We start from the raw sequence: 56,491 nt of genomic DNA, 5'->3' as shown, positions 1-56,491 counted from the left end.
GAAGCGACACGTCTTGATCACATCCAAGCGTCAAGGCGCTCGCAGTGATCGCTAGTGTGGCGAAAAGAACTTGAAGCTTGGGAGCTGAACGATTCGACATACTCTTCAAGTCGGTTGTCGCGTGCGTTCGACTGAACGAAGCACAGTGAGGCACATCACTTCGAAACCATGACTGCGACGTCCCGACAACCTCAATCACCACGCGATGCGAGATCACGTCACCCGCCCCGACCGCAGGAATTCACCGATCTGGCGCAGCTGCCCCTCGAGCGCGAGGTCGAGCTCGTTGGTCGGCGCGGCGCCGTCCTGCATGCACGCGTGCAAGCGATTGCGGGCAGCGACCAGGCGACTACGCAGGGTTCGCTCGGGGATGCCAAAGCCCTCGGCGAGCTCGGCTGCCGTGTGATCATGCCAATAGTACAGCTCGAGCAGCTGCTTGGTCTCGACTGGAAGTTTGCGAACACACCCAAGCAGCTGCTGGTGACGCTCGATCGCCGTGACGAGGTGCGAGGGCGAGACACCGTCGACGTCCTCGACAGAGTGCAGCATGGGGTCGAACTCTCCCTTGCCCCGATAGCGTTGACGCAGAAAGTCGAGCAGCGTGAACCGGGCGATCTTGAACAGATAGGTTCGAAAGCTCGAGCGCCCCTCGAAATTGGGGACCGCCGAGACCAGCCGACGAAAGGTCTCTTGGACGAGATCCTCGCGATCCGCGTCCCCGACCGCAGTGAGAAAAAATGCCCTGAGTTGGGCGAAGTAGCGGTCCACGAGCAGGTTCCCGGCTCGGCGGTCACCCTCTCTCCAACGCTCGATCAACTGGAGATCCGTGTCGTCCCGCACCGCGGGCACTCTAACACGGATCCTTGCAGCGACGGGCCGCTGCGCCCAACTACTGTGGGAGTGGCTTGAAGTGCGTGTCTTGGGGCGGGGTCCGGGTCGGAATGAGCTTGAGGACGGTCGGTCCGACCATCCGCGGTGGCTCGGTCTCGATCGGTGTGGGTTGGGGTGGCGGCCCCTTGGTCCCCGGGTCGCTCATCGTGCACATCATGGGCGTGCTCATGACACAGATCGTCACGGCAGCAGTTCGCAGCCTCGTTCGCATGGGTACATCCTCTGGAAGGGTTGAGCGAGCCCTGTCGACGCGGTGGCTCGCTTCTCGATGGTCGTCGGGTTCACGCGAACGATTGCCGCGGAACCCCAAAAATGCGATCTGAGTCAGGCCACTCATCCACGCTCGTGATCGAGGGCGCGACCGAACTCGGCGAGCGACGGCCCCAGATCTCGAGTGAGCGAGGGATCGAGCGACAGCAAGCGTCGATGGTGTTGTCGAGCCAGCTCGACCTCACCGAATTCGAGCAGGTTCCACGCCAGCGAGAGCTCGCAGTTTACCCGCTCGGGGAGCTGCGCGAGGTGTTCGTCGAATATCGCGAGCGCCTCGGTCAGCGCCTCGAGACCTCGCCTGTCGCGGGCGTCGGCCAGAACCTGGCCCGCCCATAACAGAGCAAACGCGCGATCGTCCGCAGGTTGTTCCGGGTGTGCGCGGGCCAGCTCGAGCAGTCCGGGCGCGCGCCGACGCGCTTCGGCTGCATGTCCACGATTGGACTCGAGCTCGATCAACCCCGTGGTCGCGCGCAGTCGGACGCTTGGGTGCCGGCTGGCGATCACGAGGCTCAGAACGTCGCCAGCCGCGTCGCGGGACTGCTGGTCGGCGTGCGCGAGCGCGAGTCCATAGTTGAGGGTTGCGATGTCGATCTCGGGTGGATTCCCGGGCAGACCCGCGCCGAGCTCGCGAGCGCGCTCCCACGCCGCTCGGGCCATGTCGCGGTCCTCGAGTCCGTTGGCCGCGACCCCCAAGTTGATCAGCGCCTCGAGCTCTAGCAACGGGTGCTCGCCCAGCTGCGTGCGAACGCGCTCGAGCCGGGCAGCTGCCTTGGCGTAGTCCCCCTCGTTGAGCTCGACCACACCCTTGGTCAGCTCGTACTCGACGCGCAGGTCTTCAGGCAGATCACCGGAGCGATCCATGATCGCCTTGGCCTCGCGCAACGAACGGGCTGCGCTCACGAGCGCGCTGTCGTCAACGGCCGAGATCTTGGCCGCCCGCAAGTGGGCGGCGGCCAGCAGCGAGTCGTTCGCGCAGGCCAGCGCGTGAACGATCGATTGGTCGAGCCAACGCAGCGCCTGTTTGGCGTCGTGCCGCTCGCCATGAATGTGGCCAAGACGGTAGCTGACCGCGGCGGCCTCCTCCGAGTAGACACCGGATTGCGTGCAGCTGCTTCGGGTTTGGACACCGGCCCACAGCTGCTCCCCGCGCGCGAGCGCCTCATCGTAGTCGGCGAGCGCCTCGCTCAGCTCGACTCGGTCGAGCGCCTCGTCGGTCGCGCTGTCGAGCGGCACCGCGACCAGGTCACAGTAGGCGCGGGTGTGAAGCGGCTCGAGCAGCTCGCTGATCCTTGGCGCTGCGGCCGGATCGAGCGAGCTCAGCAGCTCGACGCGACGATCGAAGCGCCGCAGCCAGCGCTCGTGGCATCCCGGATCCACGCCCTGGCCGCACGCCGCGACTCGATCTTGGCGCCACTGGGTCGCCGCGCGATCGAGGCTGGAGATCACACGCTGGGCGGCGAGCCCGGTCTCGTCGAGGTCGAGCTCGCGCAAGCGAGCGGCGAGGGCTTGCTTGCGGGCCGGGTTCCAGACCCGTTCCAGCTCGAGGCCAGCCTGCGCGCATGGATCGGCGGCCGCCCGCCCCGGCGCTGGATCAGGTGGGGATCCGAGCTGCACCCCACCGAACACCAGCACCCCGCCCAAGCCGACGGCCCCGACGGCCCACGCATATCGGCGCCGACGCGTCGGCGTATGCTCGAGCGCGGCGACGAGCGTGGACATGTCCGCATGACGGTCGTCCATGCCCTCGGCGAGGCCGCGGCGAAGCAGCGCGTAGAGCCAGCGTGGGAGCTCTCGCGGTCGCTCGCCGACCGTCTGCGGCGTGGGTCGCTCGCCGACCAGCAGCTCCCACAGCGAGACACAAAACGCGTACTGATCACTGCGAGCGTCGACAACCTCGCCGCGTCGTTGCTCCGGCGGCATGTAGGCCGGGGTCCCCATGAAGCTCGCCTCGGTCGTGGCCCCCCTGTGCGCGGGACCGGCGGGTTGGTGTGACGAGAGCGGCGCCCCGCCAGCGAGTCCGAAGTCGGCGACCAACGCCCGTCCGTCCTGTTGCAGGAGCACGTTGTCGGGCTTGAAGTCGCGATGCACCAGGCCCTTTTCATGAGCGGCCGCCAGCCCGCGACCGGCCGCCACGAACACCGAGATCAGCTCGGCCCGCGTCGGCTTCGTCGCCTCGGCCCACTCTCGCAGGTTGTGCCCCGCCACGTATTGCATGGCGATGAAGAGCTCGCCACTGGCGGCGGTGTCGACGTCGTAGACGGACAACACGTTGGGGTGATCGAGCAGCGCCAAGGCCCACGCCTCGCGGCGAAGCCGATCCTGAGATCGGTGACGGTTGGACAGGAGCCTCGACATGACCTTGATCGCGACCGGTCGTCGGAGCACGCGGTCGTCGGCGAAGAACACGGCGCCCATGGCCCCGCGGCCGAGCAGGTGACGGATCGTGTATCGCTGGTCGCGCCCGATCGTCACCGGCTCGGGCTCGTCGAGCAACGCCAGCCCAACGAGCGCCGAGCGGAATTCGACCTCGGCCTCGAGGCTCCGCCCGCCATCCCACGAGAGCTGGGTTGGGACGGCGCGCTGGCCACCGTCGGTCGTCTGCGCGGGGGTCCCCGCGCGCGGCGAACTCAGGCCCGTCGTCATCTGCTCGTTCGCCTGCGCGGGTGCCCGCGTCGTCATTGTAGCGGTCGCTCCTGCGTCGGTGACCTCGTCATGCATCGGTGATAGTCGAGCGACGACGACGAACGATTGACCTCAGCCACACTCGACCGAGAGGCGCGCTACGGACAGATCTAGCAGAGTAGCCGGCGGATCGTCGTGATCAGGGCGTCCGGGTCCGTGGGCTTGACCAGGAACCCCGAGGCGCCGAGTCGCAGCAGCAGACGCCAGTCCCGAGCTCCACCGACGCCCGTGACCACCACGATCGGCACGTCGCAGGTGCGTGGGTTGGCCCGCAGCGCGGCGGTCAGCTCAGTGCCGTTGAGGCCGGGCATGCTCAGATCCAAGATCGCGACGCTCGGCGGGTCACGGATCGCATGCGCGAGGGCGGTGGCGCCATCCGTGACGAGATCCAGCGTGGCATTGGGAAACGACCCGCTGATGAATTTCCCGGTCCAGCGCAGACACGCATGATCGTCATCGGCGATCATGATCCGCAGCGGGGCGCTCGACTCACTCGAGCGCTCGCGCGCGAGCGCCAGCGCGGTCCGCAGCGCGTGGGCCGACTCGATCCGGTCGTTCGGGTCCTTCGCCAGCGCGCGCAGCAGCACCTCGTCGAACACATCCGAGAGCTCGGGCGCGACCTCGCTCGGCTTTGGCGGGGTCTCGTGGATGTGGGCGCGCAGCAGCTCGACGACGGTCTTGGCCTTGAACGGGTGCCGCCCCGTGAGCAGCTCATAGGCCATGACGCCGATCGCGTAGATGTCGGAGGCGTGCGCGTACTGGGGCGGGACGTGCCGCTCGGCGGCGATCTCGGGCGAGATATACGCTGGCGTCCCCGCGACTCGCTCGCGCCCGGCGGCCCATCCACCCAGATTGATCGCCAGCCCCATGTCGGTGACGACCGCCCGAAACCCGGGCCCGATCATCACGTTGCTCGGCTTGAGGTCACGATGGACAGCGCCCACGGCGTGCAGCGCCGCGACGCCGCGGCAGATCTGGTCGAGCAGCGAGAGCGCGTCGTCGAGGCCGACCCGTCGCTGATCATGGCCGGCGACCCACTCCTCGAGGGTCGTGCCCTTGATGTACTCCATCACGAAGTAGGGCGAGCCCTTGTAGTCGCCGCGAGCGTAGATCTCGACCAGGTTTGGGTGCCGAGCGCGAGCCATTGCGCGCGCCTCGCGAACAAACAGCTCGTGCAACTCCTCGGTGTCGACGTGCTTGGGGTGGATGAACTTGATCGCTACCTCGCGCTCGAGCCTCTCGTCGACGCCGTGCAGCACGATCCCCATGCCTCCCTCGCCGAGCTGCCCGAGGATTCGATAGGAGTTCTGGATCAGCGCGCCGATCGGTATCCAACCCAGATAAGGGAGGTCGCCCGTGCGTGGCGACAGCTCATCGATCGAGATTGGCTTGGTGTCCTCCATCGCCACGGGCACCGGAACCCCGGCCAGATCCATCTCGGCGTTGTCTTCGTTCACTGCTCCCATGGTGGCCCACGTGAATTACCGGGAACCAACGCACATTGCTCGCAGCAAAGCTTGCCGGCGGCGATAGCGACATGACCTAAAGTTGCCGACTACGCGGGTGTCGCTCTGCGCCTAACATGAGCGTGTGGATGAGCCAGCCGGCGAACAGCTGCGGGAGCTCGGGCGGCGAGATGCCGAGCACGCGCTCGGCCTGGCCGTTCGCGCGCTCGTCCACGAGCTGCGCAATGCCATCAATCCGATGCCCATGCAGCTCGCCGTCTTGCGCAAAGCCGTCACGCGCGGCCGGGATCTGCAAGAGGTGCTCGATGGCCTGGATCAGAGCATCCTGCGCGCTCGAGAGACGCTGCATACCGCCTCCAGGCTCGCCGACGAGTTCGCGCCGCCCGATGCCGACGATAGCTAGAAGCTAGAGCCTTGGCGTGGTTGGGCGCTGGCGGTCGGGCGGCGTTGGCGGCTGCAATTTGTCGAGCAGGAAGGACAAGCGCCGCATCTCTCCCATGATGAGCTGCAGCCGCGCGTGCTTGGTGGAGTCAACGCTGCTCCGCTCTCGCGCCAGCTGCCGTTCGAGCAGCTGCGCCTGCAGATACATGTTGTTGATCAGATTTCCGACCTCATGGGTGAAGGCGTCGGCGTCACCCTCGGTCACGGCGCGTCGCTCCTGGCCACGTGGCAATTGTAGTGGCGAATTGTCGGGCCAAACATCATCGTGGGTTTCATCGTTGTCGTTGCTGCCAGCAAGCGCCGCGGTACGCAGAGGCGCCCCGAGCGGGTCAGCGTCCTGACCCCGAGCGCGAATTATCATCGCCCTGCGCCTGACACACCGTACCACTCTATCGCATGCGGATCGCCCGAATGCGTCAACGGTGACGCGCAAATCGTGCCGGAGCAATCGCTGCCTGCACGGGTGGCAGTGAGACGCGAGCGACACCTCATCGCGCGACCAGGTCCGCGACCAGTTCCTCCGGCAGCGTCCCCGCCCGTTGAAAGCCGCGCATGTGCAGGATTGGCTCGGTGCCGAGCGCGGCCACCGTCTTACCGGCGATGAGCTCGCCATACTTGCGAGGTTCGTAGCCAGCGAGCTCGCGGCGGACAGCGAGGCGGTCGCCTGAAGCCCGCGAAGGCAGGCGCTCGAGCAGATCAATGAGCGCGTCGAGGCTGTTCATCTTCATATAGGGACAAGTCGCGCAGCCGCCCGCGGTCGAGCAGCCCTCGCCGCCAGCCACGCCTGGAATGATCGGCAGCCCGGCGTCGCCCGTGGTGGTCACGGCGTCGGCGGCGACGGGAAAGATGATCTCGATCTCCACCGCGGCTTCTCGGGCTGCGGCGAGCCGACCACGCAGCGCGCGAACGATCGCGGTGACCATGCCGGCCTCGGTGCCCAGCACGAAGCGCAGGCGCCTGGGCTGCGCCGACGCGGGCTCAGCCAGCGCGGCGTCGAGCCTCGCGGTGATGTGATCCAAGATGTTCTTGGTCGAGCCAACGACGCCCCGACCCTCGCGCTGGGCCCTGAGCGCGAGCGCGAACATCTCACCGGGGACCTCGAGATGGGCGGTGATGTCGACGTCCGCCGCCGCGTGGTCATAGTAGTCCCGCTCGACCTGGGCGGTGACGGCAGCACCAAACATGTGGTGAACCACGCAGTTGCCCTGCTCGAAGTAGTGAAAGCGCGGCAGCAGGGCGCGGATCGTCTCGGCGGTGTGGGCCGGATGCAGCGCCGCGATCACCCCATCACCCAGCTCTGCGAGCGTCGAGAACAGGCGCGCGAGGTTCTGGCCCATGTACGTGTCGGGGCCAAACCACACGTGGGCCTGGGGCGCCTGCGCGAAGGTCTGCAGCACCGTTGCGACCACGTTGCTCGAGGTGCAGGTGATCGTCGGGACCACGTGGTGCGCGTGGGCTTTGGTCCGCAAGCTGGTGTTGATGTAGACGACGTGGAGCGAGTGGGGGGTCGCCGCGGCCTGCTCGAGCCACGCCGCGTAGGCCCGAGACTCGGCGGCCTCGGCCAGTGAACAGCCGATCGCCTGCTCGGTCACCCGCCAACACCCAACGTCCTCGAACCCCGACGCGTCGAGGATCGCCCGCACGTTCTCGGACATGAAGTCGACCCCGAGCACGACGATCTCCTTGGCCCCCGCGCGGGCCATGTCGACGCCGCGATCGGCCATCACCAGCGAGTCCGAGATGTTGATGTGCGGCCAGTCGCAGGCCCACAGCACCCCCTGCAGCTCGGCGTCCATGTAGTAGTGCGCGACCACGCCGGCCTCGCGCGAGCGCAGCAGCGCTTCGAGCCGCGCGACCACGTCGGGGTCGGGATCGAGAAATTCGGCCTGGGCCTCAGCAAACGCGCCCTGGGCGACGTAGCGATCGGCGCGGATGATCAGCGAGGGGAAGGGTGCAGCGCTGGGCAAGGCGACCTCGTTAGCCCAAGCGTAACGCAAATCGTCACGCCTGGTGGTCGACGTGCGCTTTGTCTTGTCGGCTTCGCGCGCGCGGGCTGGGCGGTCGCGCTCAGCGCTCGGCGACGACGTAGACCAGCCAGCTGTCCTGCTGCTCGACCTCGTGGACCTCTTCGTACTCGCCCGTGCCCTCGAGCATCTCGTCGTCGTCGTCGTCGTCCTCGTCGTCCTCGTCGTCGTCCTCGTCGTCCTCGTCCTCGTCGTCCTCGTCGTCGTCGTCCTCGTCGTCCTCGTCCTCGTCGCCCTCGTCGTCCTCGTCCTCGTCGTCTTCCTCTTCGACCTTCTCCCAGTACACGCGGACGTTGGAGAACCCGGCCTCGTAGAGCAGGTCGCGCAGCTCGGGGATCGACCACAGGCGCCACTCGTAGGTGAACGCGCGCTCGATCCTCGACCCATCTTCGAACTCGAAGTGGATGTGACAGACGATGTCGTTGTTGATCGGGTTGAACGACTCTTGCTCCCAGATATACGTGTGCCCCTCGAGCTCGCGGATCTCTTCGTCGGTGTCGATCGCCTTGGTCCCCCCGAACAGCTCGAGGAACAAGATCCCGCGCTCGGCGAGGCCGGCGAGCGCTCGCTCGAAGTAGCGCGCCAGCTCGTGGCGCTGCTTGAACACGCAGAAGCTGAAGTTGAGCGCCGCGATGATGTCGGCGGGCTCGACCGCGCGCGCGTCGACCTCGAGCACGTCGCCCTGAACCAGGGTCAGGCGCTCGCCGAGGGCCTCGGCGTTGGGGACGATGTTGTGCGCGCGGCCCCACTCGAGGGTCGGCCCGTCGAGGTCGACACCAAACGCCCGACGCTCGGGCTCGGCCAGGCACCAGGTCGTGGACAGCAGCGCGGTGCCGCAAAAATCCTCGCGCAGCACCCTCGCAGCGGCGCCACGCAGCTCCTCGTAGATGTTGGCGAACAGCTCGCAGTCGGCGTCTGGCGACTGCACGGAGCGCTGGTACAGCTCGTGTAGATCCGCGCGCGAAGCCTGGGTCGGCGCCTTGCTCTTGCGTTTCTTGTGTTGCTTGCCGCCCATGTCCGTGCTGTCCGTCTCGCGTCGTCGTTGTGCTCAGCAGTTCTCGGCGCTGATGTAGACCCACCAGACGCCTTCGTTGTCGAGATCGTCGACCTCGGAGTAGGTGCCGAGGCCGTCGCCGTCTTCGTCCTCGTCCTCGGTCCAGATCCGCACGTTGGTGAACCCGGCCTCTTGCAGCAGCTCGCTCAGCTCGGCCAGGCTCCACACCCGCCACGAGTAGGTGAACGCGTTGTCGATCCGGGACTCGTCCTCGAACTCGAAGTGAATGGCGCAGTCCATGTGCGAGGTCAGCGGGTTGAACTCGACCTGCTCCCACACGTAGATGAACGTCTCGCCGTCGTTGATGACGCCAGTCTCGTCACGGACCTCGCGCTCGTTGACGTCGTGCATGCAGACCTCGGTGCCGCCGTAGGCGTCGAGGTACAGCACGCCGTCAGACGTGAGGCCGGCCCGCGCGGCCTCGAAGTACGTGCGCAGCGAGTCACGGGTGTCGAAGCACCAGTACGAGAAGTTGAAGCCGACCGCGACGTCGGCGAGCGGGGCGCTGGGCTCGAGCACGTTGCCGTTGCGCAGGGTCAGGCGCGACTCGTAGTCGCCGCCGGCCGGGCGGATCCGCTTGTCGAGCCCCCACATCAGCGTCTCTCGATCGAGGTCGACGCCGATCGCCGTGCGCTGCGGATGGCTCTTGACCCACGCGAGGCTGAACACCGCCGTCCCACAAAAATCTTCGCGCACGCTCAGCGCTTCGCGGCCGCGCAGCTTGCGAAAGGTCGAGGTCGTGAACGCGACCTCCGAGGGAGGATCTTGAACCGACAGCTCGTAGAGTTCGTGCCGGTCCGCGGTCGCGGCCCGGCCCTTGGGACGCTTTTGCTTGGCCATGGGGTGCCCGCGATGTAGTGGAGCGGGCGAAGGTGGTCAAGGGCCCTACTGTTCCAGCATCGGCCTGAGGCCATCGTAGGCGTGGGTGATCTTGCGCGCGACCTCGGTCGCGGCGGCATACTTGTCGGGATCGCTGGCGAACTTGTCGGGGTGGTACTGCGCGATCAAGCGCCGGTACGACTTGCGAACCGTGGCAAAGTCCGCGCCGACCGGGACCTCGAGCGTTCGGTACCAGCCGTCGATCTCGCGCTGGCTGGCGTTCGCACCTGGTCCGCGCGCGCGCGCCTCTTCGAACGCGCGCTCCCACGCGTCCTCGGCCTTGGTCGCGGCTCGGCGCGCACGTCGGCCGGCCTTGGCCCCGATCGTGTCTGCGACCTCCTGGGCGACCTCTCGCTCGACCTCGTTGTCGAGTCGCCGCCGCTCGCGGGTGTCGGTGTCGGTCGAGAACGCGCTGGCGAAGTCCGAGACGTTCGCCCGCGTCACGTCCCACAGCCGCTTGCCGATGCCCACGGATCGAAGTGTGGCGCCCTACGCTCACGAGGGCAAGGGGTCTGGGCGGCGGATCCCGGTAGGCGCGGGCCCAGCCGCAACTCACTTGGTCTTGGGCTGCCCGCGCGTTACCGCGGGAAACTGCCGCGTGCGCTCGTCGTCCGCGCCGTCGCTCCCCTGGCCTGGGATCGGCGGCGGGCGGAACACAGTCGTGGCCTCGCCACGCGCTGTGTCAGTCGGTATCCGGGGGAACGAGGTCGTCGCTGTCTCGTCCTCGTCGTCGTCGACCACCGGCTCGAAGCTGGCCTCGCCAAACTGCAGGTCCACGGGCGCGGGCCGAGCGAGGCGAGCCCGGGTGGTGTCGTCGTCGCTGATGTCGCGCTGCCGCGGCTCGAGCTGGTGCGGCTCGGGCAGGCGCAGTGGTGTCCCGCTGTCGAGCGGACGCCGCTGCTCGAGCAGCGCGTCGATCTGTCGAGCCATCTGGTCGCTCAGACTCACAAACTCCACGCCCATGCCCTGCGGCCGCCGAGAGTGACGCACGACCTTGGCGACCGCCTCGATCACCGTCAGATCCTCGACGAGGATCGTGAAGCGCAGCTCGATCAGGGATCCGACCGGCAGCAGCTCGGCGCTGTGAACGAAGACCCCACCGCGAGATAGGTCCGACACCCACGTCGAGCTGTCGCGCGAAAATTCCTCGTTGATCGGGATGCGATCGCCGCCACGGCGCTCTTCGCCTGAGTCTTCGGAGCCCGCCACTTGGTTAGTCTAGGCGATCTGGGGGTGCTGGTGCGATCGGGACGCTCGCAGACCGTGCTCGGCGTAGTTGGCCAAGTAGGGCCACGCTTCTCGCCGCATCTGCTCCCCGATCTCGAGGCGCTCACGGCCAGTGAGCGCGAGCCAGTCGTCGAGATCGATCTTCTCGGCGACCTCGAAGCTCTCAGCGATCCGCAGCACGCGCGAAGCCCCTCAAATAGGACGGAAATGCACAGGAATCGAACCTGCCCGAGACGCTCTCGCGCCCCACACCGGTTTTGAAGACCGGGGGCCGCACCAGCGGGCCATGCACTTCCACCCGCGACGATAACCCCGGATCGTAGAACTAGCCAGCCCTCTACGGCCCAGCCCTCTACGGGCCAACCCTCTACGGCCAACCCTCTACGGGAAGCACAGGGCCGAGCACTCTTCGAGGTCCGGCACGTCGTCGCCGTTGATGTCGACGTCGGTCCACACGCTGTCGGCCTTGAGCTGGAACACGTGCCTGGCGTTCTCGCCGTCGCTGTTGAACAAGCCAGTTGGCAGCGAGCTAAACTCGTAGGTCGAGGTCGAGCTGCCGAACGCCGAGACCTCGATCTCGATCGCGTCGCCAAATTCACCGCCGCCCTCGTCGGTGCCGTCGCCAGCTGGGGGCACACCCACGACCGGGGGCGTCTGGCCTGGGTCGTACTCTTGCCAGACCATCTTCGACTCCTCGAAGGTGTAGGCGAAGCACTGGCAGCTCCACGTGGAGAACTCGGCGTTGACGCAGGTCGAGGCCTTGATGTCGACGTTGGTGCCCTCTTCGTGGCAGGCGGCGGCGGCGACCAACCCACCCATGAGGTCGGGTGGCTCGATCCCGGCCGTGGGCATGAAGCGCAGCAAGAACCGGTTCTTGCGACCCTGGGTGATGTCTTCGTACGGGGTCCCGTCGAGCGAGTACTTCTCGAGGGTCCACACGCCTGTCTCGTCGAACAAGCGGTTGTCTTCCGCTTTGCAACCGCTCGAGAACGAGGTTGCGAGTGAGACGACGACGGCAGCGACGGTGGTGACAACGCGGGAGCTGGACATGACGCTTCTCTCGTTTGGCGGGCACTGCCCGATCGGGGCCCGGGACCATACCACAGCGCGTTGTCGCTGAGCGCACCACGCCGCCTGCCGACGCATCACGCTCCGCGACTCGGCGCGCAACAGCGCTGGTTGACACACACGCGAGGCAGCCTTAGCTTCGCGCGCGGTGTCCGCAAAACGCGACTATTACGAAGTCTTGGGAGTCTCGCGTGACGCAGGCGCGACCGAGGTCAAGAAAGCCTATCGCAAGAAGGCGATGGAGTTTCACCCGGATCGCAACCCCGACGACCCGGCAGCTGAAGATCGGTTCAAGGAGTGCGCCGAGGCGTTCGAGGTGCTCAGCGACGATCAAAAGCGTCAGCTGTATGATCAGTTCGGCCACGAAGGTCCGCGCGGGGCCGGCTTCCAGGGCTTCTCGGGGACCGACGAGATCTTCGCGCACTTCGGGGATCTGTTTGGGGATCTGTTCGGCAACCTCGCCGGCGGCGGCGGGCGTCGACGCGCCGGCCCGCAGCGCGGCGCGGACCTCAAGATGGCCATGGAGATCCCCTTCATGGAGGCCGTCGAGGGCAGCGAGCACGAGATCACCGTGCCCAAGCGGGTCGAGTGTGACAGCTGCGACGGAACCGGCGCCGAGCCGGGCACCTCGCCGATCGCCTGCCCCGACTGCAACGGTCGCGGACAGGTGATCCACGCCCAGGGGTTCTTCCGGGTCCAGACCACCTGCCCCCGGTGCCGCGGCCGCGGCCAGGTCATTCAGACCCCCTGCCACAGCTGCTCGGGCAGCGGCGCCGTTCAAAAAGAGAGCAAGCTGACCGTCCGGATCCCGGCCGGCGTCGACGACGGCCAGACCCTGCGGGTCCCCGGCGGCGGACAGCCCGGCGTCATGGGCGGACCTCCCGGCAACCTCTACGTGGTCCTGCGGGTCCAGCCCGATCCTCGGTTCGAGCGCGAAGAGTACGACATCTTCAGCGAGGTCGAGATCTCGATGTTCCAGGCCGTGCTCGGCACCAAGGTCACGATCCCCACCCTCACCGGCGAGGCCGAGCTCGAGATCGACCCCGGCACCCAACCCGAGACGATCATCACCCGCCGCGGCGAAGGCATCCCCGTGCTCGGCTCGCGCGGCAAGGGTGACCAGCACGTGCGCGTCAAGGTCACGGTCCCGAAGAAGCTGACCAGCGAGCAAGACGAGAAGCTGCGCGCGCTCGCCAAAGAGATGGGCCTGGACGTGGCCGCCAAGAAAAAGGGCCTGCTCGGGTCGCTGTTTTCATGACCCCCACAACCACTATCGCACTTCGCAGGCGGTGTTCATGACCCCCACAGCCGCCGTCGCACTTTGCGGTCACTCGCTTCGCTCGCTCCCTTTGGGCCAGTCGTATGCGGGCGCATGATTGGCCCCCTAGAAGGGGGCTTCGCTGGTTTAGACCCCCACAGCCGCCTTCGCACTTTGCGGTCACTCGCTTCGCTCGCTCCCTTTGGGCCAGTCGTATGCGGGCGCATGATTGGCCCCCTAGAAGGGGGCTCGTCTGATTGCCCGCCAACGACTTTGTGCTTGGGGCACAGTCGTGTGATTGGTGCCCGACCCGTCGACGTGAGCGCGTACTGGCGAGGGACATGCCACCGCGTGAGGAACGACCTCAGTAACGAAGTCGCTCGCGGGCAATGAATCGAGCCCCCTTTTAGGGGGCCAATGATGCGCTCGCAAACAGCTAGCCCGTGGGGAGCGAGCGAAGCGAGTGACCGCAAGGTGCGAAGGCGGCTGTGGGGGTCATGAACAGCGCCTGCGAAGTGCGAAGTTGGCTGTGGGGGTCATGAACGCAACAAGGAAGGGAGAGGCTTTCCTCTCCCTTGGGTCGCTCCGGGCGGTGCCGGTTCCTCGTGTCGGGGCCCCCGCGGGCCTCGGTTTGGTTTGTGACGCGTCGATGATCGCGGGGCTTGACGCGTTGGCCGAGCGGGTCGGCCGGGGTAGTGGGTGGCTCCGCTGATTTGGGGAGCCTGATCATCACGGGCCAGTGCCCGCGTCAGGAGTGTGATCGGTGGGGGACGGCGGCGAACTCGCTGGTGGGCCGACCGCCCAACCCGGGACTAGGAGGTGCCTCCTTCCGCGGCGTTGGCCGTCCAGTAAGGGGAAGGGATAGTCATCGCGGCTGAAGTTTCGATCATCAGTACCTCCTGTGCCGGGTGCCTGAAGCGACAACATGATCGTAGCAGCGCGAGCGGGCCTCGGCCAAAGCTCATCCAAATCCCCGAGCACCGTGAACCCACACGAGGCCCGGCGCTTGCCGAACGCGAGCGCGGACCTACCGTGGTGGATGTGAAGCATCCCTTCTTCAGTCTGCCCACCGCGGCTGACCGGCGAGATCGTTGGTCGTGGCATCTGGGCCGCATCTTGGGGATCCCGACCCGCATTCACGCCAGCTTTGCGCTGGTGTTGGTGTGGATCGGGATCTCGACTTGGAGCGCCGCTCACTCCAGCGTCGCCGTCGCGCTCGGTCTGGGATTTGCGCTGGCGGTGTTCGCCTGTGTCCTGCTCCATGAATTCGGCCATGCGCTCGTTGCACGTCGGTTCGGGATCGAGACCCGGCGCATCACCTTGCTGCCGATCGGCGGCGTCGCCGAGCTCGAGCGCGAGCCGAGCGATCCGCGTGCCGAGCTGTGGATCGCCGTGGCGGGCCCGGCGGTCAACCTGGGGATCGCCGCCACGCTCGCGCTGGTTGGGTTCGCGCTCGGCTCGTTCGCAAGCGGCGGGCTGCTGGCGCTGGTGTTGTCTGGGCTGGTGTGGGCCAACCTGATGCTCGGGCTGTTCAACCTCGTGCCGGCGTTTCCGATGGACGGCGGTCGGGTGCTGCGGGCGCTGGCGAGCAAGCGCGTGGGTCCGGTCCGCGCGACGCAGATCGCGGCGAAGCTCGGGCGCTACCTGGCGGTTGGGTTTGGCGTCTGGGGTCTGTTCGGCGGTCAGCCGGTGTTGGTGTTGGTCGCCGCGTTCGTGTGGTTCGCTGCCGGCCGCGAGCTGAAGCGCGTGCGCAATCGGCCAGCCCCACCCGCGGGCAACCGCGTCATCTACGTGTGGCGCGGGTGAGCCGGGGCTGGCGCGCTGAGGCTCACAACAACGGCAGGGTCTTTTGTGCGCGCAGCTCGACGAACACGTCGACGTTGCCAAAGTTGCCCGCGCTGATCTGCACGGTGTCGAACCGGCTCGCGCTCACGCGGAGCAGCGCAGCTTCGGCGCCGAGACCCGCGGCGGCGAGCGGGCCGAGGGCGAGGTCGGCCCGGCCGGTGTCCGAGACCAGACAGGTGACCTCTTCACCGGTGGGCTCGCGGACGCCATCTTCGCCCGGCGTGAACGCCTGCAGCCGCAACACGATGGTCTGCGGGTTGCGGCCGGGCGGGCGCCAGTCGATCGTCAGGCGATCGTCGGCGACCTTGGCGGTCTCGAGCGCGAGCGGCATGGGGATCGCCACCGAGGCCGAGAACGACTCGAGGTGGCCGTCTGGCGAGCCGTCGACGCTGACCACGATCGGCGAGGTCCCGTCGGGCTCGACCGCCAACCGCGGGATCCGATCATCGACGTGGGCATACTCGACGCCCGAGAGCCACGGCAGGATGTCGGGCACCAGCGCGAGCGGAGCGACGAGCTCGCGGTTGCCGAGCAAGATCCGCAGATCCCCCGCGTCGACGAGTGTCAGCTCTCGCTCACCGTTGGCGCGCGGGGTGTGGGCGACGGGCAGCAGCGCCTCGCTCGCGATGCACTGGCCGACCACGAGCTGATCCCAGACCGGCAGCGGGAGGTTGGTCCGCGCGCGCACGAAGTCCTCGGACACGCCGTGGTACTCGACGAAGCGCGCGTGGAGCTGCAGCTGGGGCTCGGGCTCGATCTCGTCGGGCCGCGGCTGCAGCACCAAGTGCACGCGGCCGAGGTGCCCGGTCGTGGCTTCTTCGCTCGCGCTGGCCTCGACGATGGAATTGCGCCCGGGCTCGGTTGGATCTTCTGCGCACCCGAGCAGCGCCCCCACCACCACGACGCCCAGGAACGCGAGGTTGCTCGAGGCACTCGCGGACGACATCCGAGCGCGAAGGGACGTCGGCATGGCCTTAGAGATAACGCGGCTACGCCAAAGTGTCAGCAAAGCGGAGAGATCGGGCGTCAGGCTCGCGCTGGGTGGGCGATCCCCGCCGCGACCTAGCGATCGGCGCAGGATTCGGACCACTCGTAAATCCTAGAGCGCATAGGTATGGAATCCAGGTGCGTGCCTGCTCTACCCTGCCTGCGGCATGGCCAACGATGACAGCACGCTCGTGGACGAGCTGGCGAGGCTGGCGCACCTCGAACTCCCCGCGGCCGAAGCCCACGTGCTCGGTGCGCAGCTCGAGACCATCCTTGGCTACATTCGCAGGCTGCAGAGCGTAGACGTGACGGATGTGCCCGAGTACCTCACCGCGGTTCAGGTGCGATCCGGTCTGCGCGACGACGTCGAGGCCTCGACCCTGGACGTGGATCGAGCGCTGGCCGCGGTCCCGGCCGTGCATGATCGCCTGGTGGCGGTCCCGAAATTCAAGGACTGACCGGTCCCGATCGTGAGCGACTTCGACGACATCCTGGCCCGATCCGCGCGCGCGTTGGCGAGCGGGATCCGGCGTGGCGAGCTCTCGGCGGTGGACGTGACCCAGGCGCACCTCGAGCAGATTCAGGCGACCGAGCCAGCGCTCCACGCCTATCGCTGCGTGACCTCCGAGCTGGCGCTCGAGCAGGCGGCGGCGGTCGATCGGGCCCGCGCTGCAGGTGCGCAGCTGGGTCCGCTGGCCGGGGTCCCGGTCGCGCTCAAGGACATCTTCGTGACCGAGGGCGTCGCGACCACGTGCGGCTCGGCGATCTTGTCTGGCTGGGTGCCGCCGTATCAGGGCACCCACGCCCAGCGGCTGGCCGACGCGGGCGCGGTGCTGCTCGGCAAGCTGGCGATGGACGAATTCGGGATGGGCTCGGCCAGCGAGAACACCCCGTTCGAGCCGGTCCACAACCCCTGGGCGGTCGGCCACGTGCCGGGCGGGAGCTCGGGTGGGACCGCGGCCGCGGTCGCGGCCCGCAGCTGCGCGCTGGGTCTGGGCACCGACACCGGGGGTTCGATCCGCCAGCCCGCGAGCCTGTGCAATTTGGTCGGGCTCAAGCCCACCTACGGTCGGGTCTCACGCCACGGAATGATCGCGTTCGCGTCGAGCTTGGATCAGGCCGGGCCGATGACCCGTGAGGTCGGCGACGCGGCGCTCGCGTTGGGGGTGCTCGCGGGCGTGGATCCAAGCGACGCCACCAGCCTCGACGCGCCAGTGCCCGACTACCTCGCGGCGGTCGACGCGGGCGCGCTCGGTCAGCTCGCGGGCACCACGATCGGGGTCCACCGTCGCGCGCTCGAGCTCGACGGCCTCGACGCCGAGGTTCGGGCCCGGTTCGAGGCCAGCCTCGCGGTGCTCGCCGACGCGGGCGCGCGGGTGGTCGACATCGAGCTGCCGCACTTCGAGCACGCCGTCGCCACCTACTACGTGCTGTGCACGGCCGAGGCCAGCAGCAACCTGGCCCGCTATGACGGGGTCCGCTACGGGCTCCGCCGGGCCCGCCCGAGCCTGCGCGAGACCTACGAGGCCACCCGCCACGATGGGTTTGGGGTCGAGGTCAAGCGCCGGATCTTGCTGGGGACCTTCGTGCTGCGGGCCGAGTCCTACGCCGACTACTACGGCCGCGCCATGCAGGTGCGCAGCCTGATCGCCCAGGACTACGCCGCCGCGTTCACGCGCTGCGACATGATCGCGAGCCCGACCTCGCCGGTCCCGAGCTGGCGGATCGGCGCCAAGGTCGACGACCCGCTCGCGCTGTACCTGCTCGACGTGTTCACGATCGGCGCGAACCTGGCCGGGCTCCCAGCGATCTCGATCCCCGCCGGGTTCACGACCAGCTCGCCGCGCCTGCCGATCGGCCTTCAGCTGATCGGGCCGCACCTGGCCGAGCCCGCGCTGCTGCGGGTCGCCGCCGCCCACGAAGCCGCGACGGCCTGGCACCTCGAGCGGCCGCCCGCAACCGGAGCCGCGAGCTGATGCCGATGTCCGACTACGAGGTGGTGATCGGGCTCGAGGTTCACTGCCAGCTCGCGACCGCCACCAAGATGTTCAGCGGCTGCGGCTACGCGGTCGGCGCCGAGCCGAACTCGCAGATCGACGCCTACACCCTGGGCTTGCCGGGGACCCTGCCCGTGCCCAACCGCGCGGCGGTGGACCACGCGCTGCGGCTCGCGCTCGCGGTTGGCTGCGAGATCCCGCCGCTGTCACGCTGGGCTCGCAAGCACTACTTCTACCCGGATCTGCCCAAGGGCTATCAGATCACCCAGGCCGACCAACCCTACGCGCTCGGTGGCGCGATCGAGATCCCCGATCACGCCCGCCCCGACGACCCGCTCGCGACCACGCGCGTGCCGCTGCTGCGCATCCACATGGAAGAGGACGCGGGCAAGAACACCCACGCGGATGAGCACAGCTTGATCGACTACAACCGCGCGGGCGTGCCCTTGGTCGAGATCGTCTCGCTGCCAGCGCTGCGCTCGGCGGCCGAGGCGGCTGACTACGTTCGCGAGCTGCGGACGATCGTGCGGTACCTGGGGATCAGCGCCGCCAACATGGAAGAGGGCACGCTGCGGTGTGACGCCAACGTCTCGCTGCGGCCGGTCGGCGCGACCGAGCTCGGGACCCGCTGCGAGATCAAGAACCTCAATTCGTTCAAGTTCATCGAAGCGGCGATCAACGCCGAGATCCGCCGCCAGGTCGACCTGCTCGACGCGGGTGAGGCCGTGATTCAGTCGACGATGAGCTACGACCCGGGCCGCGATCAGACCAAGGTCATGCGCACCAAGGAGGCGGCGGCCGACTACCGCTACTTCCCCGAGCCCGACATGCCGCCGCTGGCGATCGACGCGGCGTGGATCACCGCGGCCAAGGCGTCGCTGCCGGCGCTGCCGTGGGCGCGCAGGCGGGCGCTGGTCGAGTTCGGTCTGTCGGCCTACGACGCCGGGGTGCTCACCGCCGACCACGAGCTCGCCAACTACTTCGACATCGCGCTGGCCGCCTGCGCGGAGCTCCGCGGTCAACCCGCGGCGTCGCTGGCCAAGACCGTCTGCAACTGGGTCACGGGCGAGCTGCTCAAGCTGCTCAAGGCGGACGACTCGGACGACACAGACAGCACGAGCGGGCGCTCGCTCGCCGCGTGCCCGGTCTCGCCTGCGGCGCTCGCCGAGCTGATCGGGCAGATCGAGGCCGGCACGATCTCGGGTCGCGCGGGCAAAGAGGTCCTGGCCAAGCTGTTCGCCGAGCCAGGGCGCTCGCCCACGCAGATCATCGAGCGCGACGGCTACCGCCAGGTATCGGATCAAGCCGCGATCACGGCGATGGTCCGCGAGATCGTCCAGGCCCACCCGCAGCAGCTCGAGCAATTGCTCGCGGGCAAGGACAAGGTCCGCGGCTTCTTCGTTGGCCAGGTCATGCGCGTCTCGAACGGCCAGGCCAACCCGCAGGTCGTTCAGCAGGCGCTCGAGACCGTGCTCGAGCAGCTCGCGCGAGCGGACGACAAGCCGGATCCGAGCTGAGACACTCGTCATGAGCATCGACACCAACCCCGACAACTATCAAGGCCTGCGGCCCGTGCAGCTGCGCGCGGACGGGCGCGCCCTCCTCTTGCTCGACCAGCGCTTGCTCCCCGCCGAAGAGGTCTGGCTCGAGCTCGACGCGCTCGAGGACATCGCGGTGGCGATCGAGACGCTCACGGTCCGCGGGGCCCCGGCGATCGGGTGCGCGGCGGCGATCGGGCTGTACGTCGTCAGCCTGGGTCTCCCCGAGTCCCGCGGCGAGTTCCTGACCGCGCTGCGGGCCGCCAGCGAGCGACTCGCCAACACCCGGCCGACCGCGGTGAATCTGTTCGTGGCCCTGCAGCAGCAGCGCGTCGCGGTCACGGATCAGCTGGCCCGCGATCCGGACACCAACGTCGCTCGCCTGCGCGAGATCCTGCGCGCGACGGCCGAGCAGCACGTCCGCGATGATCTGCGCGCGTGCCTCGAGCTCGGGGCGCACGGGGCCGCCAAGCTCCCCGCGGGCGGGATCTTGACCCACTGCAACACTGGCGCGCTAGCGACCGCCGGACACGGGACCGCGCTCGGCGTGATCCGCAGCGCGTGGGCCAGCGGGACCAAGCTGCACGTGTTCGTCGACGAGACCCGGCCGCTGCTGCAGGGCTCGCGCCTGACCGCGTGGGAGCTGATGCACGACCAGATCCCGTGCTCACTGATCTGCGACAACATGGCCGGCGCGATGCTGGCCCGTGGCGAGATCCAAGCGGCGATCGTCGGGGCCGATCGCATCACCCGCAACGGCGACGCCGCCAACAAGATCGGCACCTACACCGTCGCGGTCCTGTGCAAGCACCACGGCGTGCCCTTCTATGTCGCCGCCCCGGTGACCACGATCGATTTTTCGCTCAGCTCGGGCGATCAGATCCCGATCGAAGAGCGCGACGGCGCCGAGGTCCGCGAGCACGGCGGCGTGCTCCGAGCCCCCGCGACCGTCGCCGTCCGCAACCCCGCGTTCGACGTCACCCCGGCCGAACTCATCACGGGGATCATCACCGAGCGCGGCGTGTTCACCCCGTCCGAGCTCGCGCTCACATCATCTCGCTGACCCCGTCGGCGAACTCGTGCCCGCCCACCAGCTCCATCGGCCGGTTGGTGTGCCGCGCGTTCTGAACCGCCTCGCGCAGCTGCTCGAACAGCGCCCGATGGTTGGGCAGGCCATGGATCACCAGATCCGGGTTGGTCTTGTCGGTGCTGATCAGCCGGATCCGACCGTTGTTGAAGATCCGATCGACCAGTGACTGGGTGTACTCGACGTCCAGCACCCGCCACAGCTCCAGCGAGTCGACCCGCTTCGCCAGCACGCCGTGCTCGGTCTCCACCCGCCGCAGTGAGATCTTGTACTTGCTGGAGATCTGGACCAGGTAGGTCCACAGGATCCCCGGCAGCCCGATCAACCAACCGAGCCCCAGCGCCCAGCCGGGGAGCCCGATGTCGGCCATGTTCAGCCCGATCGCAATGGCCCCGCCGAGCACGGACACGCCCGCCCACTTGAGGTAGCCGCCGAGCGCCGCGCTGTGCTTGGCGATGCCCGCGTAGATCACATCGCCGCCGCCAGGCTGCGCCGTGGACCCATGCGGCGGCGCTGCGACGGCGCGCCCCTGCGGCTGCCCCTGACTTGGGGGGGTCCCGTTGTTCGGCGGGTTGGTCGGCGGCTGGTTCATGCCGCCTACGTTAGACGGATCCACGCGCCAGCGTCAGAGGAATTTTCTCGGGTCACGCCGTGGGCAGCGAGCGCGTGGCCGCGAGATAGGGTCCGAGGGCGTGGAGGCCCGGCAGATCCCGAATATCGCCGTCGAGCCGGGCGATGATCAGGCCCAGCGCGTCGCTTGGCAGCAGCTGCGAGAGCTTGCGGATCGACTCGAGCGCCCGCTGGTTGCTGGCCGCCGCCTCGGTCCGAACCATGTGGAGGCTGGACAGCAAGGTGCTCATCGTGTCGCGCTCGGACCGATGCAGCTCGTCGCCAAACAGCAGTCGGATCGTCGTCGCGCTGTCGAGCACACCCGCAGAGCTGACGATCGCCAGCGGATCGGCGTGGGTCAGCCGCTCGTAGGCGCGATTGAACACGGCCACGTCGATCCGCACCCCCCGGGCCTTGATCCCGGCGGCCAGGGCCTCGGCGTCGGCGAGGTGGGTCGCGTCGGCCGAGCTGACCAGCACGAAGCTGGTATCGCGCGCGCGCAACATGCCCTGGATCGCCGACGCGCGCATGTGGAAGCCCTCGCGCATCCCGTAGAAGGCCTCGAAGAAGGCGATGGTCTCGCCGGCCAGCTCCTTGCCGACGACGACCTCGAACAGCTTGGTCGCGGCGGCGCCCGAGCCCTGCATCAGCCGCGCCCGCAGGCCTCGACCCCGGTTGCCGGCGTTGGGCACGAACCACTTGACGACCCCCTCCTCCAGGAAGGTAGCGAGGCGCGAGGGCGCGTCGAGGATGTCGAGCGCGTTGCGAGCGGGCGGGGTGTCGAGGATCACCAGATCGTAGCGACCCGAGTGCATCACCTCGTGCAGCCGCTCCATCGCCAGATACGCGTGGCTGCGCGCCAGCGTGCCGGCCATGGCTCGGTACACGCGGTTGCGCAGGACCTTGTCGCGGGTCTCGACGTCAGGCGCCACGCGCTTCATGAGCGAGTCCATGCTGGCGGCGTTGTCGAACATCGCCGCGTAGAGCTCGCCCTTGACCTCGACGCCGCGCTTGCTCAGCTCGTCGGTGGGGACCATGCGGATCCGATCCTCGAGCTCGGTCAGACCCAGGGCGTCGGCGAGCCGCTTGGCCGGATCGATCGTGAGCACCAGGGTCCGGCGACCGAGCTCGGCCGCGCGCAGGGCGATCGCCGCGGACACCGTGGTCTTGCCGACCCCGCCCGGCCCGATCGCCACCAGCAGGCGCTGGCGCATGAGCAGCTCGTCGATGCCTGTCATCTCGCTCATCTCGTGCTGCTGCCCCTGCTCGCTCTAGCGGCGTGGGGCCACGCCCACGTTGGTCGATTCGCGCTGCTGGCCGCTGTCGAGCAGGTCGAAGGTCGCCTCGCCGATGTGCGCGACGGTGTCGAGGTCCAGCACCCGGCTGGCCACGTTGTGCAGCTCGACCATCGGCATGTCGATGTCACGCTGCATGCGGTTGATCTGCGAGCGCGCGTTGACGTGGTAGCGCATCGCCCGGCGGGCGATCGCGACGTCGTCGACCAGCGTGCTGATCCCAACTTTTTGCGCCCGGTACTCCAGGCGATCGAGCATACCGGCCTGCGCAGGCCCCAGCGGCCGCGACGGGACCTGGTTGACGAACAGCACGCCGAGCTCGACGTCGTGGTGCTTGCGCAGCCGCTGATACAGCTCGACGGTCTCTTGCGCGGGCAGCTCTAGCGGCAGCGTCACCAGATTCAAGATCGTCCGGCGAGGATCCGTGAGCAGGCTCGAGAACCCGTCGACCAGCCGCCGCATGGGCCCGTCGCCGATCAACCCCTCCATGACCGACGGCAGGTTGAGCAGCATGATCGCGTGGCCGGTCGCGTCGAGGTCGACGAAGATCGGATCCCAGCGGACGCCGCCCGTCGGCGAGCGCTCGGCCTCGAGCGCGCTGAGCTTGTTGAGCGTGGCGACCTCGGAGACCGAGGGCGCCGCGTGAAAGAACTTTTGCAGGGTCTTGTTGCGGATCACCGTCCGCGCGACCCGCTTGACCGGGATGTGCTCCTCGAAATACTCGGCCAGCGCCGACTCGAAGTCGAGGTTCATGGCGTGCACGCCCCGGCCGACGTCGCGCGGCTCGTAGCCGATCCGGTCGACCTCGAACACCGCCTCCATCGAGGCTCGGTGGCCGAGCTCGACGATCAGCGGTCGCCGGCCCCGCCTCGCGGCCTCGCACGCGAGCGCAGCGACCAGCGTGGTCTTGCCGACCCCACCCTTGCCGGTGAACATCAGGAGCCGCCGGTCGAGCAGCGATGTTGCGCTGAGGTTCACGGGTAGTGAAGCGCCCGATGGCTTGGACCGGACGAATTCGGGAGCTGCGTAACCCAGCCCCCGTCCGAACACAACCGGGCGCGCGGTGGGCCTCACGGCGAGCGTGCATTTGCCATAGGCGCTCGCTTCGCGCCCCACGCACGAGCCGTCCGGGCGTCTGGGCGCCATGGGTGCCGGTCGGCGCAAAAAAGGCTACCGTGGGCCCCGATGTCGCCGTGGGGTGCATGGGTGCAAGCGGCCCGACCCTTGGCCGCGGCGAATGTCGCGGTACCGCTCATGCTCGGCCAGGTCCTGGCCTACGCGGCGCACGGTCGGTTCTCGTGGGCGCTGTTCGGCGGCGTGCAGCTGCTCGGCGTGCTCGATCAGCTGTTCATCGTGTTCGCCAACGACTTCGCCGACCGTGAGGCCGACGCCGTCAACCCGTCGCCCACGGTCCTCTCGGGTGGCTCGCGGGTGATCCAAGAAGGCAAGCTCACGCCCGAGGCGCTGCGCAAGGCGGCGTGGATGATGCTCGCGGCGATGGTCCTCGTCGCGCTGGGCTTGGCGGCGATCCATCAGCTGTGGTGGTTGCCGGTCCTGGTGGTGGGCGGCGCGGGGCTGCTGTGGGCCTACAGCTTCGCGCCCCTGCGGCTGTCCTACCGGGGGCACGGCGAGCTGCTGCAGGGCCTCGGGGTCGGGGTGGTGCTGCCGATCATTGGGTTCTACGCGCAGGCCGGCAGCTTCGCGGCGCTGCCGTGGTTGGGCTTGTTGCCGTGTTTCTTGCTCGGCTACGTCGGGAACCTGCTGACCTCGCTGCCGGACTACCCGGGGGATCGGGCGGCGAGCAAGCGGACCTACGCGGTTCGCCACGGGCAGTTCGACGCCCGCCGCCACGCCCTGGAGATGCTCGCCGTCGCGATCGGGTTTGGCTGGCTGGTGGTCGACGGCCTGCCCTGGTGGGGCGTCGCCATGATCATCGCGGTCCCGCTGGGGCCCGTGCTCGCGGCCGCGCGACTGCTCGGGTCTGCCGACGCGGGCAACCGCGGCGAGTGCCTGCGCTTCGTGTTCTTGGGCGCAGGGGCGGCGAACCTGGCCATGCTCGCGTGGATGGCCGCCGCGCTGATCCGCAGCCTGGTCTGATCCAGCTTGACCGTGGAGGGGGTTGGCGCGGATGATCCAGCCGTCGCGCCGGACCTCCGGTTGCTTGGAACCTGACCAACGGTCGGGTGTCACTCGGGCCCGAGCCGCGACCGTGTACGCGCCAGTGAACCCAGACAGCCGCACCGAGCCCGCCGGTGACGCAGCCCCGCCAGAGGCCGCGGCGCCCGAGCCAGTTGAGCCAGTTGAGCCAGCTGAGCCAGCTGAGCCAGCGCCCCAGCCAAAGCGGCGGTTTCGCGGCAAGCCCGAGAGCGAAGAGGTCCGCGCCGCCCGGGACGCCCGCGACCGGCGCCTGGTCCGACGGCTCAAGCAAGGCGACGAGCGAGCCTTCCAGGAGCTGGTCCAGACCTACCAAGATCGCATCTTCGGGCTCGTGTTCCGCATGATCGGAAACCGGCAAGAGGCCGAGGACATCGCCCAGGAGGTGTTCATCTCCGTGCACCGCGGGATCGCCAACTACCGCGGCGAGGGTCGGTTCTACACCTGGCTGTATCGGATCGCCTCGAACACCTGCAAGAACCGGATCAAATACCTCAAGGGCCGCAATTTTCACCGCGCGTCCGACATCGACGAGACCCCGGCGGCCCACACCCGCGGCGAAGATGGCGGCCCGATCGTCGCGCTGCAGAGCGCGGTCCCGGGGCCCGAGGCCACGATGACCGCCAACCGGCTCGAGCGCGCGATCCAGGCCGAGATCGCCCAGCTCGAGCCCGAGCACCGCCTGCTGATCGTGCTGCGGGACATCCAGGGGCTGAGCTACGCCGAGATCCTCAACATTACCGGGCTCCAAGAGGGCACCCTCAAGAGTCGTCTTCACCGCGCCCGGCTGGCGCTCAAGGTTCGCCTCCAGCCCTACCTCGAGTAGGACCAAAATCCCCTTTACCTGACGGACTCCCGGTCTAAAGTTAACCGAGCACCCAACACCATGGCCGCCGACTCCAACGCCGAGCTGATGACCGCCTACCTCGACGACGCGCTCGAGGGTGGTGACGCGGAGTCGTTCCAGAAGTACCTGGACGACTCGCCCGACGCCCGGCGCGAGATGGAGGATCTCCAGAAGATCCTCTCGGTCGTGCGTGAGCTGCCCGATGTCGAGGCCCCGCCGGACTTTTACGACAAGCTGTCGAAGAAGCTCCGGCGTCGCCGCGCTGGGCCCGACGGCACGCTGTCGCTGGTCTCGCTGCCGTTTCAGGTGCTGAGCATCCTGGTGATCCTGGTGATCGCGGCGACCTTCTTGATGCTGGAGATCGAGCGCGAGGACGCACAGATCGAGAAAGATCCAAGCGCGGCCAAGGCCAAGAAGGCGCCTACGGGCGAGCCACCGGCGCTGGAGTGATCGCGTCGACCAAGAACGCGCACGCGTCGATCACCGAAGCGTCGGCGTGCCGGGCCAGGCTCGCGGGCGTGCGCCGAGCCCAGGCCCGCACCAGCAACCATAGCTTGCGGGCCTTGCCCGTGTGCGCGCGACCGCGGATCGGGTCGCAGGCTTGCGCGCGGATCACCCGACCGATGTCGCTGTAGATCAGGCTCGCCGCCCGGATCGCGGGTCGGCAGTCGCGGGGCAGCATCGCGAGGCCCGCGTCGGCGCGCAGGTAGTACTCGTCAGCCTCGCGCAGCAACGACTCGACGACCTCGGCGACCCGAGGATCCCCGGCGTAGTCGTGGACGTTGGCTACGAACTGCACGGGATCGATACCTCGCTCGCGCAGCCACGCAGCGGGCAGATACAGGCGCCCGCGACCGGCGTCCTCGAGCACGTCGCGGCAGATGTTGGTGAGCTGCATGGCCGCCCCGAGGTCGCAGGCGCGGGCGAGCGTCCGGGCCTCGCGGGGGCCCATCAACAAGGTCATGACCACGCCGATCGCCGAGGCCACCCGGGCGCAGTAACCCAGGAGCTCGGGCAAGGTCTCGTACTCGCGCTCGTCGGCGTCCCACTCGAAGCCCTCGATCAGCGCGTCGACGACCACCCGCGGGATCGCGTGGTCGAGCACGACCCGGGAGAACGCTCGATCGACCGGGTCGTCGTCGGGCGTGTCGGCGTAGATCCGATCCAGGCGGGCCGCGAGCTCGACGACCGCCGCGCTCGGGTCATCGCTGAAGTCGACGAGGTCGTCGGCGACCCGGCAAAACGCGTAGAACGCCGCCGCAGGGCCGCGCATGCGCTTGGGCAGCAACAACGACGCGGCCGCGAAGCTCTTGCTGCCAGCCGCGAGGATCTGCTTGCAGGCCTCGATGTCGGCCCTGGCTGCCCCTCCCGAGTGGTAGTCGCGACTGCGGACCGGCGCTGGCGTGAACCGCTCGCTCATGTCGCCGGCGCCCGCAGCCCCTCGGCGATCAAGGTCTGCGCGTCGGGGATCACCTTCTCGAGCACCTTGGCCGAGCTCAACACCCCCGGCACGCCCGCGCCCGGATGGGTGCCCGCGCCAACCAGGTACAGGCGGTCGATCTCTTCGCTGCGGTTGTGCGGACGAAAGTAGGCGCTCTGGGTCAGGACCGGCTCGACCCCGAACGCCGCGCCCTTGAACGACAGCAGCTCGTCGCGAAAGCCGATCGGATCGAGGATGTGCGAGCTGACCACTTGGTCCTCGAGTCCCGGCATGATCGTGTCCGCCAGGTACTTGCAGATCTTGGCCCGGTAGCGCTCGCGCTCTTGCTCCCAGTCGGTCCCGCTGTCGAGGTGAGGCACGGGCGACAGCACATAGAACGCGTCGCTGCCCTCGGGGGCCAGCGCGGGGTCCGTGGCCGTGGGCCGGTGCAGGTACAGCGAGAAGTCCTCGGCCAGCACCTTGCGCTCGAAGATGTCGTCGAGCAGCCCGCGGTAGCGCGGCCCGAGTAAAATTGTGTGGTGGGCGACGTCGTCGTACTTGCGCTTGGTCCCGAAGTACCAGACGAACAGGCTCATCGAGTAGCGCGTGCGCTCGAGCTTGGTGTCGGTCCAGCGGCGCCGGTACTGGGCCGGCACCAGGTGCTTGTAGAGAAACGCCGAGTCGGCGTTGGAGACCACGATGTCGGCGCTGATCTGCTCGCCTGACTTCAGCCGGACCCCGCTCGCGCGTCCGTCCTCGACCGTGATCTGCTCGACCTCGGTGTTCAGGCGCAGCTCGCCGCCCTGGCCCTCGATCAGCTCGACCAGACCCTGGATCAGCGTGCCGGTCCCGCCCATTGGAAAGTACACGCCCCACTTGCGCTCCAAGAACGCGATCAAGGTGTAGATCGAGGTGGTCTTGAACGGGTTGCCGCCGACCAGCAAGGGGTGAAACGAGAACACCTGGCGCAGCCGCTCGTCTTTGATGTAGCGCGCGACCAGGCTGTAGACCGTGCGGTAGCTCTGCAGCCGGATCATCGCCGGGGTGATCTTCAGCATGTCGAGGATGCTGCCGAACGGCTCGTCGGCGAGCTGCTCGAACCCGACCTCGAAGATCCGCTTGGACATCGCCAAGAAGCGCTCGTAGTTGGCGACGTCGTCCGGGTTGAACGCGTGGATCTGCTCGCGCATCACCTCGGCGTCGCCCTGGTAGTCGAACACCTGCCCGTCGTGGAACCGGACCCGGTAGAACGGCGAGACCGGGCGCATGTCGATGCTGTCGGCCATTCGCTTGCCACACAGCTCCCACAGCTCCTCGAGCAAGAACGGCGCGGTGATCACCGTGGGCCCGCCGTCGAACACGAAGCCGTCTTGTCGGTAGACGTACGCTCGGCCCCCGGCCTGGTCGCGGCGCTCGAGGACAGTCACTCGGTACCCGCGGGCACCCAGGCGAACGGCGGCCGCCAGCCCCCCAAATCCGCTGCCGATCACCAGCGCGTGAGGCTTGGCGTCTGAACTACTTGTGTTCAAGGTTTGCATGATCCTTGGCGTGTTTTGGGCTCTTGCTGAACCAACCTTTGACAAGTCTTGGTTCGCGTGCTTGTCATAGCCTGAAACTGCCGCTCGATTTGGAGCCAAGCTCATGCCCAGCCCCACCCCCAGCCACCGGGGTAAGTATCGAATTCAGACGGTCGCAGAGATGACCGGGGTTCCCGCCGCCACGCTGCGCGCGTGGGAGCGCCGCTACGGGATCCCGTCGCCCGAGCGCAGCGACGCGTCGTACCGGCTGTTCAGCGACTACGACGTCAGCGCGATCCGGCGGCTGAAGGAGCTGTGCGAGGGTGGCATGGCGCCCGCCGAGGCCGCGCGGGTGATCCAGCGCGAGCAGACCGCGAGCAAGACGCCGGTCGACGCCGACCCCTACGCCCGCGGGTGTGAAGCGATCTTGGCGGCGATCGAGGACTTCGACCCGCGCGGGGTCGAGCGAGCGGTCCGCAGCGTGATGTTCCTCGGCTCGGCGTTCACCGTGTTCGAGCGGGTGCTTGGGCCGACCATGCGGACCGTCGGCGATCGCTGGCACGAGGGCAGCTTCTCCGTGGCCCAGGAGCACATGGCCACCGAGGCGATGCTCGGTGCCTCGCGGGACATGTTGCGGCTCGTGGATCCCGCGAGCTCGGCCCCGGAGGTGGTCCTGGCCTGCTTCGCGGACGAAGAGCACGCGCTCCCACTCTACGGGGTGGCGTTCGCCCTGGTCCAGTGGGGATTTCGGCCGCTCGTGCTCGGCGCACGGACCCCGCCGTCGGCGATCCGCCATGCGGTCGAGAGCATACAGTCCGCGCTGGTGGGGCTGTCGGTGTCGACGGAGCTCCCCGCCCACCGCGGGCGTGAGTTGGTCGACGCCTACGCCGAGGCCGCCCAGAGTGTGCCCTGGATCGTCGGGGGCGCGGGATCTGATCATCTTCGCGAGATGGTTGAAGCTTCCGGCGGTATGGTCGTCGGCACGCAACCGCTGGATCAGGTCGAGTCGTTGGTCGACGAGGCCACTACCGGATCCGGGTCAGCAAAGCGCGCACGCAGGGGATGAACCAACTTTGATCTTCGCCACCTTGAGCGCCGTGTTGCTCAGCTCTCCGCTGATCTCTGGCTTGTCCCCGGCTGTCGTCGCGTCCGGCCAGCTCGCGGCCGCCACCGATGACAGCCAGTCCGCGCCGGTCAGGACCGAGCACTGGGCGGGTCATCAGGTCGTGTATGGCACCCGCGAGGTCCCCGTGCTCGGGACTCTGCAGACCCGCATGGACACCTACACACTGGCCCGCGTGCGCCGCTCGGACCACGCGATCGAGATCGACCAGCGGGCCTGCAAGGTCAACTATGCCGACATCGGCGGGGTCAAGGTCTACGTCGACGTCAACGCGCTCCCCGACTCGAGCTTGGTGTTCGAGCGGGTCGAGGGCACCCCTCACTTCACGATGACCGGCACCGTGAACTGGGGCGAGGAAGACATCGACGACGACGGTGAGCCCGGGATGCGCGTGTACGTCGACGCGCCCGTGTGCAGCGGCAACCTGCACGTGACCAACAAGACCACGACCAACGCCCGGGCCTTCGGCGACGACCAGGGCACGCCGATCTACGGCGAGGTCACCCTCAGCGTGCGGCAGAAGATCTTGGGCGCCGATACCAAGTGCCTCGCCGGGATGGCGAAGGACAGCTACGAGCGCAGCAAGGGCAGCTTTCGCTACACCAAGATCAAGGCCAACGAGACCTGTCAGTCGCTGCTCGACGCGGGCTGGCCGGTGTCGGCCAAATAGGGTCGAGATCAGTCGGTCGCGATCTTGAAGGGCAGCAGCCCGCGCACCCAAGCGGCCGCGAACCGGCGCAGCGACAGCGACTCGTGCACGGCCGTAGCCGGGCGCCCGCCGTACTGCACCTCGACCAAATTGCGCGAGTAGAACGGCGTGTCCTCGAGCGTGTGCAGCAGCCGGGGAGTGTGGCCTGGATCACTGCGGATCGATCGCGCGACCCCCCAGCGCGTGGTCGCCAGCGCCTGGGCTGGGCCGAACGCAGTCTCGGGGATCACCTCGATCGTGGGTGCGGGGTCGGCCGGGTTGAAGCGCCACGCCCGAGCGTGCGCGACCCCGTTGGAGGCGACCACGTCATAGAGGATCACGCTCTCGCGACCGAGCTCGCAGCGAGACCAGCTCCACGAGTCGAACGCGGCCTCCAGCGCCTCGTCGCCCTCGTTGACGTCGTGATAGCCCGAGCCCGAGAAGCTCAGCGCGGGCTGATCAAACTCGAAGTCCACGCGCGCATGGGGGGCGACGGGGTACCAGCGATGGCGAGGCTGCGCGCGCCAGTGATCGAGCTCGACGCGGGGACCAAACATCGCGGCCGGGCGCAGTCGCACCCGCCCGCGCAGCGGGGCGCCGCGGCGGCCGAAGAATTTCGTGCGTCGCTCGTCGATCTCGACCACCAGCGATCCGTCGTCGTGCCAGCGGATCGTGCTTGCGCCGACGCGCAGGTGCTCGGCGTCGCGGGCGAATTGACCGTGCTCGGTCAGCGCCCACACGCGCGTGCGCTGCTTGGCGTCATAGATCGCGAGGTTGACCGCGCAGTGTTGCTCGGGGTCGGCGGCGGGTCCCCGCGCCCTTGCCCTGGCATAGCGAGGCGAGAACACCGAGCCGACGAACAAGATGATCGTGAAGCCCAGCGCGCCGTCGTCGGAGACTCCGTCGAGGTACCACCACGCGTAGCCGCCCGGGGCGACCGGGGTGTCGAAGCGCAGCGGCGTCGGATCCGGGATCATCGCGCTCGCTCACCCGCACTCGGATTCGCACCCGAGTTCATACCCAGACCGATACCCAGATCCTCGGCGGCGGCTCGCCCGGCGATCTGGCCGCTCAGGCAGACCATCGGGATCCCGGCGCCAGGGTGGGCGCCGCCGCCTGCCAGATACAGTCGCTCGATGTTGGCGCGCGCCCGCGGCCGTCGAAACGGCGCCATCATGGCGTGGGTCGCAAACCCATAGAGCGCGCCGCCCGTGGCCGGGAACAACCGCTCGAATTGCGTTGGGCTGGTGCGGACCTGCTCGATCATCTCGAGCTCGAGCCCGGCCGCGCGCAGGGCCGCGAAGGTGCGCCGCTCGAGCGCGTCGAGCTCGGCGTTCGTCCACGGATCTTCGTCACCGCGCGCGGGCGCGTTGACCAGGATCAACAGGCGCTCGGGCTCGGACCAGTCGGGCGTTGCATCCAGCGGCTCGACCGCGTCCAGGCGATCTTGAGCGCATACATAGATTGTCGGCTGGTCGATCAGCTCGCCGCGCTCGAGCGACCGAAACTCCGCGGGGTAGTCGGCCGAAAAAAACACGTTGTGGTGCGCCAGCGGAAACCCGCGGGTGCGCGCGCACGCGGACCAGGTCACGGCCGAGAGCGACCGCGCGGCGCCACGCTCGTAGTTGACGCAGCCGCGCAGCTCGGCGCCCAGTCGACCTTCATCCAGCGCTTGGGGGGCCGCGTTGACCACGACCGCGTCGGCGTCGATCCGCTCACCCGAGACCAGCTCGACTGCGACCGCGCGCCCATCTGCGACGATCACACGGCCCACCTCGCAGTCGGTGCGCAGCTCGATCCCGAGCTCCGTCCCGACCTGCGCGAGCGCCTCGGCGAGTCGATACATGCCCCCGCCGACCCGCCACACGCCCGCGCGCTCGACATGCGCGATCAAGTTGAGGGTTGCCGGGCAACGAAAGGGTGATGATCCGTAGTAGGTCGCGTAGCGGCCAAACAGCTGGCGCAACCGGGTATCCGGAAAGAAGCTCGACAGCGCCCGCCACATCGATCGGTGCCAGTCGATGCCGGCGAACTCCAGCGCACCGCGCAGGCCTTTCGCGGTCACCACCGACGACACGCTGGGCCGCTCCGACCGCAAGAAGGGCTGCTCGACGATCGCGTAGATGCGCTCGGTGTGTGCGCAAAAGCGCCGATACCCCGCGGCGTCGTCGGGCCCGGCGAAGCTTGTGATCGCGCTCGCAGTGGCCTCGATCTCTGCGAATAGATCCAGCCGGCCACCGTCGGGCCACGCGTGGCGGGCCAGGACCTCGAGCGGGATCAGGTCGACGTAGTCGGCCAGCCGCTTGCTCGCAGCGGCAAACAACTGATCGAAAGCCCAGCGCATCGTCATCACGGTCGGGCCCGAGTCGATCGCTCGTCCGGCGACCTCGAGCTCGCGCAGCTTTCCGCCGACACGCGCGCCACGTTCGAGCAAGGTCACCCGACATCCCAGCGCCGCTGCCTGGATGGCCGCCGACAATCCACCAACGCCCCCACCGATGACGACGACCGCTCGATTCTCTGCTACAGTGCCCGGCGCGCTCATGCCCACACGTGGGTCTCTGACCACCTGACCTCCCGATCATCAGGCCTCAACCTCGACCGTAACCACTCGCGAGCAAGGGTGTCCAGGGTTTGAACGAACGCCGCCCTCAGATTGACAAAGGTTGTACGTCGGGCCAGGCTGGCCGCGAGATGCACAGCTCGGAGCAGATCGAGATGGCCCTCAAGCGGGCCCTCCGGCACTGCGAGTCCCCTGCGACGCCTCCGGGCCTGCGCGCTGCGATCCGACACGCAGTGTTTCCCGGCGGTGCGCGCCTGCGTCCCCACCTGTGTCTGAGTGTCGCGGCGGCCTGCGGCGCCGACACCCAGCTCGACGCCCAAGCTGACGTGGCGGCGGCGATCGAGCTGATGCACTGCGGGTCGCTGGTCCATGACGATCTGCCCTGCTTCGACGACGCCGCGGTCCGGCGCGGGCGGCCCTCGGTCCACTCCGCGTTTGGCGAGGAGCTCGCGGTCCTGACTGGCGACGCGCTGATCGTGCTCGCCTTCGAGGTCATCGCCGGCGCCCGCCTGTCGCCAGTGCTGGTGCCGCGCCTGGTTCGCTGCATCGCGCGTGGTGTCGGGGCGGGTGGTGGCCTGGTCGCGGGTCAAGCGTGGGAGTCCGAGCAGAGCGTTGGCCTGCGGACCTATCACAAAGCCAAGACCGGCGCGCTGTTTGAAGCGGGCGCTCGGGCTGGGGCCTTGGTGTCCGGCGCAGGCGCGAGCCTCACCGAGTCGTGGGGCAAGTTCGGCGCTCGGCTCGGCGAGGCCTACCAGGTCGCCGATGACCTGCGCGACACCCTCGACGACGAGACCAGCCTCGGCAAGCCGGTCGGCCAGGACATGGCCCACGATCGGCCCAACGCGTGTCTCACCCTTGGCATCGACGGCGCGCTCGAGCGCTTGCGGGCCCTGCTCGATCAAGCGATCGAGTCCATGCCCAGCTGCGCTCGACCCGAGCAAGTGATCGACTGGGTCGAGGGCTTTGGCGCCCGCTTGTACCCGCGAGCGGTGCGGGTCCATGGGCCCAGCGCAAACGGCAAGCCGATCGCCGATCTGCGTGCGTGACGCTGGGCGTCGGCCGTGCATGTGAGCGAGCGATCGAGCTCAGCCCAAATTTGAGAGGCGATCGATGCTTGACATCACCGATGCCATCCAACAGAATCCCGGCTCCAACAAGACCTGAGGGGCGGTAGTTAAGTCGGTTATAACGTCGGCCTGTCACGCCGAAGGTCGCGGGTTCGAGTCCCGTCCGCCCCGCCAAAGAAAGCCTTGAATGGTCCGCCATTCAAGGCTTTCTTCTTTTGCGCTGCAGCTACTGAGCCGGGTACGCACAGCCCGCGATGCAGGTCGTGTTGTGACGCTGGGCCGCCGACTCGAGCTCTGCCGGATCAAAGTCGTCGGTGAGCATGGCGGACTCCGTGTCCCAGTCCGTGCGCATGTAATAGCGGGCGGTCAGGCCCAGGGTGTCAAAGTCGAACCGATCCGCGACCGCGCGCGCGTTGCTGCGGATCTCGTAGGCGCCGACCCGCTCGGGTGAGGCCGAGGCCACGAAGGTGGTCTGGTTGCCGCTCTCCGACACGAACGAGTAGCGGTGCGGGAACACGGCCGCGAGCGTCTGCCGATCATGCGGGTACATCCGCGTGAGGTTGTGAAGGTTGGCCACCACGACGCCGGTCGGCGTCAGCTTGGCGAGGCACGCCGCGTAGGCCTCGCGGGTCTTGAGGTGGTAGGGCACGAACACCCCGCGGAACGCGTCGAGCATGATCTGGTCCCAGGGCTGCTTGGCGTTCTCGATGAACAGCCGACCGTCGCCGACGTGGGTCCGGTAGCGCGGGTGCTTGGGCACGTCGAAGTACTGGTGCGCGAGCCGGACGACCTCGGGATCGATGTCGACCGCGTCGATCTCGAGCTCGGGGAACCGCTCGAACAGGTAGTTGGAGATCTGCCCGCCACCGAGGCCCATCATCATGAACCGCTTGGGCGCGGGCTGGACCAAGAACCCGGCCATCATCGTGCGCGAGTAGTCGAGGTCGAGGCTGTTGGGGTGGTCCATGTCCTTGCGGGACTCGATGTAGCGGGTCCCGTCGACCACGAAGTACATGGTCCGGATCGAGCCGCGCTCGGTCACCATGATCGTGTTGTATTCGCTGGTCGCTTGCTCGAGCAGCTTCTCTTCGGCCGCCTCGACCTTGCGGGGCCAGCCCATCAGCGGGCTCAGCAGCGCCGCGGACAGCCCACCGCGCAGCCACGCGCGGCGGGTGAGCGGTCGGTCTCGATCTTCGAGTGGCTGACGGTCACGCGACATCGGCCCAAGCATAGTGCGCTTGCCAAAAACTTGCGCCCAGCGGCAGAAACGGGCTGGATGCTCGCGTGCGACCCACTGCACTCATCGGCATGCTGGCGCTGGGCTTGGCGCTGGGCTCGATCGTGCTCGGACACTTGATCCTGGTACCGGCGCTGCAGGGCGACACCTCGCTCGTCGACGCAAACCTCGCACGCGCGCTGGCCCAGCCGCTGAGCTTGCGCACCGCCGAGCTCGCGCTCGCGGCCTGCGTGGTGCTGACCGCCGTCGCCAAACACTGGCTTCGGCACAACGCGGCGGCGAGCTTGGCTTTGCTCGCCGCTGGCATCGCCGGCGTCGATCGGCTCGGCATCCTGCCCCGCGCGCACGAGGCCTGGAGCCGGGTGGACCTCGTCGCGATGCGCCCGCAGGTGCGGATCGACGCGGCCGAGCAGCTGTGGATGATCCACGAGGCCACGCTCGCGGCCCTGGCCGTGGTGCTGCTCGCTCTGGCCGCGTTCGCCAGCACCGCGAAGCCGAAGTCTCGCTCCGAGTGAGCGGCCGGCTCTACTTCTTGAACAAGCCGAGCAGCCCGCCGAAGCTGCCCTTTTTCTTGTCGTCTTTCTTGCCCGCAGGCGCGCCCGTGGACGACGACCGCTCGCGGATCCGCAGCGCCCGGAGCTGACGCTCGGCGTCGATGTTGCGCGGGTCGAGCCGGATCGCGTCGCCGAAGCTGTGCTTGGCGTTGGTGTTCTCGTCGATCCCGAGCTGGATCAGGCCCGTGAAGTAGTGAGCTCGCGCGCAGGCGGGCGCTTGCTCGATGACCTTGGCCAGCTGCGTGATCGTCGACACGGCGCGCTTGCGGTCGTCACCCGCGGTGCTGGCCCGAAACGTGGAGTAGTGCAGGGCCGCCTCGATGTCGCTGTCTTGGGGGCTGAGCGTGTGGGCCTTCTCGAACAGCGCGGCCGCGCGGGTCCACTGCTTGGCGCTCAACAGCTTGTCGGCGTCGCGAGCGATCATCTCGGCCTCGAACGCGTTGCGGACCACCGCGGAGGTGTCTTCGCCAGCCTTGAGCGGCCCGCCCATCTCGAGCGCCTCACGCAATTTTTCGCGCTCCTCCTGCTTGGAGAGCACGCCGTAGGCCTCGGACAGGGCGGCGAACACCTGCTCGACCCGCGAGCGCAGCGACGCCCGACCGGTGCTCTCGAGCGCGTCGGGGTGGTAGGTCTTGCTGAGCTCGGACCACACGGCGCGGATCTGCTTGCGATCGGCGTCGAGCTCGAGGTCGAACATCGCGAACGCGTTGGCCTCGGCGGCGACCCGAGCCTCGAGCTCGACGAGCGTGCGCTCGAACGCCTCGTCGTCGTCACGCTTGGCTCGCTTGGGCTCTGCGGCGGCGGGCGGCGGCGGCTTGGACGCTGACTTTGGTGGCGGCGGCTTGGCGGTGGACTTGGTGGGTGGCGGCTCGGGAGGTTTTGGGACGGCGGCGGGTGTGGGGCCCGAAGCGGCCGCGGTCGCGCCCTTGGCGATCGACTGCAGCGCGTCGTCGCCGACCCGGAGCATCTGCGCGACCCACAGCGTGTACGCGACCCGCAGGGCCCGGCCGCGATCGATGCCGGGGATCATCAGGCTGCGCATCGTGGTCCCGCGGGCCAGCGCACCCAAGATTTGCGGATCGTCGGCGGCGTTGAACCCGAACTGGCGCTGGTAGCGGGCCAGCGCGGGCGTCGCGACCATGTCGCCCGACAGCGCCGTGCCCATCTCGGCCTGGATCCGGCTGTTGTCGTAGTGGGCTTCGACGCCAGCGAGCAGCAGCGCGAGCGCGTTGACCTGCCCGAGCTCGTCGTCGTTGCCCTTGTCGTGCTCGACCGCCGTGACAGTGACCTGCTCGCCGATCACCTCGCGGGCGAACACACGGACGAGCTTGCGGGTGCACTGCTCGCGCAGCGCGTTGGTGCGGGTTGTCTCATCGATCAGCTGCAGATCCACGAGCACCTGGCCGAGCAGCCTTCCACCCGAAGCCCCGCCCGAAGCCCCGCTGGAAGCCAGCTCCGCGAGACCCCGCTCGAGCCCGTGCATGTCGATCGCCCCGTCGCTGACCAACATCTCGCCGAGCAGATCATCGGGGCTGTGCCAGTCGCAGAACACCGGCATGCCGCCCCGCACCCAGATCGTTCGCTCACCCGCGGGGTCGAGCTGGGTCAGCGACACCGTGCCCGTGAACCGCTGACGCAACAGCCCGAACAGCAGCCGAGGGAACGACACAGCTCCGGCGCCGGAACCCAAGCTGTAGGTGCGCGAGCCACCTGTCGAGCTGGTCATGCCGGGCGAGATTAGCACGGTCGATTGCCGCAAACCGGTCTGGCGAGATCCGCCGCGTCCCTGTTACCGTCGCGTACCCACCATGCGCAAGCACCAAGGAAGCCGGCCCTCGTGAGCATCAGCTTCGCCGTCGGCCACGACCGCGTCCGCTTCGCCGGCTTGACCCATGTCGGCCGGGTCCGCTCGCACAATGAAGACAACCTGCTGATCCCCGACGAGGTCCCGATCGCGGTCGTGTCGGACGGGATGGGTGGCCACGCCTGCGGCGAGGTCGCGAGTCAGATCACCGTCAGCGTGATCGGCAACTTCTACAAGCGGGCCAGCGCCGAGAGCCCGCGGACCTGGCCGTTTCGCCTGCCCTCGGTCGAGGTCGAGAAGAACCGCATGATCACCGCGATCAAGCTGGCCAACTCGGAGATCTTCGACACCGCCGCCGCCGAGACCGAGAAGAAGGGCATGGGGTGCACCGTCGAGGCGATGTACTTCGCCCAGGGTCGGTTCTACATCGGTCACGTCGGCGACAGCCGGGTCTACCGGATCCGCGACGGCGCGATCCAGCTGATGACCGAGGATCACTCGCTGCTCAACGACTGGCGCCGCATGAAAGAGATGAGCGGCGAGGAGATCCGCAACTTCCCCCACCGCAACGTGGTCGTGCGCGCGCTCGGGCTCGGCGACCACGTCGCCGTCGACGTCTACGTCGAGGAGTACAAGATCGGCGACATCTACCTGATGTGCTCGGACGGGCTCAACGACATGCTCGAGGACGCGGAGATCCTCGAGCACGTCGAGTCCAAGAAGAAGCGGCTCGACGGGGCTTGCCAGGCGCTGATCGACGCCGCCAACGAGGCCGGGGGCAAGGACAACGTGACGGTCCTGCTCGCCCACGTGCTCGAGGCCTGAACCCGGCCGCTCGCACCCTCGTTTGGGCTCGTTTGGGCTTTTTTGCGCGGCGCCGCTGTGCTAAGACCCCCGCCACGCGCTCGTAGCTCAGCTGGATAGAGCACCAGGCTTCGAACCTGGGTGTCGGAGGTTCGAATCCTTCCGGGCGCGCTCACGATCTTCAGCTCGGGCCAGGCTCTGGCCCGAGCGGCGGATCACCCCAACCTGCGGCTTGACCTGCGAAACGCGCGGCTACATGCCACCCATGCCACCGGACGCTGGCTGAGCTGCCGGAGCTGCGCCGCCGCCCATGCCACCTGAAGCTGGCTGAGCTGCCGGAGCCGCGCCGCCGCCCATGCCACCTGAAGCTGGCTGCGCCGCCGGAGCCGTGCCGTCCAGCTTGCCGCCTGCGGGCGGGGCACCTGCTGCCGGAGCCGCGGCGCCGTCGAGCTTGTTCGACGGCGCCCCCGCGCCGCCGGCCTTGGCGGGCTCGGTCGGGTTGGCCTTCTCCAATTCGGCGATGTACTTGTCCATCCGGGAGTTCAGCGCGCCGAGCTTCTTGATCTTCTCTTCGTCGGTGCCCGCGGCCATGGCGTCCGTGTGCTCCTTGTCAAACTCGGCGATCTTCTTGTCGAACTCGGCCTTGTTCGCGGGCTGCTTGGTGGTCAACACCGAGATCTTGTCTTTGTTGGCCTTGAACCGACTCTCGGCCCCTTCGACGGTGGGCGTGCCACAGGCAGCCACGGCGAGGGTCAAGGAGCCAGCGAGGAGGAGGGCGGTGAACGGTGCGGGGAGCTTCATGATCGGTCTCGTCGGTCGGAGTGGGAGTCAGTTGTTGTCGGCGCCGCCGTAGGCCTCGGCCTCGAGCATGTCCGCGGCCCGGGCCACGAAGAACATCGCCTTGCGAAAGCTGTGGTCGTCGCTCCCGAGCAGGCGCAGCGAGTGCTTGACGATCACGTTGTCGTCTTTGATCGCCGTGCAGCCATACGACAGCTTGAGCGAGAAGCGCATCACCGCCGCGAGGTCGCGGGCGACCGAGATGTGGCCGGCGACCGACCACACGTAGGCGATCGGGTCGCCCTCGGGGTCGTTGCCCTGCGCGAGCGTCACGACCTGCGTGCGGCCGCTCTGCAGCCCGACCTCGACCCGGATCTCGCCGTTGGCATCCTGGCGCAGCGGCCATCGGTTTTGAGTCGCGACGCGGTTGATCGTGTCCAGCAGGTTCATGGTGCGTGTCCTGCGAAAATTTAGTCGAGCCTGCGCGGCCCGGTCAAGCGCTGATCCCGGCTCCGCGCGGGTCAGGAAGCCTGGACTCGCGACCAGCTCGCGCGCTGGCGGGACTTGTAGATCGCCCGGCCTTCCTGGCCGAAGCGAAACTCGTAGGTCACGAACAGCTGGCCCTTGAGCTCGCGCAGCTCCTCGACCTTCAGCTCGCAGCGCAGCGGCGGACCGATCCGCCCGAGCCCGCGAAACCGCGCGTCCAAGATGTTGGTCCCAAACCCAACCCAGCCGTCGGTCATGCGCAGGTTCAAGACGGTCACCGCGTGGATGTTGCCGAGCGTCCCGGTGATCTGAACCATGATCGCACCGGGCACGTGCTTGGGCTGCCCCGGCCACGACCGCTGGGCCACGACCAGCGGGTGCGAAGCCAGCTCGCTGGTGTCGCAGATCCCGACCATGTGGCGCTCGCCAGTCTCGACGATGTCGTGCACGAACCACTGATCCGGCGTGTACAGGCTCTCGCTGGTGAACAGCTCGGGGATCGCCACGGGCGCGACTGTACCCAAGCGCCGGGCGCTGTCCACGTGCGTGGATTCTGCTATTGACTGCGGCCCAGTGCGAAGCGTCCGCCAACACGTCAACCCGCTCGGGGCCCAGTATCTGGTCGCCCGAGCCGCGCGGATTGAGGTGCCCGCGGACGCCGAGCGGGTCGAGGTCGAGCTCGGCTGCGCCGACGGAAAATTCTCGTTCGAGCTGGCCGCGCTCCGACCTCGCGACTTCGTGGTCGGGCTCGAGATCCGCGAGGCCCTCGTCGAGCGCAACCGCGAGTGGGCCCGACGCGGCGGCCAGGCCAACCTCGCGTTTGGCTACGTCAACATCAACGTCGACCTCGATCGGGTGTTCGCGCCGGCCTCGGTCGATCGCTTCCACGTGTTGTTCCCCGATCCATGGTTCAAGGCCCGCCACCGCAAGCGCCGGGTCGTGGATCCCGAGATGCTCGAGGTCGTCGCGTCCCAGCTGCGACCCGGCGGCGAGCTCCACGTCGCCAGCGACGTGTTCGAACTCGCGCTCGCCGCCATGGCCGAGCTCGAGGGCCCCGAAGCCGACGCGCTCGGGTTCCGCAACCTCGCTGGCGAGTGGGCCTTTACTCGGCAAAACCCGTGCGAGGCGACCAGCCGCCGCGAGGACACGACCCTCGCCCGCGGCCAGCGGGTCTGGCGGATGCGCTACGGAGTGCGGCCAAGGTGATCCGCAGCCACGCCGACTGGCTCGCGGCCGAGCCCTTCACCCTGGTGTTGAGCGCCGGGTTCTTTGGCTTCTACGCCCACGTCGGCCTGGTCTGCGCGCTGGAGCAGGTCGGCCTTCGGCCCCGCCGCGTGGTCGGGAGCTCGGCGGGGGCGATCTGTGGCGGGCTGTGGGCCAGCGGGATCCCGGGCCGAGATCTCGTCGAGCTGCTGACGGATCTTCAGCGTAGCGACTTTTGGGATCCGAGCTGGCAGGACCTGCGCAGCCCGACCGCGGATCGAGATCCGGGTACGCGACTGGGTCTGCTGCGAGGCCGCAAGCTCGACGGGCTGCTGGCCAACGCGCTCGCCAACGCGGGCCAAGGGGTCGAGCGCATCGAGCAGTGCGAGATCCCGTTCGCCGCGATCACCCACGAGCTTCGCAGCCGCCGGACCCACGTGCTCGAGCGTGGGCAGCTGCGCCCGGCGATCCGAGCCAGCGCCGCGCTCCCGATCATGTTCGGACCCGTGCGCATCGACGGCCGGCTCCACGCCGACGGTGGGATCAGCGATCGCCCCGGCTTCTCGGCGCTCGGCCCCGACGAACGGGCCCTGTATCACCACCTCCCTCACCGGGCTGTCTTCAGCTCGGGCCAGGACCGCCTCGTGGCCTGGCTCGGCGGTGGGAAGCGCGACGACGCGGCCGAGCGACGCCACACGCCAAGTCGCAAGGTGATCGCGATCGACGACCTACCCCGCGTGCACCCGGGCGCGCTGGATCGCGGCCTCGAGGCGATGACCCACGCCCAGGCCGTGACCCTGCGCTGGCTCGACCAACCCGACGCGAATTAAAAATTCACGCCGGCTGGGACTCGGTCACAGCGGGCCGTCGCCGCCCTTGAGGACGATCGGCTTGGTCTTCTTCTCTTCCTTCTTCTTCTTGCCGCTGTCGTTTCCGCCTGAGCCGCTGTTGCTGCTGGGGTTGGCGTTCGGCGAGATCGTGGCGTCGCCACCCTTGACCGCGTTGGGCTCCTCGGTGTCGTCGGGGATCTCCGCGGCCTTGATGACCTCACCCGGCTCGCTGGGCCCGGCCGGCGCCTTGGCCTTCTGGGCTTGCATGTTCTGCCACACGAAGTAACCGCCGACACCACCCGCGCCGAGCAACACCACGAGCAGGAACACCCACTTGCTGCCCCCGCCCTGCGGCTTGAGATCGTCGTCGTAGCTGCCTGGGGCCGGGGCCGAGACCGCCGGGCTGCTGAAGGGATTGTCGGCGGGCGCGCTCGGTGGCGGCGCGCTGGCCGGGGTCGAGAACGCTGCCCCACCCCCGTCGTCGCCGATCATCGCCGAGATGTGCGGGGCTGAGAGCTCGTCGTCGCCTTGCGTGGGCGTGGGCGAGCTCTCGGCGTCGGTCGCCGCGTCCTCGTCGTCGTCGTCGTCTTCAGCGACGGCCTCGAGCTGGGCGTAGAGCGCCTTGATCTCGCTGCTGAGCTGCTCGATCGCTTCGTTGTGCTGTCGAAGCACGAAGGGTTCATTGACGGTCTCGATCGCCGCCTCATGCGTCGCGCGCTCTTGCTCGAGTTCATCGAGCCGGGCCAGCGAAGCTTCGATCCATTCGGGGGAACCAACTTCCATCGTAGGCGAGTCTCCTTGCTCAGCGCCGCTCGTGGGTCGAGTCGGGGCGGCGAAATGATACACACCCGAGAGTGGCGCCAACATAGCGGATCTGCGCTAGTTTTCGCGCCACTCGCGAGCGCTTCCTTCGCAAACCGCGAGCAGCGCAAAATCCCCGGACATGCTTGCCCGGGTCGCTGGTGCGCAGCGAAACTGGACGACTCGGCTACTCGTTGGGCTTGTCAGCGGGCGCGGGCTCGGCCGGCGGCTCGGTCGGTGCGGCCTCGCTCGGGGCCTCGGTCCCGGTCGGTGCGGCCTCGATCGGCTTGACGATCGCGGGCGCGGCTGGCTTCTCGGCGTCCTGACAGCACAAGACCCCGCCGTTGCGATCAGACGTGACCGCGCCGCAACCTTGGGCCTTGCCGACGGAGATTCGGGTCTGCTGAGGCCAGACCGCGTCGCGACACTCACCCGTCCGGCAGTTCTGCCCGCAGCACACTGGTTCGGCGCCGTAGCCATCCTTGAGACACGGGTAGCGCGTCGTCGGGCCGGGCGCAGGGGCACACTCTTTCTTCTTCTTGACGTGGCTGATGCCCGCGACGAACTTGCCCGGGCCCGCGCCCTCGCTGCACTGCTTGTCGTCGATCCGATCGCTGAGGTCGTGATAGTCGCCATCGCGGGCGCACACGTGCCAGCCCTCGGCGCAGACGTCGGCCGGCGAGGCGCACACGTCGAGGTCGTCGCCACACGCCTTGCGCGTGGGTCCCTTGCGCAGGGTCAAGCTCCCGTCCCAGACCCCGAGGCAGCCGGCGATCGTCGGGAATTTTTTGATGTCGGCGAAGCCCTCGCGCTGACCGTCGGCGCAGCCGACCAGCTTGGGGTCGCCGCCGCGCTCGCTCTCTTGAAACTTGATGTCCGTCAGACTCGTCGGAGCGTTGTCGTCGACCTTGACCTCCTTGCCGACCTTCTTGGCCGTGTTGGTGGCCGGTGGTGGACCGCAGGCGATGAGCGCGGTGGAGCTGAGCAGGCCACACAACGCGAGAACGGCGCGTAGTTTCATCGCCGCACTGTAGCCGGTTATGACCCCCACAGACACCTCGGCACCCGCTCTCTGGGAGCGGGCGCTCGGTGCAGGTCGCTGCGGGCCGGCGTGCAGGGGGCGCGCGAGCTACTCGGGCTCGTCGTGCTCGTCGGGCTCGTCGGGCTCGTCGTACTCGGCGAGGGCGGCCTCGATCTTGGAGGCCGGGTTGATCAGCTTCGCGACGCCGATCGAGATGAAGTAGAGCACGACCATGGGGCCGGCCATGAGCACCTGACTGACGGGCTCGGGCGGGGTCAGGATCCCGGCGACGATGAACATCACCAGGACGGCGATCTTCCAGAACCGCATCAAGGTCTTCTCGGTCACGACCCCGGCCTTGGCCAGGAACGCGACGAGCAACGGGAACTCGAAGACCAGGCCAAACGCGAGCAGGACCCGGGTGGTGCCCTTGAAGTAGTTGTGGAGCTCGAGCTGGATCGACTCGCCGCGATCGTGCGAGTAGTCGATCATCCACTCGTACACGAACGGCAGCACGACCTCGAACGCGAACGCGGCCCCGATCAGGAACATGATCATCGAGGTGATCACGAACGGAACCGCGAACCGCTTCTCCTTGGCGAACAGCCCCGGCGCGATGAACAGCCACAGCTGCAAGAACAGGTAGGGGGCCGTGAGGAAGATCCCTGCGGTCACGGCCACGCGCACGTCGACCATCAGCGGGTCCTGGATCGCCAGCGCCTGCAGCTCGGCGATGCCCTCCATGCCGGCCGACTTCCACGCGTCGTCGAGCGGGATGCGGAGGAACTGGGAGATGTGCGGGGCGAAGTAGAAGCTCGCGAAGAACCCCAGCCCGATCGCCGCGACCATGCGGATCAGCCGCGAGCGCAGCTCGCCCACGTGGTCGAGGAAGGACATCGGCTTGTCGCCCTCGGGGCCCTCGGCCAAGCCGTCGTGGCCGTTGTTGTCCTTGTCTTCGCCCGCCATGGAGAATCGGATCTGGGTCAGGCGACGCCTTCGCGGGCCTCGTCCCTCTCACTCGGGTTGTCACTCTCGCTGTCGCTCAGCTTGCTGTCGGTCGCGCTGGTGGGCGGAGTGTAGGGCGGCGGACGGCGGGCGGCGAGCGATCCACCGCTGACGTGGCGGGGATCCGCGCCAGCGACAGGGCCGCCGGCGTCAGCGCCCTCCGGTTCAGGCTCCTCGTCTCCGTCGGGCTCGCTGACCGCGATCCGAACGGGGCTCGCGGAGCTGGCTGCGCCGAGCTCGGGCGCCGGGCCTGAGTCGGTGCTCGCGGCACCTTCCGCCGCGGCCCCATCTTTGGCCCCATCTTTGGCCCCATCTTTAGCCTGTTGCTCGCGCTCGGTCTGAAGTCGGCGCGCCGTCGCCATCCGCAGGTCCATCTGGGCCTTGGCGAGCTGCTGCCGGGCCTTGCGCTCGGCGTCGCGGACCTCCCAGCGGGCGTCGTTGTAGGCGCCCTTGATCTCGTCGATCGGGGAGCGCAGGTCCTCGTCCTCGAGCAGCGTGCTACGGAAATCCTCGGCGGTCTTGCGGACCTGTCCGTAGATCCGGGCAACAGAACGCGCGAGCTTGGGCAGCTCCGTCGGCGGGAACAACATCACCGCGAGCGCGATGATGAGGCCGATCTCCATCATGCCGAGACCGAACATCGGCGAACCATAGCAGGGGCTGCGAGCGCTGTCGTCTGGAGGGGCTGTGGCTCAACGCGTGCGAGAACGCTTGTAGCGCCGCCCGATCCCGGCCAATCTCCACGCTCACAGGGCTCGACGCGACCGGGCTCGGCCTGCCTGGACACCCCTCCAGCACGGGGGCAAGCTGCGCCTCATGTCCGCGCGCTCCACTCCATGGCGTCGTTCTCTGGCGCTGTGCTTGGCGCTGTTGCCACCCGTGCTGGTGCCGGCCGGCTGCCTGACGGTGCCCGGCGATCTCGACGACCCCGACGGCGCGCCAGCGGCCCCGTCGTCCGTGCAGGAGCTGCTCGACCGCCACATCGTCGCCAGCGGCGGCGACGAGGCCCTGCGTGCCGTGGCCCAGCGCACCGTCGAGGCCCGGGTCGTGTTCAAGGCCCAAGAAGGCTGTGAAGAGGGCGACCCCGACTGTGTCTGGGAGGAGACAGACGGGCAATTCGTGCTCTACACCACCGCCGACGGGCGCATGTACCGGCGCATGGTCGTCGGTGACAACGTGCTCGAGCGCGGGTTCGACGGGGGCACCGGCTGGCAGATGCAGGCCCAGCCCCAGATGCTCGTGATCGAGGATCCCGCGGCCACGCCCGTGCTCCGCGAAGACGCCCTACTGCACTGGTACCTCGACGTCGACAAGCGGGAAGATCTCGCGCTCGAGCTGCTGCCGACCCGCAAGAGCCCCGACGGGCTCGAGCTCGACGGGATCATGTGGTTCGCCGCCTCGCCGATCATGCCACAGAGCGAAAAGTGGTTCGATCGCGCGACCGGCCTGCTCTACGAGGAGATCGAGCGCGACACCGAGACCAGCGACGTCGTGCGGCGGGTCTACGGGGACTATCGCGAGGTCGACGGCGTGCAGGTTCCGTGGCTGATCCAACAGATCACGGAGGTCGAGGGCTACCCCGATCACGTCGTCGAGCTGCGCCTGCAGGTCGTTCATCACCGGCCGGTCCGCGAGGAGCTGTTCGCCGTGCCCGAGCTGGCCCCGTCGGAGCCCGAGCCCGATCAGCTGCTCGCCGCGCTCGACAAGGCCAAGCTCGACGCCGAAGACGACAAGGACAACGCGCTCGCCCAGGTCGTGCATGCCCGGCTCGCGTTCGCGGCCGTGCACCTCGACGAAGCCAAGGCCGCGGCCAAGCGCGCGCTGGCGCTCGACAAGAACGAGCTGGAGGCGGTCTACATCCTCGCCCGCGTCGCCCTGCTCGACGGCGATCTCAAAGAGGCCGAGAAGCTGATGCGTCAGGCGATCAGCAAGGGCCTGCGCGAGGACGAGGCGGCCCGCCAGCTCGCGTGGATCCACATGCGCGGCGGTGACTGGGCCAAGGCCGCCAAGGATCTGGCGGAGGCCGGCAGCCCTGATCTCGCGGCCCGCTACGCGGCCTTCTCCGGCAAGCCGCTGGTCGCCAAGATGGGCGGCAACGGCTGCTCCACCACGGTCCCAATCGAGGTCGAGGGCGGCGCGGTCGTCGTCGAAGTCCACGCCGACGGAGACTCGCTGCGGCTGTTGCTCGACACCGGCGCCTCGGATCTGATCATCTCTGACTCGCGGGCCCGGGCCCTGGTGATCGGCACCGACGCCCAGGCCCCGCTCGTCGCGGGTGGCCCGCCGCTCAAGCAGGGCCAGCTCGACGGCCTCACGATCGGCGAGCTGTCCGTCAGCAACGTCCCGATCACCATGTTCCCCGACGCCCAGATCAGCGCGGTGGTCGGCATGGAGGGCGTCGACGGGGTGCTGGGGATCCGCCCGTTCGCGACCCGGCAGATCAGCGTCGATCGCGAAGCCAAGCTGCTGGAGATCGTCGAGCCCGGCAGCCGCTGCAAGAAGCAGCGCGAGGCCAACCGGACCGGCATCTCCGTCCCGTTTTGGGTCCACGAGACCCACTACCTCTATGTCTTGGGCCAGATGAACGGCGCCGAGGGCATGTACCTGCTCAACACGGGCATGCGGGGCGCAGACCTGACCGCCAACGAGGGCGCGTACGCCTACGCGGGGATCGGCGCGCCGCCGGTCCGTGGCGGCGCGCCCACCCTCGCTCGCGTCGAGCGGTTCTCGCTCGGCGAGTTCACCCGCGAAGACCTCGGCGCGGCCTGGGGCTTCCTCCAGCAGAACGCGACGAGCGACGGGTTTCGACTCGACGGGATGCTCGGGCTCGAGGCGCTCGGGCGCGGACGCTGGACCCTCGACTACGAGAAGCAGCGGCTCTACCTCAACCCTGGCAAGGCCAAGGCCCCCGCCAAGCCCCCGGCGGCCGCCGAGACCTCGGCTCCCGCCAAGCCCGCCGCCAATCCCAAGGGCCAGTGACGCCTGCATGCGCTACCCGGTGCTGATCTTCGATCTCGATGACACGCTGATCGAGAGCTTCCCCGAGTACGTCCGTCTGCATCAGCGGATCGCCACCGAGCTCGGCTGGCAGATCCCCAGCGCCGAGCAGCTCGTGCACTACGGCCCGACCTGGGAGGACACGCTCGCGCGGCTGTGGCCGGGGGTCGGGCTCGATCCCTTCATGAACCTCTATGAACAGCTCGCCGACGACCACAGCTACCCGGCGATCAACGGGGTCCCGGACGCGCTGACGCAGCTGCGCGAGCGCGGTCACAGCCTGTGGATCGTGACCAAGCGATCGCGCCGACGGCTGCGCCAGCGCATGGACCAGGCCGGGCTGCCCAGCGAGTGGTTCGCGGGGATCTTCGCCTATGAAGATCAGCCGGTGTCGAAGCCCGACCCGCGCTGCTTCGAACCTGTCTGGCAGGCGCTCGGCGGCTCGAGGTCGAGCATGGCCGAGCGCGCGATCTATGTCGGCGATCGCGAAGACGACCAGCTGGCCGCGAGCGCGGCTGGGGTCGGATTCGTCGGCGTGCGCACGGGCCCCGAGCGGCACGCCAGCTCCAGCTTCCTCGATCGGCTGACCCGTGAGCAGGTGCTCGACAGCGCCGCTGAGCTCCCGGCCTGGCTGGAGGACCTGGAGGACCTGGAGGAACTGGAGGACCATCGGTGATCCAGCCAGCGACGCTCGCGGTCACGGCCAAGCTCGCGTGGGTCGAGCTCGACGGCGTGCCGCAGCTGGTCGAGCACCCGCGGATCCGCTTCGATCGCGTGTCCGGGCAGGTCCTCGCGATCTCGCGGCAAGATCCCGCTGGCGCGGACCAACCGGCGGGCGAGCTGCTCCACGACCTCGGTCACGCGCTGGTGCTCCCGGGCATGATCAACGCCCACAGCCACGCGTTTCAGCGGGCGATTCGGGGCGCCACCCACACCCTCGGTCCACACAGCCCGTCGAGCTTCTGGACCTGGCGGACCGCGATGTACGAGGTCGCGAACACCCTCGACCCCGCGGGCGTCTACGAGCACACGCGGGCGTGCTTCGCCGAGATGCTCGGGCGCGGGATCACCTGCGTCGGCGAGTTTCACTATCTTCACCACGCCCCAGACGGCGCGCCCTATGCCGACCCCAACGAGCTCTCGCATCAGGTCATCCGGGCGGCCGCCGATGTGGGCCTGCGCCTGTGCCTGCTCGAGGTCTACTACTCGCGGTCAGGCCCCCAGGCCGCCGGTCCGCTGCCCGAGCAGCGCCGGTTCTGCGACGGCTCGACCGACGCGTACCTGGCTCGCGTCGACGCCCTGCGCACGCTGGCCTCACCGATGCTGAGCATCGGCGTCGCCCCCCACAGCGTCCGGGCCGTGCGCGCCGACGAGCTCGCGCGGCTCGCCGCCCACGCCCACGCCCACGGCCTGCCGATCCACGCCCACGTGTCCGAGCAGCTGCTCGAGAACCAACAGTGCCAGGCCGAGCATGGCCGCACCCCGCTGCAGGTGTTCGCGGACGCCGGCTGTCTCGCAGGCCCCCACGCGTTCACGGCGGTTCACGCGATCCACGTGTCCAGCGACGACCTCGAGCTCCTGCGTGATCAGCAGGTCTGCGCGTGTCCAACCACCGAGGCCGACCTCGGTGACGGGATCATCCCGGCGACGTCGTGGCACGAGCACCGGGCCACGCTCTCGCTCGGCAGCGACAGCAACGCGGTCATCGACCTGATCCAAGAGGCGCGACTGCTCGAGATGCACGAGCGGCTGCGCCTCCAAGCCCGGCTGTGTCTGCGCGATGATCAGGGCCGGGTCGCCCCGCTGCTGCTCGCGGCCGCGAGCACTGGCGGCGCGCGGGCGCTCGGCCGCCCCGAGCTCGGTCGCCTGGCCGTGGGCTCGCCGTTCGACGCGGTGGCGATCGACCTCGACCACCCGACGCTGCGCGGCGTGGACGATCACCTGGCGCTCGACGCCCTGCTGCTCGCGGGCACGGCCGAGCCGATCTCGCAGGTGTGGGTGGCCGGCAGGCGTAGGCGCTAGATGGCGCGCCGCGGGCCCTGCTCGGCTGTGGCGGGCCTCGTCTTGCTCGTGGCGCCCGCGTGCCGGACCACGCCGCACGACTGCGACGACGCGACCAACGAGCGCTGTCTGTGGAACCAGGGGCTCCGCCAGCCGACCGCCACGGACAAGGAGACCGGGCTCGACGAGCTCTCGACCGAGGCGCTCGCGACCCTCGGCACCGACGCCAAGCTCAACGACGCGCTGACCCAGATGGTCGACGTGATGGGAGCGGGCCTCGAGTGGTCCCTGGTCGACGCGCGGGCCCGCGCACTGTGTGCGGGTGACGTCGAGGCCGAACCCGGATCTGACGGCGAGGTCAGCGGGGACACCAGCGAGGCCTGGCACTGCGACACCGCGCTGCTGATCGACACCCAGGGCCTGGTGCTCGAGGCCACCACCGCCGTGCTCTCGCTGAGCACCACCTCCCTCGATGAGACGAGGAGCGCGGACCTGCTCGAGCTCGCGCGAGCCCGGTTCGACCCGTGGTGCGTCGGCGAGTTCGAGGAGCTCGAGGGCACCAACCACCTGCTGTTCTATCGCTGCGCGCTGCCCGAGGGCCCGTTCTTGGTCGTCGCCAGGTTCCCGCGCGATCTCGACGCGGGCGCGTGGCAGGTCTCGATCGCCATACTCGACGCCGGCTGAGCCGTCACCTGGCTGGCCCCGACCTCACCCGCGCCCCGCACCCGTTACCCTCACGAGGGCCCCGCGCGAGGGCATGTGACCCGGCGGGATCATGCTCTACACTCCGTCGCCCATGCTCGACGACACTCGCATGCCCAACAGTCACGGCGGGCTCGTTTTCCCGCTCGACATGTTCCGCCCGACGATGCTCGCGGCCGCGCTCGCGGAGGGCTTGATCGCCCACGCCCGCAACATCCTCGACGCCAAGCTCGAGCTGGTCCGCCACCCCGAGGTCCAGCTGGTGCTCGCGCGGATCACCGGGTCGGTGATCGGCGACGATCCTGCCGCATTTTGGCGCGAGAACGTCGAGCTCGGGGTGATCGCCTCGCAGGTGTTGCCGCGCCAGGCGTTCTTGTACTGGGTCGCCGGGGAGCCCAACCCGCGCCAGGGTTTCGTGGTCACCCAGCGCGGTCAGGTGCTCGGGGCTCAGGACGCGACCCCGGATCAGCTCCCGCCCGAGGCGACCGCCGCCGACTGGCCGGTGGCCCAGCTGCTCAAGCAGCTTCAGATCGAGCCCGACGAGCTCGCCAGTGGCTTCGCCGGCGGCCCTCGCGTCGAGCTCTCGCTGATCGAGCCCGAGGGTGACGATCGGGCGCTGCTGATGACGCTGGTCGGGCAGCCGCCCGAGGACGGTGAGGCGGGCGACGACGGTGAGCTGGGCGACGACGCAGACCCGGGTGCACCTGCACCGAGTGCCCAGCCAGGCGCGACCCCGCCCGCCGCCAAGCGCGTCAGCGTCGAGGACGACAAGAAGCGGCGCGCGGCCGAGCATCAAGCCGAGCTCGACGCCCGCCAGGCCAAGGCCGACTCGATCCGCGCGGATCTCCCCTACGTCATCGACGAGCTCGGCATCGTCGTCGCGCCCAAGGGCGCGGAGCTGGCCGACACCGACATCCTCCGGGCCTACCTGATCCCCAGCGTAGAGGGTGAGCTGCCGGCCGGCATCGATCGCGAACTTCGTCCGCAGCTGCAGGGCAAGCGCGTGGATTTTGCGGTTGGCGTCGAATTCCTCAGTGAGATGTTCGCGATCGACGGTCCGCTGACCAAGGCGGTGTTCGAGCAGCAGAGTCAGCCACGCACGATCGGCGGCGCCGAAGTCCGGGTGCTCGAGGTGCTCGGGCCTCGGCTCGGTCGCGGCAGCTTCGTCCGACGCGGAGCCGCCGGCGTGTTTGTCTCGCGCTCGCCCGAGCTCGCCCTGCCCGACGCGTTGATCCTCGAGCTGCTCGGCGACGCCTGAATTCCACGCGGGCCCCTCGCACGATCCCACGACTCGCCGCGCGCTCGTTCGCGCGGCGTTTGTGTACGCGCAAAGTTCGAGAGGCGGATCGACCGACCTGCATGTCGTGCCTGCGACATCGGTGTCTTGCCGCATCGTGTTCGCGGCCCAATCGCGCCAAAGGGTTGCCGGAAAAAGCGCACACTCGCGTTGCGCATCGCAACACTATTGAAATCGCGACTGTACGTAGTTGTGCACGGGATTGAGACTCACTCGGGCCTGAATGCCGTGCGCGTCCAGCATTGGAGCCACGTTGGGGGCATGGAGCCACAGTCTCGCGGCAGGATCGGGGGATATTTGGGTCTCAGGACAGAAACAGCTGTGACCGGGCCCACCCGTCCTGGCCCGATCGCACACAAAAGCAAGATATTTAATAACGATATCAATGAGTTGAGAAATTGCGTCAGGTCCCCTGGCCAGGTTCAGGGCCTGAGCTAGCCTGAATTCAGTTCGAAGACGGAGCTGATCGAACTCGGTACGAAACTTGAAGATTTGCTCCGGTAGGTCGTCGAAGCGCAACAGGGGCCCGGGGAGCGAGCCCGGCGCAAAGCAAACAGAAAAGGATATACGCACATGTACTTGCGAAGGAACAAAGTCCGCTGTGGCGATTCTCGCCGAACCTACCTCTCGATCGCCCACAACGTCTGGTGGTCCGGTGAAGGCAACAAGAAGGCTCAGAGTCGCCCGATCGTGATCGCGTCGTTTGGTGTAGAGGATAACGTGGATGTGGAGCTGGCTCGCGATGTTGTCGTCGCCGTCGAGAGCAGCGCCCCGCGGTTTCCGTTTCGCCGCGGCGAAGGCAAGGCCGCGACGGTTCGCATCGCCCAAGAGGTCCGCAAGATCGAGCCGTTCCTCAAAGTGCTGGTGAGCCGCAAGCTGGGCCTGGCCGAGCACCTGCCCCCGCACCCGCAGCGCGGGGAGATCCTCGAGGCGCTGATTCGCGACAAGCTCGCCGAGCCCGAGCCCTCGAACCTTCGCGAGGACGAGATCATGGACTCGATCCGCAGCCGCCTCGGCGGCTGAGGCTTCTTTCAGCTCGGGCGAGGCTTCTCGCCCGCTTGCGGACGCCTCAGTCGACCGGAGCGTTGGACGGCAGCGAGGCTTCTCGCCCGCTTGCGGACGCCTCAGTCGAGATCGCCAACAACTAAAAAGGGCCCGACAGCTCGAGCTGTCGGGCTCTTTTTTGTGCGTCCCTTCCTACTCTTGGGCGTCTTTGTTTCGTTCGGGCCCTGGGGCGCCGGGGGTGCTTGGGGCCCGCAGATCCAGGTCTTGGATCATGTCTTCGAGCTCGATCTTGAGCTCGAGTCGCTTGCTCTCGAGCTCGACGATCGTCCGGCCCCTGGTGTCGGCCTCGCTGGAGAACTCGTCGAGGCGCTTGTTGAGCTTCTGCCGCAGCGCGCCTGCGGCCGAGTCCTTCTTGATGCTGTCGAGGTTGCGGCGGGTCTGATCCGCGCGCTGCTCGAGCTCGGCCTGCTGACGACGCAAGCCCTCGACCTCGGTGTCGATCCGGCCGATCTCGCGGCGTAGCTCCACGACCGGCTGCAGCTTCTTGCGGGCCGCCGCGTCGAGGTTGTCAGCGGTCAGGAATTTCTCGAGCAGCGCGAGCGCCTGCTGATCCCAGATCGCAAGGCTGATCTTCGAGGGCGTCTGCTCGACGACTTTGATGCTCGCGCTGGTTGCGTTGGGCGCGACGGTGACCGGGATCAGCCACGCGTCCTCGAGATCCTCGGTGCCCTCGGGGCGCTGCGCGAGCTCGTAGTTCGAGCCGGACTGCGGCTGGCGGATCAGCACCTTGAAGCCCTTGGCCTGGGCCGGCCCGCGGACGTCCCAGGTCGTGGTGGTCTGGTAGTAGCTCTCGACCTCGAGCACGCCCCGCACGATCCGGGTCACGGTCATCTCTTGACCGCTGTACTGCTTGGCCGAGGTCACCATGATCCCCGGCTCGACCGCGAACGGGATCGTGACCGACGTGCCCGCGCCCACGGCCTCGGACAGACCCTCGCCGACGAAGCTGCCGCCCGAGTAGATCGAGATCGGCCCGGGCTCGAGCACATACTCGGTCGAGTTTTGAAACCGCACGACCCGATATGGGTTGGCTTCATAGCCGTAGCCGCCGCCACCGGGCTTGAACAGGAAGGTCTGCTCCGCCGCGATCTGCTCGTTGATGACCGCGACCATCGTCGAGGTCCCGTCGGGCAGGGTCACGGGCGTGGTCAGGTCGACGCGGGTCAGCCCCGAGATCCGTTGGGAGCGGGCCGAGGCGTCGGTGCTGCGCCGCAGCGACTCGAGGTCCATGCTCGGCCCACGCTCGGCGCCCCCCGGTGGCGGCGGTGCAGCCGGAGCAGACTGGGCGACCGGAGCTCCGCCCCTCGCGCTCGCGCCCGAGCCCCCCTTGTCCTTCTTCTTGGCGCTCAGCCGCGAGCGGTCTTCTTCCTCGAACTCTGCGTCGGCGATCTGCTGCTCCCAGTAGTTGGCGTCGTCGCCGTCGTAGGCCTCGGCCGACTTCTCGTAGGGCTGGGCTTCATCCATCGGCGCGGCGAACCCCTCCACGCTAGCGTCGCCCCAGCTGGTCTCGCCGACCGCGACCGCGGCCTGGCGATGCACGCCGCTCTCGGTCATGTCGCTGCGGTACACGTCGCGCGGGGTGTGCAGATCATAACGAAACGCGATCGGTGCGCCCGAGGTCAGGCTCAGGCTGATCTCGGTCCAGTCCTCGCCGGAGATGTTGTCGACGACGGCCCAGCCCTGCAGCAGCGCCTTGCCCTCCCCGTCCTCGGGCAGCACCACGCGGTAGGTCGGCTTCCACATCGGGGCCGAGACCACATAGCTGACCGTCAGATCGTGGCTGCGCGCGCCCGTGAGCCGGACCTCGATCTCGATCTGTTCGAACATGCCCTCGCCGGCCGAGGCGTCGAGGCTGCGGTGCAGCTGCATGGCGAGGTCGCCGTCGTGCAGCGAGATCGACTTGACCTTCGACAGGCGCACGACCTGCATGTGTCCGTTCGACAGCACGGTCAGCTTCCAGTCGAGCGAGTCGGCGGTGGTCGGCGCGACCGTGCCGCTGCTCCGGGTCGTGGGGTCGGGCTCGTTGATCGAGCGCTCGACCATGACCACGCGGCCGCGGATGATCCGACCCGCGTGGGTGCGGACCGTGAGCTCGGTCCCGCGAATGCTGTCGAGCACCTGCGCGAGCGACCCGCGTCCGGGGGCCAGCGTCGCCATCGCGGCGTTGGCCCACGACGCCGGATCGAGCGGCATCGACACACTCACCGCCTTTCCGGTGGCGTCGACGACGGTCAGGCTCTTGAGCAGATCGTTGACTTGATCCTTGCGGACCTTGAGCCGCAGGACGTCATCGTTGACCTTCCCGCGCCGCTCGAAGTAGCCGATGCCGTTGCGATAGAGCACGACGGTGTCGAGCTCGAGGTCATCGACGGTGGGGAACGGCTTGCGCCCCGCGCAGCCGGTCAACAGGGGGAACACGAACAGGGTGGCGATCGCTAGTTTGCGCATGGGGATCTCGGGCGGTCGAGGGTAGCTGTGCCGTGCGGCCCGCAACGCCGGCTGCTCGCGGCAAGCTTACATCTCCTACATTCCGTCGAGCGAGGGCAGCGGGGCCTGGTTGCCGGCCGGTTCGTCGTCGTCGTCATCGGCGGTCGGCAGCTCGTCTGGGGGCGGTTGATCCGGGCGCTTGGGTCCCGTCGGCTTGGTGGGGATCGCATCGCTCGGGACCAGCTCGGACGCCTGCTCGCCGGGCGCCACTTCGTGCTCGCGGATCAGCTTTGCGACCGCGAGCCGCTTGAAGTAGGTGCGATCGTTGACCGACAGATCCTGCGCGTCGTAGGTCTCGTAGATCGCGGTCAGCAGCTCGCGGCGCTCGGCTTCACCGAGCGCGTGGCCCAGCTTGGTCGGCATGCTCATGAAGGTGGCGTCGAGCTGGGCCAGCGGGAGCTCGTCGCCGGGCCGCTTGGGCTCGAAGCTGCGCCGATACAGCTGGATCATGGAGACCAGCTGCTCGCGCAGCTCGACCTCTTCGAGCTCGCCGGCCTCGAGCGCGGCGACGCGGGCCTCATGGGTGCGCCACACGTCTTCGACCTCGGACGGCGGGATCCGGCGACCATCCAGGACCCTGCGCAGGGTGACCTCGAGCTGCCCGCGGGTCCGGGTCAGCAGCGCGCGGGTCTCGTCGTCGAGCCCGCCGGTCGGGCGCGAGCTGTTCGCGGCCTGGACCTCGCGCCGCTCCTCGCGGGCCTTGGTGCTGCTCAGCAGCTGCTCCTGGGCGATCGTGCGGGCCTCCTCGCGGGCGCGTTGGACGGCGAGGTCTTGCTCGCGCACGCGCTGCTCGAGCGCGCGACCGCGGGCGCGCTCTCGCTCGAGCGCGGCGTTGGTCTTGGCCCGCGTGGTCCACAGCCACCAGCCGCCAAAGCTGAGCGCGCTCCCGCTGACCACGGCGAGCGTGACCAACAGCGTGGTCCGCAGCGCGCGTTGACGGGCCCGACGGCGCACCGCGATCGGCGAGCGCCCCTTCAGCGCAGCGGCGAGCGCGTCGGCGACCGCGGCCGCGGTCGCCGGGCGATCATCGGCGTGCTTGGCCAGCAACATCGTCACGACCTCAGCGAGGGCCCGGGGGACGTGGCGAGGCAGCGGCGGCGGCTGGTCGTGCAAGTGCGCGGTCACGTAGCCGACCGCGGTCGGCGACGAGAACGGCAGGGCCCCGGCCAGCAGCTCGTAGAGCATCACGCCGAGCGAGTACAGATCACTGCGACCGTCGAGGGCCTCGGCCCGCAGCTGCTCGGGGGACATGTACTGCGGCGTGCCAAACATCGCTCCGCTGCGGGTGATGTCCGAGCCCTCGAGCTTGGCGATCCCGAAGTCGAGGACCTTGGCGAAGCTCGGACCCGGGGCGTCGCCTCGCTCGATCAGCATGATGTTCGAGGGCTTGAGGTCCCGATGGACGATCCCCGCGGCGTGGGCC

The 56,491-nt window shown here is 68.5% G+C and carries 54 protein-coding genes and 3 tRNA genes (1 of these 57 running past the window's edge); 25 read left to right on the top strand and 32 right to left on the bottom strand.

Annotated features, from left to right (window positions below; translation table 11 throughout):
- Positions 1-213: 213 nt before the first annotated feature.
- From ENSA7_RS03595 to ENSA7_RS03580, 4 genes are all read right to left on the bottom strand, one after another.
- Positions 214-840: an RNA polymerase sigma factor gene (locus tag ENSA7_RS03595; RefSeq protein WP_181233069.1), complete on the bottom strand. Its 627-nt coding sequence runs from the start codon at positions 838-840 to the stop codon at positions 214-216.
- 49 nt (positions 841-889) lie between these two features.
- Complete coding sequence (locus ENSA7_RS43115; protein ID WP_181233067.1) at positions 890-1,060, bottom strand: hypothetical protein; 171 nt, start codon at positions 1,058-1,060, stop codon at positions 890-892.
- Positions 1,061-1,224: 164 nt separating this feature from the next.
- Complete coding sequence (locus ENSA7_RS03585; RefSeq protein WP_181233065.1) at positions 1,225-3,840, bottom strand: serine/threonine-protein kinase; 2,616 nt, start codon at positions 3,838-3,840, stop codon at positions 1,225-1,227.
- 113 nt (positions 3,841-3,953) lie between these two features.
- Positions 3,954-5,300 carry a serine/threonine protein kinase gene (locus tag ENSA7_RS03580; RefSeq protein WP_181233063.1) on the bottom strand — a complete coding sequence of 449 codons (1,347 nt, stop codon included), beginning with the start codon at positions 5,298-5,300 and terminating at the stop codon, positions 3,954-3,956.
- A gap of 133 nt (positions 5,301-5,433) precedes the next feature.
- Between ENSA7_RS03580 and ENSA7_RS03575 the strand changes: the two genes are divergently transcribed.
- Positions 5,434-5,712, top strand: coding sequence for a hypothetical protein (locus tag ENSA7_RS03575; protein ID WP_106087778.1), 279 nt, complete (start codon positions 5,434-5,436; stop codon positions 5,710-5,712).
- Positions 5,713-5,715: 3 nt separating this feature from the next.
- Here ENSA7_RS03575 and ENSA7_RS03570 read toward each other — a convergent pair whose 3' ends face one another.
- The 9 genes from ENSA7_RS03570 to ENSA7_RS03535 all read right to left on the bottom strand — a co-directional run bounded on the left by ENSA7_RS03570 (position 5,716) and on the right by ENSA7_RS03535 (position 11,984).
- Positions 5,716-5,955 (bottom strand): hypothetical protein, encoded by a 240-nt coding sequence (locus ENSA7_RS03570; protein ID WP_106087777.1) that lies wholly within the window; start codon positions 5,953-5,955, stop codon positions 5,716-5,718.
- Positions 5,956-6,238: 283 nt separating this feature from the next.
- The gene (nadA, locus tag ENSA7_RS03565; RefSeq protein WP_181233062.1) at positions 6,239-7,717 is read right to left on the bottom strand and encodes a quinolinate synthase NadA; all 1,479 of its coding nucleotides are present in this window, start codon (positions 7,715-7,717) and stop codon (positions 6,239-6,241) included.
- 100 nt (positions 7,718-7,817) lie between these two features.
- Positions 7,818-8,789 carry a class I SAM-dependent methyltransferase gene (locus tag ENSA7_RS43110; RefSeq protein WP_181233060.1) on the bottom strand — a complete coding sequence of 324 codons (972 nt, stop codon included), beginning with the start codon at positions 8,787-8,789 and terminating at the stop codon, positions 7,818-7,820.
- A 33-nt stretch (positions 8,790-8,822) separates the two neighbouring features.
- Positions 8,823-9,668 (bottom strand): class I SAM-dependent methyltransferase, encoded by an 846-nt coding sequence (locus tag ENSA7_RS03555; RefSeq protein ID WP_106087775.1) that lies wholly within the window; start codon positions 9,666-9,668, stop codon positions 8,823-8,825.
- A gap of 45 nt (positions 9,669-9,713) precedes the next feature.
- A complete protein-coding gene (locus ENSA7_RS03550; RefSeq protein WP_106087774.1) occupies positions 9,714-10,178 on the bottom strand; it encodes a J domain-containing protein in 465 nt (154 codons plus the stop codon).
- Between the two features lie 81 nt (positions 10,179-10,259).
- A complete protein-coding gene (locus ENSA7_RS03545; protein ID WP_106087773.1) occupies positions 10,260-10,916 on the bottom strand; it encodes a PilZ domain-containing protein in 657 nt (218 codons plus the stop codon).
- 9 nt (positions 10,917-10,925) lie between these two features.
- Positions 10,926-11,114, bottom strand: a complete 189-nt coding sequence (locus tag ENSA7_RS03540; protein ID WP_106087772.1) for a hypothetical protein — start codon at positions 11,112-11,114, stop codon at positions 10,926-10,928.
- Between the two features lie 22 nt (positions 11,115-11,136).
- A tRNA-Sec gene (locus ENSA7_RS43105) sits at positions 11,137-11,230 on the bottom strand.
- A gap of 85 nt (positions 11,231-11,315) precedes the next feature.
- Entirely contained in the window at positions 11,316-11,984 is a 669-nt protein-coding gene (locus ENSA7_RS03535; protein WP_106087771.1) for a hypothetical protein, read from the bottom strand.
- A gap of 166 nt (positions 11,985-12,150) precedes the next feature.
- Here ENSA7_RS03535 and dnaJ point away from each other — a divergent pair, with 166 nt between their 5' ends.
- On the top strand, positions 12,151-13,260 hold the full coding sequence (dnaJ, locus tag ENSA7_RS03530) for a molecular chaperone DnaJ (protein ID WP_106087770.1): 1,110 nt from the start codon (positions 12,151-12,153) through the stop codon (positions 13,258-13,260).
- Positions 13,261-14,301: 1,041 nt separating this feature from the next.
- The gene (locus tag ENSA7_RS03525) at positions 14,302-15,066 is read left to right on the top strand and encodes a site-2 protease family protein (protein WP_146157286.1); all 765 of its coding nucleotides are present in this window, start codon (positions 14,302-14,304) and stop codon (positions 15,064-15,066) included.
- 22 nt (positions 15,067-15,088) lie between these two features.
- On the opposite strand, the gene ENSA7_RS03520 is transcribed toward ENSA7_RS03525, so the two are convergent.
- The gene (locus ENSA7_RS03520; protein WP_146157285.1) at positions 15,089-16,075 is read right to left on the bottom strand and encodes a hypothetical protein; all 987 of its coding nucleotides are present in this window, start codon (positions 16,073-16,075) and stop codon (positions 15,089-15,091) included.
- 184 nt (positions 16,076-16,259) lie between these two features.
- On the opposite strand from ENSA7_RS03520, the gene gatC reads away from it, so the two are divergent.
- The 4 genes from gatC to mtnA are packed head-to-tail and all read left to right on the top strand — an operon-like array spanning position 16,260 to position 20,690.
- Complete coding sequence (gene gatC / locus ENSA7_RS03515) at positions 16,260-16,550, top strand: Asp-tRNA(Asn)/Glu-tRNA(Gln) amidotransferase subunit GatC (protein WP_106087767.1); 291 nt, start codon at positions 16,260-16,262, stop codon at positions 16,548-16,550.
- A gap of 12 nt (positions 16,551-16,562) precedes the next feature.
- Entirely contained in the window at positions 16,563-18,068 is a 1,506-nt protein-coding gene (gatA, locus tag ENSA7_RS03510) for an Asp-tRNA(Asn)/Glu-tRNA(Gln) amidotransferase subunit GatA (protein ID WP_244923699.1), read from the top strand.
- On the top strand, positions 18,068-19,606 hold the full coding sequence (gene gatB / locus ENSA7_RS03505; protein WP_106087766.1) for an Asp-tRNA(Asn)/Glu-tRNA(Gln) amidotransferase subunit GatB: 1,539 nt from the start codon (positions 18,068-18,070) through the stop codon (positions 19,604-19,606). Before gatA ends, gatB begins: the two co-directional genes overlap by 1 nt.
- Before the next feature lie 10 nt (positions 19,607-19,616).
- On the top strand, positions 19,617-20,690 hold the full coding sequence (gene mtnA, locus ENSA7_RS03500) for an S-methyl-5-thioribose-1-phosphate isomerase (RefSeq protein WP_106087765.1): 1,074 nt from the start codon (positions 19,617-19,619) through the stop codon (positions 20,688-20,690).
- On the opposite strand, the gene ENSA7_RS03495 is transcribed toward mtnA, so the two are convergent.
- The 3 genes from ENSA7_RS03495 to ENSA7_RS03485 are packed head-to-tail and all read right to left on the bottom strand — an operon-like array spanning position 20,674 to position 23,596.
- Positions 20,674-21,306 (bottom strand): PH domain-containing protein, encoded by a 633-nt coding sequence (locus ENSA7_RS03495; protein ID WP_106087764.1) that lies wholly within the window; start codon positions 21,304-21,306, stop codon positions 20,674-20,676. The two genes, mtnA and ENSA7_RS03495, sit on opposite strands and share 17 nt — an antisense overlap.
- A 52-nt stretch (positions 21,307-21,358) precedes the next feature.
- Positions 21,359-22,570: an ArsA family ATPase gene (locus ENSA7_RS03490; protein ID WP_106087763.1), complete on the bottom strand. Its 1,212-nt coding sequence runs from the start codon at positions 22,568-22,570 to the stop codon at positions 21,359-21,361.
- Between the two features lie 24 nt (positions 22,571-22,594).
- Positions 22,595-23,596 (bottom strand): ArsA family ATPase, encoded by a 1,002-nt coding sequence (locus ENSA7_RS03485; protein WP_181233058.1) that lies wholly within the window; start codon positions 23,594-23,596, stop codon positions 22,595-22,597.
- Between the two features lie 246 nt (positions 23,597-23,842).
- Here ENSA7_RS03485 and ENSA7_RS03480 point away from each other — a divergent pair, with 246 nt between their 5' ends.
- The 3 genes from ENSA7_RS03480 to ENSA7_RS03470 all read left to right on the top strand — a co-directional run bounded on the left by ENSA7_RS03480 (position 23,843) and on the right by ENSA7_RS03470 (position 26,069).
- Positions 23,843-24,715: a prenyltransferase gene (locus ENSA7_RS03480; RefSeq protein WP_181233056.1), complete on the top strand. Its 873-nt coding sequence runs from the start codon at positions 23,843-23,845 to the stop codon at positions 24,713-24,715.
- 112 nt (positions 24,716-24,827) lie between these two features.
- Complete coding sequence (locus ENSA7_RS03475) at positions 24,828-25,598, top strand: sigma-70 family RNA polymerase sigma factor (protein ID WP_181233054.1); 771 nt, start codon at positions 24,828-24,830, stop codon at positions 25,596-25,598.
- Between the two features lie 60 nt (positions 25,599-25,658).
- Positions 25,659-26,069, top strand: a complete 411-nt coding sequence (locus tag ENSA7_RS03470; protein WP_106087759.1) for an anti-sigma factor family protein — start codon at positions 25,659-25,661, stop codon at positions 26,067-26,069.
- Here ENSA7_RS03470 and ENSA7_RS03465 read toward each other — a convergent pair.
- The gene (locus ENSA7_RS03465) at positions 26,041-27,039 is read right to left on the bottom strand and encodes a phytoene/squalene synthase family protein (RefSeq protein WP_106087758.1); all 999 of its coding nucleotides are present in this window, start codon (positions 27,037-27,039) and stop codon (positions 26,041-26,043) included. The genes ENSA7_RS03470 and ENSA7_RS03465 overlap by 29 nt on opposite strands.
- On the bottom strand, positions 27,036-28,577 hold the full coding sequence (locus ENSA7_RS03460; RefSeq protein WP_106087757.1) for a phytoene desaturase: 1,542 nt from the start codon (positions 28,575-28,577) through the stop codon (positions 27,036-27,038). Before ENSA7_RS03460 ends, ENSA7_RS03465 begins: the two co-directional genes overlap by 4 nt.
- A gap of 103 nt (positions 28,578-28,680) precedes the next feature.
- On the opposite strand from ENSA7_RS03460, the gene ENSA7_RS03455 reads away from it, so the two are divergent.
- Both ENSA7_RS03455 and ENSA7_RS03450 read left to right on the top strand, forming a co-directional pair.
- Positions 28,681-29,622: a MerR family transcriptional regulator gene (locus tag ENSA7_RS03455; protein WP_106087756.1), complete on the top strand. Its 942-nt coding sequence runs from the start codon at positions 28,681-28,683 to the stop codon at positions 29,620-29,622.
- A 31-nt stretch (positions 29,623-29,653) separates the two neighbouring features.
- On the top strand, positions 29,654-30,349 hold the full coding sequence (locus ENSA7_RS03450; RefSeq protein WP_146157284.1) for a hypothetical protein: 696 nt from the start codon (positions 29,654-29,656) through the stop codon (positions 30,347-30,349).
- 8 nt (positions 30,350-30,357) lie between these two features.
- Here ENSA7_RS03450 and ENSA7_RS03445 read toward each other — a convergent pair whose 3' ends face one another.
- Both ENSA7_RS03445 and crtD read right to left on the bottom strand, forming a co-directional pair.
- The gene (locus ENSA7_RS03445) at positions 30,358-31,344 is read right to left on the bottom strand and encodes a carotenoid 1,2-hydratase family protein (RefSeq protein WP_106087754.1); all 987 of its coding nucleotides are present in this window, start codon (positions 31,342-31,344) and stop codon (positions 30,358-30,360) included.
- Complete coding sequence (crtD, locus tag ENSA7_RS03440; RefSeq protein ID WP_106087753.1) at positions 31,341-32,912, bottom strand: 1-hydroxycarotenoid 3,4-desaturase CrtD; 1,572 nt, start codon at positions 32,910-32,912, stop codon at positions 31,341-31,343. Before crtD ends, ENSA7_RS03445 begins: the two co-directional genes overlap by 4 nt.
- A gap of 149 nt (positions 32,913-33,061) precedes the next feature.
- Between crtD and ENSA7_RS03435 the strand changes: the two genes are divergently transcribed.
- Complete coding sequence (locus ENSA7_RS03435; protein ID WP_106087752.1) at positions 33,062-33,976, top strand: polyprenyl synthetase family protein; 915 nt, start codon at positions 33,062-33,064, stop codon at positions 33,974-33,976.
- Between the two features lie 118 nt (positions 33,977-34,094).
- Positions 34,095-34,171, top strand: a tRNA-Asp gene (locus ENSA7_RS03430).
- A gap of 52 nt (positions 34,172-34,223) precedes the next feature.
- Here the strand turns inward: ENSA7_RS03430 and ENSA7_RS03425 are convergent.
- Complete coding sequence (locus ENSA7_RS03425; RefSeq protein WP_106087751.1) at positions 34,224-35,216, bottom strand: spermidine synthase; 993 nt, start codon at positions 35,214-35,216, stop codon at positions 34,224-34,226.
- 65 nt (positions 35,217-35,281) lie between these two features.
- Here ENSA7_RS03425 and ENSA7_RS03420 point away from each other — a divergent pair, with 65 nt between their 5' ends.
- Positions 35,282-35,749 carry a hypothetical protein gene (locus ENSA7_RS03420; protein ID WP_146157282.1) on the top strand — a complete coding sequence of 156 codons (468 nt, stop codon included), beginning with the start codon at positions 35,282-35,284 and terminating at the stop codon, positions 35,747-35,749.
- A gap of 10 nt (positions 35,750-35,759) precedes the next feature.
- Here ENSA7_RS03420 and ENSA7_RS03415 read toward each other — a convergent pair whose 3' ends face one another.
- Positions 35,760-37,514, bottom strand: a complete 1,755-nt coding sequence (locus ENSA7_RS03415) for a J domain-containing protein (protein ID WP_106087749.1) — start codon at positions 37,512-37,514, stop codon at positions 35,760-35,762.
- 111 nt (positions 37,515-37,625) lie between these two features.
- Between ENSA7_RS03415 and ENSA7_RS03410 the strand changes: the two genes are divergently transcribed.
- Positions 37,626-38,417: a Stp1/IreP family PP2C-type Ser/Thr phosphatase gene (locus ENSA7_RS03410; protein ID WP_106087748.1), complete on the top strand. Its 792-nt coding sequence runs from the start codon at positions 37,626-37,628 to the stop codon at positions 38,415-38,417.
- A gap of 76 nt (positions 38,418-38,493) precedes the next feature.
- A tRNA-Arg gene (locus tag ENSA7_RS03405) sits at positions 38,494-38,567 on the top strand.
- Between the two features lie 81 nt (positions 38,568-38,648).
- Here the strand turns inward: ENSA7_RS03405 and ENSA7_RS03400 are convergent.
- The 3 genes from ENSA7_RS03400 to ENSA7_RS03390 form a co-directional block, all read right to left on the bottom strand.
- Positions 38,649-39,197, bottom strand: a complete 549-nt coding sequence (locus ENSA7_RS03400; RefSeq protein WP_106087747.1) for a hypothetical protein — start codon at positions 39,195-39,197, stop codon at positions 38,649-38,651.
- 27 nt (positions 39,198-39,224) lie between these two features.
- Positions 39,225-39,623: a hypothetical protein gene (locus ENSA7_RS03395; RefSeq protein ID WP_106087746.1), complete on the bottom strand. Its 399-nt coding sequence runs from the start codon at positions 39,621-39,623 to the stop codon at positions 39,225-39,227.
- A 71-nt stretch (positions 39,624-39,694) separates the two neighbouring features.
- Positions 39,695-40,165 carry a hypothetical protein gene (locus ENSA7_RS03390; RefSeq protein ID WP_106087745.1) on the bottom strand — a complete coding sequence of 157 codons (471 nt, stop codon included), beginning with the start codon at positions 40,163-40,165 and terminating at the stop codon, positions 39,695-39,697.
- A gap of 67 nt (positions 40,166-40,232) precedes the next feature.
- Here ENSA7_RS03390 and trmB point away from each other — a divergent pair, with 67 nt between their 5' ends.
- Complete coding sequence (gene trmB / locus ENSA7_RS03385) at positions 40,233-40,865, top strand: tRNA (guanine(46)-N(7))-methyltransferase TrmB (RefSeq protein ID WP_181233052.1); 633 nt, start codon at positions 40,233-40,235, stop codon at positions 40,863-40,865.
- On the top strand, positions 40,862-41,692 hold the full coding sequence (locus ENSA7_RS03380; protein WP_244923697.1) for a patatin-like phospholipase family protein: 831 nt from the start codon (positions 40,862-40,864) through the stop codon (positions 41,690-41,692). Before trmB ends, ENSA7_RS03380 begins: the two co-directional genes overlap by 4 nt.
- Positions 41,693-41,716: 24 nt before the next feature.
- On the opposite strand, the gene ENSA7_RS03375 is transcribed toward ENSA7_RS03380, so the two are convergent.
- From ENSA7_RS03375 to ENSA7_RS03360, 4 genes are all read right to left on the bottom strand, one after another.
- Complete coding sequence (locus ENSA7_RS03375; RefSeq protein WP_106087743.1) at positions 41,717-42,475, bottom strand: hypothetical protein; 759 nt, start codon at positions 42,473-42,475, stop codon at positions 41,717-41,719.
- Between the two features lie 205 nt (positions 42,476-42,680).
- Entirely contained in the window at positions 42,681-43,514 is an 834-nt protein-coding gene (locus tag ENSA7_RS03370) for a hypothetical protein (RefSeq protein ID WP_146157281.1), read from the bottom strand.
- 108 nt (positions 43,515-43,622) lie between these two features.
- Entirely contained in the window at positions 43,623-44,480 is an 858-nt protein-coding gene (gene tatC / locus ENSA7_RS03365) for a twin-arginine translocase subunit TatC (RefSeq protein ID WP_106087741.1), read from the bottom strand.
- 17 nt (positions 44,481-44,497) lie between these two features.
- Positions 44,498-45,160, bottom strand: a complete 663-nt coding sequence (locus tag ENSA7_RS03360) for a twin-arginine translocase TatA/TatE family subunit (RefSeq protein ID WP_106087740.1) — start codon at positions 45,158-45,160, stop codon at positions 44,498-44,500.
- Positions 45,161-45,335: 175 nt separating this feature from the next.
- On the opposite strand from ENSA7_RS03360, the gene ENSA7_RS03355 reads away from it, so the two are divergent.
- The 6 genes from ENSA7_RS03355 (at position 45,336) to ENSA7_RS03330 (ending at position 52,539) form a co-directional block, all read left to right on the top strand.
- On the top strand, positions 45,336-47,498 hold the full coding sequence (locus ENSA7_RS03355) for an aspartyl protease family protein (RefSeq protein WP_106087739.1): 2,163 nt from the start codon (positions 45,336-45,338) through the stop codon (positions 47,496-47,498).
- Between the two features lie 7 nt (positions 47,499-47,505).
- On the top strand, positions 47,506-48,192 hold the full coding sequence (locus tag ENSA7_RS03350; protein ID WP_106087738.1) for an HAD family hydrolase: 687 nt from the start codon (positions 47,506-47,508) through the stop codon (positions 48,190-48,192).
- Positions 48,189-49,538, top strand: a complete 1,350-nt coding sequence (locus ENSA7_RS03345) for a formimidoylglutamate deiminase (protein ID WP_181233050.1) — start codon at positions 48,189-48,191, stop codon at positions 49,536-49,538. The genes ENSA7_RS03350 and ENSA7_RS03345 overlap by 4 nt, the downstream gene beginning before the upstream one ends.
- 27 nt (positions 49,539-49,565) lie before the next feature.
- Positions 49,566-50,201: a hypothetical protein gene (locus ENSA7_RS03340; protein ID WP_146157280.1), complete on the top strand. Its 636-nt coding sequence runs from the start codon at positions 49,566-49,568 to the stop codon at positions 50,199-50,201.
- A 112-nt stretch (positions 50,202-50,313) separates the two neighbouring features.
- Positions 50,314-51,477: a hypothetical protein gene (locus tag ENSA7_RS03335; protein WP_146157279.1), complete on the top strand. Its 1,164-nt coding sequence runs from the start codon at positions 50,314-50,316 to the stop codon at positions 51,475-51,477.
- A 612-nt stretch (positions 51,478-52,089) separates the two neighbouring features.
- Positions 52,090-52,539, top strand: a complete 450-nt coding sequence (locus ENSA7_RS03330; protein WP_146157278.1) for a hypothetical protein — start codon at positions 52,090-52,092, stop codon at positions 52,537-52,539.
- A gap of 174 nt (positions 52,540-52,713) precedes the next feature.
- Here ENSA7_RS03330 and ENSA7_RS03325 read toward each other — a convergent pair whose 3' ends face one another.
- Together ENSA7_RS03325 and ENSA7_RS03320 are read right to left on the bottom strand one after the other, a co-directional pair.
- Positions 52,714-55,029: a DUF4139 domain-containing protein gene (locus tag ENSA7_RS03325; protein WP_106087733.1), complete on the bottom strand. Its 2,316-nt coding sequence runs from the start codon at positions 55,027-55,029 to the stop codon at positions 52,714-52,716.
- Positions 55,030-55,104: 75 nt separating this feature from the next.
- Positions 55,105-56,491 carry the 3' portion of a serine/threonine-protein kinase gene (locus ENSA7_RS03320; protein ID WP_106087732.1) on the bottom strand. Its footprint extends 545 nt past the window's final position, so only the last 1,387 of its 1,932 coding nucleotides appear in the window; its start codon lies beyond the right edge, outside the window; the stop codon is at positions 55,105-55,107.

Origin of the sequence: Enhygromyxa salina (assembly GCF_002994635.1) — a bacterium.
Classification (GTDB): Bacteria; Myxococcota_A; Polyangia; order Nannocystales; family Nannocystaceae; genus Plesiocystis; species Plesiocystis salina_B.
The sequence above is the reverse complement of the archived record's forward strand: the minus strand, read 5'-3'. Positions and strand labels throughout refer to the sequence as shown.

Bases quoted from the DNA above. Each gene is read 5' to 3' on its own strand.
- ENSA7_RS43115 (WP_181233067.1), bottom strand. From the start codon at position 1,060: ATGAGCACGCCCATGATGTGCACGATGAGCGACCCGGGGACCAAGGGG.
- ENSA7_RS03585 (WP_181233065.1), bottom strand. From the start codon at position 3,840: ATGACGACGCGGGCACCCGCGCAGGCGAACGAGCAGATGACGACGGGC.
- ENSA7_RS43110 (WP_181233060.1), bottom strand. From the start codon at position 8,789: ATGGGCGGCAAGCAACACAAGAAACGCAAGAGCAAGGCGCCGACCCAG.
- ENSA7_RS03555 (WP_106087775.1), bottom strand. From the start codon at position 9,668: ATGGCCAAGCAAAAGCGTCCCAAGGGCCGGGCCGCGACCGCGGACCGG.
- ENSA7_RS03535 (WP_106087771.1), bottom strand. From the start codon at position 11,984: ATGTCCAGCTCCCGCGTTGTCACCACCGTCGCTGCCGTCGTCGTCTCA.
- ENSA7_RS03520 (WP_146157285.1), bottom strand. From the start codon at position 16,075: ATGCCGACGTCCCTTCGCGCTCGGATGTCGTCCGCGAGTGCCTCGAGC.
- gatC (WP_106087767.1), top strand. From the start codon at position 16,260: ATGGCCAACGATGACAGCACGCTCGTGGACGAGCTGGCGAGGCTGGCG.
- gatB (WP_106087766.1), top strand. From the start codon at position 18,068: ATGCCGATGTCCGACTACGAGGTGGTGATCGGGCTCGAGGTTCACTGC.
- mtnA (WP_106087765.1), top strand. From the start codon at position 19,617: ATGAGCATCGACACCAACCCCGACAACTATCAAGGCCTGCGGCCCGTG.
- ENSA7_RS03495 (WP_106087764.1), bottom strand. From the start codon at position 21,306: ATGAACCAGCCGCCGACCAACCCGCCGAACAACGGGACCCCCCCAAGT.
- ENSA7_RS03490 (WP_106087763.1), bottom strand. From the start codon at position 22,570: ATGAGCGAGATGACAGGCATCGACGAGCTGCTCATGCGCCAGCGCCTG.
- ENSA7_RS03470 (WP_106087759.1), top strand. From the start codon at position 25,659: ATGGCCGCCGACTCCAACGCCGAGCTGATGACCGCCTACCTCGACGAC.
- ENSA7_RS03465 (WP_106087758.1), bottom strand. From the start codon at position 27,039: ATGAGCGAGCGGTTCACGCCAGCGCCGGTCCGCAGTCGCGACTACCAC.
- ENSA7_RS03460 (WP_106087757.1), bottom strand. From the start codon at position 28,577: ATGCAAACCTTGAACACAAGTAGTTCAGACGCCAAGCCTCACGCGCTG.
- ENSA7_RS03455 (WP_106087756.1), top strand. From the start codon at position 28,681: ATGCCCAGCCCCACCCCCAGCCACCGGGGTAAGTATCGAATTCAGACG.
- ENSA7_RS03445 (WP_106087754.1), bottom strand. From the start codon at position 31,344: ATGATCCCGGATCCGACGCCGCTGCGCTTCGACACCCCGGTCGCCCCG.
- crtD (WP_106087753.1), bottom strand. From the start codon at position 32,912: ATGAGCGCGCCGGGCACTGTAGCAGAGAATCGAGCGGTCGTCGTCATC.
- ENSA7_RS03435 (WP_106087752.1), top strand. From the start codon at position 33,062: ATGCACAGCTCGGAGCAGATCGAGATGGCCCTCAAGCGGGCCCTCCGG.
- ENSA7_RS03425 (WP_106087751.1), bottom strand. From the start codon at position 35,216: ATGTCGCGTGACCGTCAGCCACTCGAAGATCGAGACCGACCGCTCACC.
- ENSA7_RS03415 (WP_106087749.1), bottom strand. From the start codon at position 37,514: ATGACCAGCTCGACAGGTGGCTCGCGCACCTACAGCTTGGGTTCCGGC.
- ENSA7_RS03400 (WP_106087747.1), bottom strand. From the start codon at position 39,197: ATGAAGCTCCCCGCACCGTTCACCGCCCTCCTCCTCGCTGGCTCCTTG.
- ENSA7_RS03395 (WP_106087746.1), bottom strand. From the start codon at position 39,623: ATGAACCTGCTGGACACGATCAACCGCGTCGCGACTCAAAACCGATGG.
- ENSA7_RS03375 (WP_106087743.1), bottom strand. From the start codon at position 42,475: ATGGAAGTTGGTTCCCCCGAATGGATCGAAGCTTCGCTGGCCCGGCTC.
- ENSA7_RS03370 (WP_146157281.1), bottom strand. From the start codon at position 43,514: ATGAAACTACGCGCCGTTCTCGCGTTGTGTGGCCTGCTCAGCTCCACC.
- tatC (WP_106087741.1), bottom strand. From the start codon at position 44,480: ATGGCGGGCGAAGACAAGGACAACAACGGCCACGACGGCTTGGCCGAG.
- ENSA7_RS03360 (WP_106087740.1), bottom strand. From the start codon at position 45,160: ATGTTCGGTCTCGGCATGATGGAGATCGGCCTCATCATCGCGCTCGCG.
- ENSA7_RS03355 (WP_106087739.1), top strand. From the start codon at position 45,336: ATGTCCGCGCGCTCCACTCCATGGCGTCGTTCTCTGGCGCTGTGCTTG.
- ENSA7_RS03350 (WP_106087738.1), top strand. From the start codon at position 47,506: ATGCGCTACCCGGTGCTGATCTTCGATCTCGATGACACGCTGATCGAG.
- ENSA7_RS03335 (WP_146157279.1), top strand. From the start codon at position 50,314: ATGCTCGACGACACTCGCATGCCCAACAGTCACGGCGGGCTCGTTTTC.
- ENSA7_RS03330 (WP_146157278.1), top strand. From the start codon at position 52,090: ATGTACTTGCGAAGGAACAAAGTCCGCTGTGGCGATTCTCGCCGAACC.
- ENSA7_RS03325 (WP_106087733.1), bottom strand. From the start codon at position 55,029: ATGCGCAAACTAGCGATCGCCACCCTGTTCGTGTTCCCCCTGTTGACC.